At 59.0% G+C, this 44,704-nt stretch carries 49 protein-coding genes, 1 tRNA gene and 1 riboswitch (1 of these 51 running past the window's edge); of the genes, 29 read left to right on the forward strand and 21 right to left on the reverse strand.

Annotation, left to right across the window (positions count from 1 at the left end; all coding sequences use genetic code 11):
* From CLV74_RS17675 to CLV74_RS17705, 7 genes are all read right to left on the reverse strand, one after another.
* Positions 1-1,183, reverse strand: partial view of a sugar phosphorylase gene (locus CLV74_RS17675; RefSeq protein ID WP_106267414.1) — the 5' portion only. 554 nt of this gene lie to the left of the window's left edge; only the first 1,183 of its 1,737 coding nucleotides appear in the window; the start codon lies at positions 1,181-1,183; its stop codon lies beyond the left edge, outside the window.
* A gap of 148 nt (positions 1,184-1,331) precedes the next feature.
* Positions 1,332-1,664, reverse strand: a complete 333-nt coding sequence (locus tag CLV74_RS17680; protein WP_245888592.1) for an ArsR/SmtB family transcription factor — start codon at positions 1,662-1,664, stop codon at positions 1,332-1,334.
* A 35-nt stretch (positions 1,665-1,699) separates the two neighbouring features.
* A complete protein-coding gene (locus CLV74_RS17685; protein ID WP_106267416.1) occupies positions 1,700-2,407 on the reverse strand; it encodes an alpha/beta fold hydrolase in 708 nt (235 codons plus the stop codon).
* Entirely contained in the window at positions 2,404-3,195 is a 792-nt protein-coding gene (pcaD, locus tag CLV74_RS17690) for a 3-oxoadipate enol-lactonase (RefSeq protein ID WP_106267418.1), read from the reverse strand. The genes CLV74_RS17685 and pcaD overlap by 4 nt, the downstream gene beginning before the upstream one ends.
* A gap of 90 nt (positions 3,196-3,285) precedes the next feature.
* A complete protein-coding gene (locus CLV74_RS17695) occupies positions 3,286-4,260 on the reverse strand; it encodes a threonine ammonia-lyase (protein ID WP_106267420.1) in 975 nt (324 codons plus the stop codon).
* Positions 4,257-5,093, reverse strand: a complete 837-nt coding sequence (locus CLV74_RS17700; protein WP_106267422.1) for an alpha/beta fold hydrolase — start codon at positions 5,091-5,093, stop codon at positions 4,257-4,259. The genes CLV74_RS17695 and CLV74_RS17700 overlap by 4 nt, the downstream gene beginning before the upstream one ends.
* Entirely contained in the window at positions 5,093-5,782 is a 690-nt protein-coding gene (locus tag CLV74_RS17705; RefSeq protein ID WP_106267424.1) for a haloacid dehalogenase type II, read from the reverse strand. The genes CLV74_RS17700 and CLV74_RS17705 overlap by 1 nt, the downstream gene beginning before the upstream one ends.
* 159 nt (positions 5,783-5,941) lie before the next feature.
* Between CLV74_RS17705 and CLV74_RS17710 the strand changes: the two genes are divergently transcribed.
* Positions 5,942-6,370 (forward strand): FKBP-type peptidyl-prolyl cis-trans isomerase, encoded by a 429-nt coding sequence (locus CLV74_RS17710; protein ID WP_106267426.1) that lies wholly within the window; start codon positions 5,942-5,944, stop codon positions 6,368-6,370.
* Between the two features lie 107 nt (positions 6,371-6,477).
* Positions 6,478-6,936, forward strand: coding sequence for a GFA family protein (locus CLV74_RS17715; protein WP_106267518.1), 459 nt, complete (start codon positions 6,478-6,480; stop codon positions 6,934-6,936).
* 96 nt (positions 6,937-7,032) lie between these two features.
* Here CLV74_RS17715 and CLV74_RS17720 read toward each other — a convergent pair whose 3' ends face one another.
* Genes CLV74_RS17720 through fabA form a run of 3 tightly spaced genes read right to left on the reverse strand, consistent with a single transcriptional unit; the run spans position 7,033 to position 9,595 of the window.
* Positions 7,033-7,821: an enoyl-ACP reductase FabI gene (locus tag CLV74_RS17720; RefSeq protein ID WP_106267428.1), complete on the reverse strand. Its 789-nt coding sequence runs from the start codon at positions 7,819-7,821 to the stop codon at positions 7,033-7,035.
* A 9-nt stretch (positions 7,822-7,830) separates the two neighbouring features.
* Complete coding sequence (gene fabB / locus CLV74_RS17725) at positions 7,831-9,060, reverse strand: beta-ketoacyl-ACP synthase I (RefSeq protein ID WP_106267430.1); 1,230 nt, start codon at positions 9,058-9,060, stop codon at positions 7,831-7,833.
* A gap of 25 nt (positions 9,061-9,085) precedes the next feature.
* Positions 9,086-9,595 carry a bifunctional 3-hydroxydecanoyl-ACP dehydratase/trans-2-decenoyl-ACP isomerase gene (fabA, locus tag CLV74_RS17730; RefSeq protein WP_106267432.1) on the reverse strand — a complete coding sequence of 170 codons (510 nt, stop codon included), beginning with the start codon at positions 9,593-9,595 and terminating at the stop codon, positions 9,086-9,088.
* 192 nt (positions 9,596-9,787) lie between these two features.
* Between fabA and irrA the strand changes: the two genes are divergently transcribed.
* Entirely contained in the window at positions 9,788-10,204 is a 417-nt protein-coding gene (gene irrA, locus CLV74_RS17735) for an iron response transcriptional regulator IrrA (RefSeq protein WP_106267434.1), read from the forward strand.
* Positions 10,205-10,295: 91 nt separating this feature from the next.
* Here irrA and CLV74_RS17740 read toward each other — a convergent pair whose 3' ends face one another.
* The 3 genes from CLV74_RS17740 to CLV74_RS17750 all read right to left on the reverse strand — a co-directional run bounded on the left by CLV74_RS17740 (position 10,296) and on the right by CLV74_RS17750 (position 14,462).
* Positions 10,296-12,917 carry a hybrid sensor histidine kinase/response regulator gene (locus CLV74_RS17740; RefSeq protein WP_245888598.1) on the reverse strand — a complete coding sequence of 874 codons (2,622 nt, stop codon included), beginning with the start codon at positions 12,915-12,917 and terminating at the stop codon, positions 10,296-10,298.
* Positions 12,918-12,942: 25 nt separating this feature from the next.
* Positions 12,943-13,470, reverse strand: a complete 528-nt coding sequence (locus tag CLV74_RS17745; RefSeq protein WP_245888593.1) for a putative pterin-binding protein — start codon at positions 13,468-13,470, stop codon at positions 12,943-12,945.
* Positions 13,471-13,598: 128 nt separating this feature from the next.
* Positions 13,599-14,462: a hypothetical protein gene (locus CLV74_RS17750; protein ID WP_106267438.1), complete on the reverse strand. Its 864-nt coding sequence runs from the start codon at positions 14,460-14,462 to the stop codon at positions 13,599-13,601.
* A gap of 115 nt (positions 14,463-14,577) precedes the next feature.
* Between CLV74_RS17750 and miaB the strand changes: the two genes are divergently transcribed.
* The 12 genes from miaB (at position 14,578) to cmk (ending at position 25,828) form a co-directional block, all read left to right on the forward strand.
* The gene (miaB, locus tag CLV74_RS17755; protein ID WP_106267523.1) at positions 14,578-15,891 is read left to right on the forward strand and encodes a tRNA (N6-isopentenyl adenosine(37)-C2)-methylthiotransferase MiaB; all 1,314 of its coding nucleotides are present in this window, start codon (positions 14,578-14,580) and stop codon (positions 15,889-15,891) included.
* A gap of 217 nt (positions 15,892-16,108) precedes the next feature.
* Complete coding sequence (locus CLV74_RS17760) at positions 16,109-16,717, forward strand: OmpA family protein (RefSeq protein WP_106267440.1); 609 nt, start codon at positions 16,109-16,111, stop codon at positions 16,715-16,717.
* 14 nt (positions 16,718-16,731) lie between these two features.
* Positions 16,732-17,067: a hypothetical protein gene (locus CLV74_RS17765; protein ID WP_106267443.1), complete on the forward strand. Its 336-nt coding sequence runs from the start codon at positions 16,732-16,734 to the stop codon at positions 17,065-17,067.
* A gap of 186 nt (positions 17,068-17,253) precedes the next feature.
* The gene (locus CLV74_RS17770) at positions 17,254-18,255 is read left to right on the forward strand and encodes a PhoH family protein (RefSeq protein ID WP_245888594.1); all 1,002 of its coding nucleotides are present in this window, start codon (positions 17,254-17,256) and stop codon (positions 18,253-18,255) included.
* Positions 18,256-18,260: 5 nt separating this feature from the next.
* Complete coding sequence (ybeY, locus tag CLV74_RS17775; RefSeq protein ID WP_106267447.1) at positions 18,261-18,764, forward strand: rRNA maturation RNase YbeY; 504 nt, start codon at positions 18,261-18,263, stop codon at positions 18,762-18,764.
* A gap of 40 nt (positions 18,765-18,804) precedes the next feature.
* The gene (locus CLV74_RS17780) at positions 18,805-19,698 is read left to right on the forward strand and encodes a hemolysin family protein (protein ID WP_106267448.1); all 894 of its coding nucleotides are present in this window, start codon (positions 18,805-18,807) and stop codon (positions 19,696-19,698) included.
* Between the two features lie 12 nt (positions 19,699-19,710).
* Positions 19,711-21,192 (forward strand): apolipoprotein N-acyltransferase, encoded by a 1,482-nt coding sequence (lnt, locus tag CLV74_RS17785; RefSeq protein WP_245888595.1) that lies wholly within the window; start codon positions 19,711-19,713, stop codon positions 21,190-21,192.
* 10 nt (positions 21,193-21,202) lie between these two features.
* Positions 21,203-21,252: riboswitch (SAM-SAH riboswitch) on the forward strand.
* A gap of 5 nt (positions 21,253-21,257) precedes the next feature.
* Positions 21,258-22,427, forward strand: coding sequence for a methionine adenosyltransferase (metK, locus tag CLV74_RS17790; RefSeq protein WP_106267450.1), 1,170 nt, complete (start codon positions 21,258-21,260; stop codon positions 22,425-22,427).
* Positions 22,428-22,548: 121 nt separating this feature from the next.
* Entirely contained in the window at positions 22,549-23,271 is a 723-nt protein-coding gene (gene trmB / locus CLV74_RS17795; RefSeq protein WP_106267528.1) for a tRNA (guanosine(46)-N7)-methyltransferase TrmB, read from the forward strand.
* 68 nt (positions 23,272-23,339) lie between these two features.
* Positions 23,340-24,686 carry a 3-phosphoshikimate 1-carboxyvinyltransferase gene (gene aroA / locus CLV74_RS17800; protein ID WP_106267453.1) on the forward strand — a complete coding sequence of 449 codons (1,347 nt, stop codon included), beginning with the start codon at positions 23,340-23,342 and terminating at the stop codon, positions 24,684-24,686.
* A 50-nt stretch (positions 24,687-24,736) separates the two neighbouring features.
* Positions 24,737-25,135 carry a GFA family protein gene (locus CLV74_RS17805; RefSeq protein ID WP_106267455.1) on the forward strand — a complete coding sequence of 133 codons (399 nt, stop codon included), beginning with the start codon at positions 24,737-24,739 and terminating at the stop codon, positions 25,133-25,135.
* A 66-nt stretch (positions 25,136-25,201) separates the two neighbouring features.
* Positions 25,202-25,828 carry a (d)CMP kinase gene (gene cmk / locus CLV74_RS17810; RefSeq protein WP_106267457.1) on the forward strand — a complete coding sequence of 209 codons (627 nt, stop codon included), beginning with the start codon at positions 25,202-25,204 and terminating at the stop codon, positions 25,826-25,828.
* Here cmk and CLV74_RS17815 read toward each other — a convergent pair.
* Positions 25,813-26,229: a GNAT family N-acetyltransferase gene (locus tag CLV74_RS17815; protein ID WP_106267459.1), complete on the reverse strand. Its 417-nt coding sequence runs from the start codon at positions 26,227-26,229 to the stop codon at positions 25,813-25,815. The genes cmk and CLV74_RS17815 overlap by 16 nt on opposite strands.
* A 217-nt stretch (positions 26,230-26,446) precedes the next feature.
* On the opposite strand from CLV74_RS17815, the gene rpsA reads away from it, so the two are divergent.
* From rpsA to CLV74_RS17855, 8 genes are all read left to right on the forward strand, one after another.
* Positions 26,447-28,123 carry a 30S ribosomal protein S1 gene (gene rpsA / locus CLV74_RS17820; protein WP_106267461.1) on the forward strand — a complete coding sequence of 559 codons (1,677 nt, stop codon included), beginning with the start codon at positions 26,447-26,449 and terminating at the stop codon, positions 28,121-28,123.
* A gap of 239 nt (positions 28,124-28,362) precedes the next feature.
* Positions 28,363-28,662 (forward strand): integration host factor subunit beta, encoded by a 300-nt coding sequence (ihfB, locus tag CLV74_RS17825; RefSeq protein WP_106267463.1) that lies wholly within the window; start codon positions 28,363-28,365, stop codon positions 28,660-28,662.
* A gap of 2 nt (positions 28,663-28,664) precedes the next feature.
* Positions 28,665-29,012, forward strand: coding sequence for a lipopolysaccharide assembly protein LapA domain-containing protein (locus CLV74_RS17830; RefSeq protein ID WP_106267530.1), 348 nt, complete (start codon positions 28,665-28,667; stop codon positions 29,010-29,012).
* Between the two features lie 4 nt (positions 29,013-29,016).
* Positions 29,017-29,661, forward strand: a complete 645-nt coding sequence (locus CLV74_RS17835; protein WP_106267466.1) for a phosphoribosylanthranilate isomerase — start codon at positions 29,017-29,019, stop codon at positions 29,659-29,661.
* A 116-nt stretch (positions 29,662-29,777) separates the two neighbouring features.
* Positions 29,778-31,022, forward strand: coding sequence for a tryptophan synthase subunit beta (gene trpB, locus CLV74_RS17840; protein ID WP_106267468.1), 1,245 nt, complete (start codon positions 29,778-29,780; stop codon positions 31,020-31,022).
* Positions 31,023-31,244: 222 nt separating this feature from the next.
* On the forward strand, positions 31,245-31,802 hold the full coding sequence (locus CLV74_RS17845; protein WP_106267470.1) for a PepSY domain-containing protein: 558 nt from the start codon (positions 31,245-31,247) through the stop codon (positions 31,800-31,802).
* A gap of 45 nt (positions 31,803-31,847) precedes the next feature.
* Positions 31,848-32,369: a hypothetical protein gene (locus CLV74_RS17850; protein WP_106267472.1), complete on the forward strand. Its 522-nt coding sequence runs from the start codon at positions 31,848-31,850 to the stop codon at positions 32,367-32,369.
* 17 nt (positions 32,370-32,386) lie between these two features.
* Entirely contained in the window at positions 32,387-32,908 is a 522-nt protein-coding gene (locus CLV74_RS17855) for a helix-turn-helix transcriptional regulator (RefSeq protein WP_106267475.1), read from the forward strand.
* Here CLV74_RS17855 and CLV74_RS17860 read toward each other — a convergent pair.
* The 4 genes from CLV74_RS17860 to CLV74_RS17875 all read right to left on the reverse strand — a co-directional run bounded on the left by CLV74_RS17860 (position 32,905) and on the right by CLV74_RS17875 (position 35,704).
* Positions 32,905-33,279: a DUF2237 family protein gene (locus CLV74_RS17860; RefSeq protein WP_106267477.1), complete on the reverse strand. Its 375-nt coding sequence runs from the start codon at positions 33,277-33,279 to the stop codon at positions 32,905-32,907. The genes CLV74_RS17855 and CLV74_RS17860 overlap by 4 nt on opposite strands.
* Before the next feature lie 60 nt (positions 33,280-33,339).
* The gene (pth, locus tag CLV74_RS17865) at positions 33,340-34,065 is read right to left on the reverse strand and encodes an aminoacyl-tRNA hydrolase (protein ID WP_106267479.1); all 726 of its coding nucleotides are present in this window, start codon (positions 34,063-34,065) and stop codon (positions 33,340-33,342) included.
* Between the two features lie 162 nt (positions 34,066-34,227).
* On the reverse strand, positions 34,228-34,845 hold the full coding sequence (locus CLV74_RS17870; RefSeq protein ID WP_106267481.1) for a 50S ribosomal protein L25/general stress protein Ctc: 618 nt from the start codon (positions 34,843-34,845) through the stop codon (positions 34,228-34,230).
* Between the two features lie 238 nt (positions 34,846-35,083).
* Positions 35,084-35,704: a hypothetical protein gene (locus tag CLV74_RS17875; RefSeq protein WP_106267483.1), complete on the reverse strand. Its 621-nt coding sequence runs from the start codon at positions 35,702-35,704 to the stop codon at positions 35,084-35,086.
* 185 nt (positions 35,705-35,889) lie between these two features.
* Between CLV74_RS17875 and CLV74_RS17880 the strand changes: the two genes are divergently transcribed.
* Complete coding sequence (locus CLV74_RS17880) at positions 35,890-37,029, forward strand: class I SAM-dependent methyltransferase (RefSeq protein WP_106267485.1); 1,140 nt, start codon at positions 35,890-35,892, stop codon at positions 37,027-37,029.
* A gap of 53 nt (positions 37,030-37,082) precedes the next feature.
* Here CLV74_RS17880 and CLV74_RS17885 read toward each other — a convergent pair whose 3' ends face one another.
* From CLV74_RS17885 to trpA, 3 genes are all read right to left on the reverse strand, one after another.
* On the reverse strand, positions 37,083-38,252 hold the full coding sequence (locus tag CLV74_RS17885; protein ID WP_106267487.1) for an alpha-hydroxy acid oxidase: 1,170 nt from the start codon (positions 38,250-38,252) through the stop codon (positions 37,083-37,085).
* A 57-nt stretch (positions 38,253-38,309) separates the two neighbouring features.
* A complete protein-coding gene (locus tag CLV74_RS17890) occupies positions 38,310-38,798 on the reverse strand; it encodes a cupin domain-containing protein (protein WP_106267489.1) in 489 nt (162 codons plus the stop codon).
* Between the two features lie 163 nt (positions 38,799-38,961).
* Complete coding sequence (gene trpA / locus CLV74_RS17895; protein WP_106267491.1) at positions 38,962-39,753, reverse strand: tryptophan synthase subunit alpha; 792 nt, start codon at positions 39,751-39,753, stop codon at positions 38,962-38,964.
* Positions 39,754-39,962: 209 nt separating this feature from the next.
* Here trpA and CLV74_RS17900 point away from each other — a divergent pair, with 209 nt between their 5' ends.
* The 5 genes from CLV74_RS17900 (at position 39,963) to CLV74_RS17920 (ending at position 44,483) form a co-directional block, all read left to right on the forward strand.
* Complete coding sequence (locus CLV74_RS17900; protein WP_106267532.1) at positions 39,963-40,277, forward strand: DUF1272 domain-containing protein; 315 nt, start codon at positions 39,963-39,965, stop codon at positions 40,275-40,277.
* 105 nt (positions 40,278-40,382) lie between these two features.
* Complete coding sequence (gene ychF / locus CLV74_RS17905; RefSeq protein ID WP_106267493.1) at positions 40,383-41,480, forward strand: redox-regulated ATPase YchF; 1,098 nt, start codon at positions 40,383-40,385, stop codon at positions 41,478-41,480.
* 287 nt (positions 41,481-41,767) lie between these two features.
* Positions 41,768-42,394, forward strand: a complete 627-nt coding sequence (locus tag CLV74_RS17910) for a LysE family translocator (RefSeq protein WP_106267495.1) — start codon at positions 41,768-41,770, stop codon at positions 42,392-42,394.
* A 450-nt stretch (positions 42,395-42,844) separates the two neighbouring features.
* Positions 42,845-44,299: a calcium-binding protein gene (locus CLV74_RS17915; RefSeq protein ID WP_106267497.1), complete on the forward strand. Its 1,455-nt coding sequence runs from the start codon at positions 42,845-42,847 to the stop codon at positions 44,297-44,299.
* 94 nt (positions 44,300-44,393) lie between these two features.
* Positions 44,394-44,483: transfer RNA gene (locus CLV74_RS17920), tRNA-Ser, on the forward strand.
* Positions 44,484-44,704: the final 221 nt, after the last annotated feature.

Here is a 44,704-nt window from a genome sequence, read left to right on the forward strand (position 1 = left end):
CAAAGAAGGTGATGTTCAACTCATAGGGGCTTTGGCTGCCGTCAGGCATGCTGCGCATGGAAACGCGGCCGCCGTGGGCCTTAACGCAGTCGATCACCTTGTCCTTTTCTTCGGGGGGCAGGATGCCCTCGGCAGGGCGCATGCCGATGCCGTCGTGACTGGCCGAGAAGTTCAGGTAGGCGCAACCCATCTGCGCAGGCGGCATGGTGGCCTGCCAGCGGTTCAGATACTTGGCCGAACCCGACAGCATCGCGTGCAGTAAGAGGGGCGGTAGCGAGAAGTTATAGACCGCGTGCGCCTCGTTCCGGTTGCCGAAGTAGCTGAGGTTTTCCGCATTCGGCACGTTGGTTTCGGTCAGCAGGATCACCGGCTCTTGGGCGAAATCGGCCAAAAGGCGCATCAGGCGCACGATGGCGTGTGTCTGGGGCATGTGGATCGACTTGGTTCCGATCTCTTTCCAGATGAAGGCCACCGCATCCAGCCGCACGATGCGCACGCCGTTGTCGATATGCAGGCGGGTGACGCGCAGGAATTCCAGCAGCACCTCGGGGTTGCGAAAATCCAGATCCACCTGATCGTGGCTGAAGGTACACCAGACATGGCGGGTACCATTGGCAGTCTCGACCTCACGCAAGAGGGGGCTGGTGCGGGGGCGCACCACATCCGACAGATCGTCCTCGGGCGAGGCCTCGAAGAAGAACTTGTCGTAGGGCTCATGTCCCTGAAGGTATTCGTTGAACCAGACCGATTGGCTGCTGACGTGGTTCAGGACCAGATCAGACATCAGCTTGAACTGCTTCGAGATGCGCTTGATGTCGGCCCAATCCCCAAGGCTGGGGTTCACCGCGCGGTAGTCGGTCACCGCAAAGCCATCGTCCGAGGTGAAGGGGAAGAATGGCAGGATATGCACGCCGTTGGTCACGCCCTTCAACTGGCGGGTCAGGAAATCGCGCAGCAGGTCCAGCGGTTTGTGGACGCCATCCTGGATAGAGTTGCCATAGGTGATGACCAGCGTGTCTTTCTCGGACCAGAAATTGTTGCTGGGGGCGCGGGCCTTTTTGCGGCGGGCATTGCCCTCGGGCCAGAAGGCATCGATAATTTTCTGGCCAAGGACGGGGATGTCCTGTCCGGGGTAAATCTGTTCAAGAAGATCGTGCAGGCGGATAAGAAATGGATCGCGCATTCGGTACTCTATTCGTTTTAGGGTAGAGTATTCGAGATCAGAGAGATGCCAAGTATTCTGCCTGAGAACCGCGCAAAAGCCCGCAGGCGCGCTTAAGGAATAGGCAATGTGTGGGGGTCGGCGGGTAATCCCGCCGAATCTGGCGGCCTTAACAGGTTTCGGCGCAGAACAGATTGTACAGCAGGCCGATCACCTGTGTGGTGCGATCATCCGCCAGAGAATAGTAGATGGTCTTGCCTTCACGACGGGTCGAGACCAGCCCCTCTTCGCGCAAGCGGGCCAGCATCTGGCTGACAGCGGCCTGACGAATACCCAGCAGCTGCTCAAGCTCGCCCACGGCTTTCTCGCCGCCGCCCAGATGACATAGAATCATCAAACGCCCTTCATGGGCGAGGGTTTTCAGATAGGCGGCAGCGGCTTGGGCGCTTTGCTCCATCTCACTGGGGGGCGGTGGGACGTGAAGGTTATCGGTCGTGGTCATTCAGGTCGGCTCGGTCAGAATATGGTGCCTTCGGGTCAGCCAGCGATGCGGTGCAGCAGATTTGCCAGTCCGGTCGGGTCCGAGAAGAAGGGCGAATGCGAAGTACTAATCTCATATACGTCTTCTTTCGGCAAGTTTGCAGCCATTTGTCGCTGATATTCTGGTGGTATCGTGCGGTCTTCTGAGCAGATGACATAGCTTTTCGGGACAGATTCATACTTTGCCCCCAATTCGATTGAGGTTTCTTGCGGTAAAATCGCCTGCGGGCAGAGCCGGGTGTTGGCGTAGGCAGCGTCTGCGGCAGTACAGTCGTGATAGAACACATCGCGCGTTTGCAGCGGGTCGATGGTGAAGGACAGCCCATCTGCGGATTTGACCACCGCTTGCATCAGGGGCTGATACGGGGCCTCGCGGCGCATGTCGGCCAGCGTCATCCCTTCGCGGGGCATGTAGGCGCAAAGAAAGACCAGCCGCTTGATCATCCGGTTGTCCAGCGCCGCTGCGCGGGAAATCGGAAAGCCCGCCATGGAATGACCCACGACGACGGTGGGCACCTTGATGGCGTCCAGAATCGCTTTGGCATAGAGATCCAGCGTGACCTCGCAGATCGGGGTGCCGTCGGCGCCGTGGCTTGGCAGATCGATCGCGTTGACCTTATGGCCGCGCAGTTTCAAAGCTGGAATGACATGCCGCCAGCACCACGCGCCGTGGCAAGAACCGTGGATCAGAAGAAAGTTGGTCATGACATGTGCCCCGTGGATCTGAGGAAATCGGTAACGGTGGTCGCAAATTCTTCGGGCTGATCGACGCAGGACAGGTGTCCGGCGCGGCGGATCAGGTGAAACTGAGAGCCTGGCACCAGTGCGGCGGTCTCGCGCACCAGATCCGGCGGGGTCGAGGCATCGTCGCTGCTGGCAATCCCAAGCGTGGACAGACGTAGGCCGCTGGTTGGTGTGTAAAAGTCGGTGCCTTTGATCGCATGCATGGTGCCGATCCACCCATCTAGGGCGGTGCGGTCCAATACGGCCTTTACGGTCTGGATGCGGGGCTGCGATAGATCCTGACGGGGGAACCAGCGTTCAAGGGTTTCCTGCACCAGCGCGGCCTTAGAGCTGCTTTCGGCGGCTGCGATCCGCTTTTCCCAAAGGCTTTCGTGGCCGATGCGGGCGGCGGTGTTCGACAGGATCAGGGTGCGGATCAGGTCCAGACGTTTTACTGCCAAGCCCTGCGCCACCAGCCCGCCGACCGAGAGGCCACAAAAGGCCGCGTCCTTGACCTTTAGATGGTCCAGCAAACCTTCGGCGTCGCGGATCATCGCGCCCATCGCATAGGGCGCCTTCGGCACGTCCGAGGCCCCATGCCCGCGGTGGTCATAGCGGATTACCCGCAAATTTGCGGGCAGACGCGCACAGACGGCGTCCCAGATGCTAAGATCTGCGCCAAGAGCGTGGGCCAGCACTAGAACGGGACCGTCTTTAGGCCCCTGTTCCGAATAGTGCAGGCGAAGGTCTGGTAAAAATACGTGTGGCATTTTTCTGGTTAAACGAGTGTTTGATCAGCCTAGCCACGGCTTGACCTTAGGGCAACTGTTGCCCGAGCAGACTTTAGGGGGTGGCCGATTTTAGCCCATTCGGGCCAAGGCCCGCCCGAAGACAACAGGATCGACGTTTCCGCCAGAGACAACGGCAATCACCGTATCGGCGTCCAGTTCGTCACCGTGGTACAGAGCCGCCGCCAGCGCCACAGCGCCGCCCGGTTCGGCCACGATCTTCAGGCGCAGGAAGGCTTGCGCCATCGCGTCCAGCGTCTCGATGTCCGAGACAGCGATGCCCGCGCCGCAGAGGCGGTGCATGATCGGGAAGGTGATTTCGCCAGGCTGTTTGGTCAGGATCGCATCGCAAAGGCCCACCTCACTGGGATTGCTCTGGATGGTGCCTGCGCGCAACGAACGGGCTACGTCATCAAAGCCCTGCGGTTCCACAGGGCGCACAGTCATATCGGGGGCTTTGCCCTCCAACGCGAGCGCGATGCCCGAGGTCAGACCGCCTCCACCGCAGCAGACCAGCACCTCGGCCGTGATGATGCCCATCTCGGTGGCTTGTGCCGCGATCTCAAGGCCGGTGGTGCCTTGGCCTGCGATCACCATGGGTTCGTCATAGGGGCGGATCAGGGTCAGGCCACGCTCGATCGCGATCGCGGCGCCGATGGCCTCGCGGCTTTCGCCGCCAGCGCGGTCATAGGTGACAACCTCGGCTCCCAAAGCGCGGGTGTTCTCTAGCTTCAGGGTCGGGGCGTTGTCGGGCATGATGATGACCGCAGGAATACCGTGGGCGCGTGCCGCATAGGCGATGCCTTGCGCGTGGTTGCCGCTAGAGTAGGCCAGAACCCCTTTGGCCCGCTGCTCTTCTGGCAAGGCCGAAATGGCCGACCAAGCGCCACGGAATTTGAACGAGCCCGTATGCTGCAAACATTCGGGTTTCACCAGAACACGGCGTCCGGCGATGTCGTTCAGAAAGGGCGATTCCAGCAAGGGCGTCCGTCGGACGTGGCCCTCAAGACGCGCATTCGCTGCTAGGATCGCCGCAAGGTCTGTCATGATGTCTCTGCCTGCTTCATCACGGCGTGTATCGCATCCAACGCCTCGGGTTCGTCCAGGAAGGGCACGTGCCCGCGATCCGGCACAGTGCAGGTGACCAGCCCCGGATGATGCTGCGCCATCTCTTGCATGGTGGCGTCTGACAGCAGGTCCGAGTGCTCACCACGAATTACTGCCATGGGAATATCATTAAGGGAATCGAAAAACTCCCACATTTCAGGGATTTCACCGTCTACGCTTTGATCGCGAAGGGCATCCAACAGTCGTGCATCGTATCGTAATGCAATTCCGTCGGGTGTCTCGTCGTAAATGGCTGCGGCTTGATCCAGCCAGCGTTGTTCAGAGACGTTGAAGAACCGCGTACGCTCGGCGTTGGCAAGGGCGGCAGCGGCTTCTTTCAGGGTTTGCAGGTCCGGTGCGCGGCCCACATAGGTGAAGATTCGCGCCAATCCCCGCTCGTCTATGCGCGGGCCGATGTCGTTCAGGATCACCCCTTGCATCACATGGGCATGGGTTGGCCCCAGCCCCATCGCGATCAGGCCCCCGCGCGAGGTGCCAAGGATCACGACCTTTTCAAGCTGCAAATGGGCCAGCAATTCCAGCGCATCCAGTGCCTCGCGCTGGAGCGAGTAATTCATGTAGTCCTTGTCAAAGTCCGACTTGCCGCGCCCGCGGCTGTCCAGCGTGATCATCCGGTAGGCCGACAGATGGGGGCGCACGAACTGAAAGTCATCTCCGTTCCGCGTAAGCCCCGCAAGGCAAAGAACCGGCGTGCCGATGCCTTCATCGGTGTAGTGCAGGGACAGGCCGTCAGAGGTCGTAAAATAGGGCATCAGAATTCCTTGATGAAATGGGGTAGGTTGGTCAGGTCCCGCTCGGTCCGGGTCGGTTTATGGGGCATCCGGTCTACAGGCTGACCTGCGCGGTTCACCCACAGCACATTAAAGCCATAGCCGCTGGCGCCCGCAGCATCCCACCCGTTCGAGCTGACGAAAAGCACCTCATCTGGATTGGTGTCATAGCGGGTGCGCACCATGTCGTAGACGGCGCGGGCGGGCTTGTAGATGCCCACATCCTCGATCGACAACAGGGCGTCCAGTTGGCCGTCGATGCCTGCCGAGGTGACCGCGTCCGACAGCATCTGCGGCGTGCCGTTCGACAGGATCGCGCAGGTGTAGCCTGCCGCATTCAGGGCCTGCAACATGGCGGGCACTTCGGGGTAGGCGGGCAGGGTGCGGTAAAGGTCCAACAGCTGCGCCCGCAAGGCCGGATCACCGTCCAACCCCATCGCCTCTAGCGACCAGTCCAGCCCGTCTTGGGTCACTTGCTGAAAGTCGGCGTGATCGCCCGTGATAGCGCGTAGCCATGTGTATTCCAGTTGTTTGGCGCGCCAATGGGCGGCCAATTGCGCCCAATGCTGGGACAGGGCGGCGCCTTGCGGCGTGGCGGCTGCGGCGCGGGCGGCGCCGGCCACATCAAACAGGGTGCCATAGGCGTCAAAGATGCAGTGGGTGATTGGCATGCGGGGTCTCCTCGGGCGCAGACTGACACAGGACGGTGGTATGGAAAACCGGTTTGCAATCACGTTCCTGCTTGCTTACCCTTGCGCGATCTTCGAAGGAGCACCCGCGCAGATACGTGGCCTCCGGTCCAATTCATCCCAAGACAAAAGAGAGATACAATGACCGAAGCAAAATCGGGCGACAAGGTGCGCATCCACTACACCGGTACCCTGACTGACGGCAGCCAGTTCGACAGCTCTGCTGGCCGCGAGCCGCTGGAATTCACTCTGGGCAGCGGTCAGGTCATCGCGGGCTTTGACGCGGGCGTCACCGGCATGACCGTGGGCGAGAAGAAAGAGATCACCATCCCTGCAGCCGAAGCCTACGGCGAGCGTCAGGAAGAAGCCTGCCAGCCGGTCCCCCGCGCAGACATCCCCGCCGATATTCCGCTGGAAGTTGGCCTGCAACTTCAGATGCAGACACCCTCGGGTCAGGTTGTGCCTGTGGTTGTTAAAGAGATCACCGAAGAGCAGGTCGTTCTGGACGCCAACCACCCGCTGGCAGGTCAGGATCTGACCTTCGCGCTAGAGCTGGTCGAAATCGCGTAAACCGCGCTAGATGCAAGACTAAAATTGCAAGGGCGGCCCTCTGGCCGCCCTTGTTTTTTGCCTGAAGGCTGTCATGCTGCAGGCGGGATATGGATGGAGGTTTCGCCATGAGCGGCCAAGCTTTGCCCGCAACCGCTGAGTGTCGTTGCGGCGCAACACAGATCACCGTGTCAGCGCCTGCGGTGCTGACGGCGGCGTGCCACTGCAAAGGGTGCCAGCGTATGACCGCCAGCGCCTATTCGGTCTCGGCGATGTACCCCGCACCGGGGTTTGAGGTCACCAAGGGCACACCGGTTCTAGGCGGTCTGAAAGACGCGGATATTCAGCATTACTTTTGTCCGGAATGCATGTCGTGGATGTTCACCCGCATGAGCATTTTCCCCGACGGGGTGAACGTGCGTGCGACGCTGTTCGATAACCTGTGCTGGTATGCGCCCTTTATCGAAACCCAGACCCGTGACAAGCATCCATGGGCCGAAGCGGGCGCGGCGCATCTATTTCATGAATTCCCCAGCGCCGAGCAGATCCCCGCGCTCTTGGCCGAGTTTGCCGAACAGCTGGATTGACCGGAGGGGGAGCAATCCAGCTGTTCTTGCAAAGAAAAACGCGCGGCGGGATGGGCCTGCCGCGCGTTTTTCGCGTTCTGATCCAGACGTAGCGTCTTAGAGGTTGTCGGGCTGGGGCATGCCCAGAACGTGGTAGCCGCCGTCCACAGCGATGATCTCGCCGCTGGTGCAGGCACCGTAATCGGACGCCAGATAGACCGCCGTGCCGCCCACAGCCTCAAGCGTGGCGTTGTCTCCTAGAGGAGCGTTCGCGCCGGTGTGCTTGTAGGTCTTGCGTGCGCCGCCGATGGCTGCACCGGCAAGGGTCTTCATCGGGCCGGGCGAGATCGCGTTCACGCGGATGCCCTGCGGGCCCAGATCGTTCGCCAGATAGCGGGTTGCCGATTCCAGCGCCGCTTTGGCCACACCCATAACGTTGTAGAACGGGGTCACACGGTTGCTGCCCTGATAGGTCAGGGTCAGCAGGGTACCGCCGTTCGGCATCATCTCGGACGCGCGACGGGCCACGTCGATAAAGCTGAAGCAGCTGATCTCGAGCGAGGTTTTGAAGTTATCACGGCTGGTGTTGATGAAACGGCCAGTCAGTTCGTTCTTGTCCGAATAGGCGATGGCGTGGACCAGAAAGTCGATGGTGTCCCAACGCTCTTTCAAAGCCGCAAAGCCAGCGTCCATGGCGGCCTCATCGGTCACGTCCATATCGACCAGAAGGTCCGAGCCGACGCTTTCTGCCAGCGGTTTCACACGCTGACCGAACGCTTCGCCCTGATACGAGAACGCCAGTTCCGCGCCCTCTGCGGCCATCGCGCTGGCGATGCCCCATGCAATCGAGCGATTGTTGGCGACACCCATTACGAGGCCGCGCTTGCCCTTCATCAAATCTGCCATGTTCTCAAATCACCCTTGGTACTTGCTAAGCAGCATGGAGCCGTTGGTGCCGCCAAAACCGAACGAGTTGGTCATGACAGTGTCCAGACCGGCATTGTCCACACGTGTGGTAGCAATCTCTTCGGGCTTCAGTTCGGGATCAAGGTCCATCACGTTGATCGACGGCGCGATGAAGTCGTTCTGAAGCATCAGCAGGCAGTAAATCGCCTCTTGCGCGCCGGTCGCGCCCTGGCTGTGACCGGTCATTGACTTGGTCGAACTGATCGGCGGGGTGCTGCCTTCGCCGAAGACGCGGCGGACGGCCTGCACTTCGCCCACATCGCCCACAGGGGTCGAGGTGCCGTGCGCGTTGATGTAGCCAACCTTGCGATCGGGGCTCAGGGATTGCAGCGCCAGACGCATGGCACGTTCGCCGCCCTCACCCGAGGGGGCAACCATGTCATGACCGTCAGACGTGGCCGCATAGCCGGTGACTTCGGCGTAGATCTTGGCGCCACGGGCCAGAGCGTGCTCCAGCTCTTCCAGCACGACGATGCCGCCGCCGCCGCCGATGACGAAACCGTCACGGTTCGCGTCGAACGCACGGCTGGCCAGTTCGGGCGTGTCGTTGTACTTGGACGACATCGCACCCATCGCGTCAAAGAGGCACGACAGGGTCCAGTCCAGCTCTTCACCGCCGCCGGCGAACATCACGTCCTGCTTGCCCATCATGATCTGCTCTGCGGCGTTGCCGATGCAGTGCAGCGAGGTCGAGCAGGCCGAGGTGATCGAGTAGTTGATGCCCTTGATCTTGAACGCGGTCGACAGGTTCGCCGACACGGTCGAGCTCATGCATTTCGGAACCGCGAAGGGCCCGATCCGCTTGGGCGACATGTTCTTCAGAACCGTCTGGTGCGCCAGAAGCATCGAGCTGGTCGAGGGACCACCCGAACCGGCCACCAGACCGGTGCGTTCGTTCACGACCTCGGCTTCGGTCAGACCGGCGTCCGCGATGGCCTGCGTCATGGCAATATGCGCGTAGGCGGCACCGGGGCCCATGAAACGCAGGGTGCGCTTGTCCACATGATCAGCCACATCCAGCTTGATCGAGCCGGCGATCTGGCTGCGGAAGCCATATTCCTTCATGTCCTCGTTGGCAGTGATGCCCGAGCGACCTGCCTTGAGGCTATCCAGTACCTCTTCGGCATTGTTCCCGATGGACGAGACAACGCCCAAACCTGTGACGACGACGCGGCGCATGGCGCTCTCCTTATTGTTGTTGGGATCAGCTCTCGGAGAGAGCGACCTTCATGTCCTTGACCTGATAGATGACTTCGCCGTCGGCCTCTACGATGCCGTCAGCAACGCCCATGGTCAGGCGGCGGGTTTGCACAGCTTTGGTGAAGTTCACGCGGTAGGTCAGCATCTTGCGGTCGGGACGGACCATGCCGGTCAGTTTGACCTCGCCGACACCCAGTGCGTAGCCGCGACCTAGCCAGCCGCGCCAGCCAAGGTTGAAACCGGTCAGCTGCCACAGACCGTCCAGACCCAGACAGCCGGGCATGATCGGGTTGCCGGGGAAGTGGCAGTCAAAGAACCACAGGTCGGGGGTGATGTCGAATTCTGCAATCACATGGCCTTTGCCATGCTCGCCGCCGTCGCCCGAAATCTCGGTGATGCGGTCCATCATCAGCATCGGCGGCGCGGGCAGCTGAGCGTTGCCGGGACCAAAGAGTTCGCCACGGGCACATTTCAGCAGCGCTTCCTTGTCGAAGCTGGTGGGATAATCGGCCATAAGGACGGTTCCTTGCTAGTTCGTATCACATTTTTATTGGTTGAACCCCTTATCATCGGGGGTTCCATACTGGCAAGGGGACGTAGGGTCAGAAGTCTCAAACGTGCGAATGCGCCGCTGTTGTTTACAGGCGTTGAAAAGCAGTGCAGTCCTGTCATATATTACCCTGTAACCCAAGGGACTTCAGGTAGCATGACCACCACCAGCACAGAACGCGGAACGAAATGGCTGATGCAGGCCGGTCTGCGTCCGACGCGCCAGCGTCTGGCGCTGGCAGAGTTGCTGGTTGGCGATGGTCAGGACCGTCACGTCACCGCAGAGATGCTGTTTTCCTCTGCAAAAGAGAAGGGGCACAAGGTGTCTCTGGCGACTGTTTACAACACCCTGCGGGCCTTTTGCGACGTGGGTTTGATGCAGGAAGTCACCGTGGACGGTAGCAAAAGCTACTTTGACACCAACACCCACGATCATCCTCATTTCTTCTGGGAGGATGATGGCAAGCTGACCGACGCCCCGTCGGAAGAGTTGCAGATCGTGGGCCTGCCCGATGCACCGAACGGGATGCGTATCGCGAAGGTTGATGTGGTGATCCGCCTGCGCCGCGAATAATTCGCGCCCCACTGCCGGACATGAAAACGCCGCGCCCGAGAGGGCAGTGGCGATTTTGTTTTCAACGGCTGCGTGTAGTCGGCTTTTGGCCTTACGCGCTAAGCGGCCAGGGCTCTAGTTCCAGATTGATACCGTAGCCTAGCATCATCATGGTAATTTCTACCCGCGCCCCCAGCCACGCCTGCGACAGCTCTGCCACGCCCTCTGGCATGTTGTAATCGGGGTTGGTCTTTAGCTGTGTTTGCGCCTCGGCCAAGGCGGCGTGCAGCTCGTGTAGACCAAAGCTACCGGCAGAGCCTGCGGTCTTGTGGACGATCGAGGTCGCTTCTTTGCGGTTCTCTTCGTTTTGGGCCAGCGGGACCAGCGCATCGAACGCTCGGTCGGTTTCGGTCACGAAACGCTCGACCAGCGCGCGCATTTCTTCGGGCGGCAGGTCACGGGCCAGCGCCGCGAGGAAGCTGTTGTCACCGTCGTCCTCTTCGCCAGCCGCGAAATCAATGTCGGCATCATCGTCGTCTTCGTCCGCGGTCCAGTAATGCAGGATTTTATTCAACTCGGCGCGGATGATGGGTTTCGACAGAACGTCGTTCATGCCCGCCTCGGTAAAGGTCTCGATCTCTTCGGGCAGGGCGTGGGCGGTGGCGGCGATGATCGGGGTCATCTTGTTGGGGCCTGTGCCGGAACGGATGGCGCGGGTGGCGGCAACGCCGTCCATACCGGGCATAGAGATGTCCATGAGGATCGCGTTATAGGCGGTGGCATTGGCAGCCTCGACCCCTTGCATGCCATCGTGGGCCTCGGACACGGTGTGACCGGCGCTTTCCAGCATCTCACGCAGAACACGGCGGTTGATCATGTTGTCTTCGACCATCAGCAGATTCAGGGCCTTGCCCTTTTGCGGCAGGACGACAGGAGCCTCAAACGAGTCCTCGGCGGCTTCGATGCGGATCGGGATGCGGACCCAGAACATGCTGCCTTCGCCGGGTTCCGAGGTGACGCCGATGCTGCCACGGATCATCTGCACCAGACGGCGCACGATCCCCAGACCAAGGCCCGAGCCTTCGACGTTCCGGTCATAGGTGTCATCGATGGTCTCGAAATCATCAAAGATGCGTTTCTGGTCTGCCGCCGCGATGCCGCAACCGCTGTCGATGACGCGCAGTTCCAGTTCGGGCTGGCCAGCGGGGGTTAGGGGTTCATGGATTTCGGCTTCGACGATGACTTCACCGTCTTTGGTGAATTTGATCGCGTTGTTCACCAGATTCAGCAGGACCTGACGCAGGCGGGCACGGTCGGTCTTGATGCCGGGTACCGGATTGCCCACCCAGTCAAAGCTGAGGTCGTTATCGTTCTTGCGCGCCAGACCCATTTGCGAGGCCAGAACCTCTTGCACCAGACGCTGAGGGTCGAACGAACTGATGTTCAGCGCCTCAACCTCTGTTTCCAGCTTGGTCAGATCCAGCACGTTGTTGATCAGGTCCATCAGGACGCGGCCCGAGTATTCCATGTTCTGCACGTAGAACGATTGCTTTTCGTCCATGCGGGTGTGGCGGATCAGGTCCAGCATTCCAAGCAGGCCGTTCAGGGGCGTGCGCATCTCATGGCTCATGACCGCAAGGAAGCGCGACTTGGTACGCTCACCGGCCAGTGCGCGGTCGCGTGCTTCAACGATTTCGGCCTCGGCGGCTTTGCGGGCGGAGATATCGCGGATGAACGAGACGTAAACATCCCCTTGCGGCGTGTGCGCGGTTTCGATCGACAGTTCGACAGGGAAGGTGGTCCCGTCCTTGCGTAAGGCCTCAATCTCGATCCGGCCGCCGCCAATCAGGCGGGTTTCGCCGGTGCGGCGCATCCGCTCCATACCGATGTCGTGGCCGCGACGGTATTCTTCGGGAATGATCAGATCGCGCAGGTTGGCGCCAACAGCCTCTTCGGGCTGGTAGCCAAAGATCGCAGTCGCGGCGCCATTGAATTCTTGCACGTTGCCATCGCGATCGACCACCAGAACCGCATCCAGTGCAGTGTCCAGAATGGTCTGCACACGGGCGGCCAGACTGCGCTGCTTGTTGGCGTTGCGTTCATTCAAGGCGGCCAGACGGAACAGGGCAAAGGACAGCGCGACCAGTACGATGATCATCGCAAAGGTCACAACGCCCAGAACCTGCATGGTGTGCAGAACGTTGTAGCGGGCAGCCGTCGAGATCTGGGTGAAGTTCTGAAGGTTCTTCAGCGACACCTCACGCACGACCGGCGATAGGGTGCGATAGCCATCCATCAAATCCGGAAGACCGGCGGCAAGGACCGTGTCATTCGCATCGATCAGCGGGATCGCGGCGGTCAGAACGGCGCGGATATCTTTGAAGTAGACGTCCACCGACTCGGTGCCCACATTCGTGCGCAGCGCGGTGGCGTTTTCGACCGTGGTCACACGGCTGAAGAAAATGTCGAACTTTTGCCGGAGGCTGGCCAGCGCGGCTGCATCTTCGGGCTGCAGCAAGGCTTCGTGCAGGGCGCTGGAGTAGCGCAGGAATTCCACCTCCAACTGCGAGAGCGTCCAGATGACGCTGTCACTGTTGGCTGTTTGCAGCCGCTTCTGTTTTTCAAAAACGTTCACGCTCAGGGCGAGGATCACCCCGAACGCAACTGCAAGTGCCGTGGCAACGACAGCAATGCGCGCGCCCTTAAGATAGGTCTTCCGATGAACGCTGCGCACTGGGAGCAATGCCGTTTCCTTGGTTTTAGTCCTCTTGGACTTCGATATTGCGAAGCTGCCAGATGCTGTTTGCATAGACAACTTCGGTGCGGAATGCAGGGTCGCTGTCGTAGGGGTAAACCAGCCACAGCGGACCTTTGTTACGCACAGGCATCGCATTTCCGTCCATACGAAGCGCAATTACCGGGCCGGGATAGTCCTCGGCGGGGGCGGCCATCTCGATCGCGTAGTCGTTCAGGGCAACCGCGCGGATGTTGTCCGATTTCGCGCCTACGGCTTCCAGAATTGCGCGCAGGGTCGGTCCCTCGAAGGTCTTGGTGCCTTCTGTCCAGATCGTGGTTGTCTGGAATTCCTGAATTCCCAACGCTTCCAGCATGGCGGTGTCAAAGTCGGCCTGATCACCATTGTTCGTTTCGGTGATGTTGCCTTTTACGCTAAGAACGACGGGCCCGACGGGGGCATCAAGAGCAGCTGCGCTATGGGGTGCCAGAGCACCGAATGCTACGGCACTTGCGAAAAGTGCGCCGCGCATGAATTTATCGGTAAGGTACATTTAGATTGAAACTCCATCCCAAGTCCCTTGATTTTGTAACACGTGCTCTAGTGGTCGGGCACCCAGACATTGGAAACTCATATATAACCTTTATGATGTATGCTTCCCCGAAAACCCTCAAAAAATTGTCAAAACCACTGGCCAGGTTCCATCAATCCAAGGTCCATCAACTGGGATGACGACCAATCGAATCTGGTAGAATTGCGCCACATGAAAGTGTGGATATCGAATGAGCTGCCCGGATTGCGTCGCAGGGCCTTTGCAGTCCGAAATGATATTATCGCGCCGGTGATATTGTGGTGCCACGGGCAGGCATAGGTATTGTACTCTTCCAATGTGAAGGTGAAATCGTCACGCAGGCGGGCCTCGGGCGTGGCACGGAAGATTGAAATCCGGTCGATCTTCCGCCGCGTGCTGGGAATATGCTCTTCAAAGCGCCATCGCAGGCCGCCGTAAAAGTTCAACTGGCGGTCTTTGGGATGCCGGTTTTCGTCGGGACGCCCCAGCGCGAAATAGCCGGTACGGTCCATATGGGCGTCTTTCAGATCAACCGCGTTGGGGTTGGCCGACAGATCGCTGGCGTAGACATCCACCACATAGGTCAGAATGGCCGAGCGACGCTCTTCCGTGTGGAAGGTTGCCATTTCCCCGACGGTGCGTGTCTCGCAGAAGGGATAGAACAGGTACTCGGCGTTAAAGCAGTAATACAGCCATTGGCCAGTCGCGATGTCCGATATCGCGTTCACGGCGTCGGGCACTGCATGGTCGGGCAGCATGTTGTAGGGCACGAAATGAACCGTTGATTCGAGCTCCGGTTCCAAATCGATCGTCGAGGCGGCCAGAACGATCACCTGTTTAAAGCCCAGTTTCTGGTGATGCAGAATGGTCGAGTCGACCTCAACGGGGTCTTCTGCAAAGATCAGCGCGATTGGACCTTTGGTCATGGCCGCTGCGCCGCGTTTCAGGAAGTCCGCAAGATTCGTGTATCGCATTGATCGCCCGCTCTTTTTGTCCCGCATAGGTTGGGTCATTCTGCCTGCCATTGCAAGCTGCTGGCTGAAAGGGTAAAGACTGCCGTCAATTCCCCTTCAGAACCGGATGCGTGCCATGGCAGAGCCTAAAAAGCTGTATATCAAAACCTATGGCTGTCAGATGAACGTCTATGACAGTGAACGGATGTCCGAGGTCATGGAGGGCTATCAGCGCACGGAAAATCCCGATGACGCGGATATGATCCTGCTGAACACCTGCCACATCCGCGAAAAGGCCGCCGAAAAGGTCTATTCGGAACTGGGCCGTTTTAAGCATCTGAAAGCCGAAAAGCCCGATCTGCGTATTGGTGTTGCCGGCTGTGTCGCTCAGGCCGAGGGCGAAGAGATCATGCGTCGTCAGCCGATGGTCGATCTGGTTGTGGGTCCGCAAAGCTATCACCGCCTGCCCGAGCTGGAGGCCCGCTCGCGCAAGGGCGAAAAGCCCGTGGACATCGATTTCCCCGAAGAGGACAAGTTCGAAAAGCTGAAAGGCCGTCCCAAGGCCAGCCGCGGCCCGACTGCATTCCTGTCGGTGCAGGAAGGTTGTGACAAGTTCTGCGCCTTCTGCGTGGTGCCTTACACCCGCGGGGCCGAGGTTTCGCGCCCTGTAGAGCAGGTACTGCGTGAGGCCCATGATCTGGTTGAGCGTGGCGTGAAAGAGATCACGCTGTTGGGTCAGAACGTGAATGCCTACCACGGCGAAGGGGTAGGGGGGACTTGGTCGCTGGCCAAGCTGATCTGGGAGCTGGATAAGATCGACGGGCTAGAGCGGATCCGCTTTACTACCAGCCACCCCAACGACATGAGTGATGATCTGATTGAGGCCCATGGTACCTGCTCCAAGCTGATGCCGTACCTGCACCTGCCGGTGCAGTCGGGCAGCGACAAGATCCTCAAGCGGATGAACCGCAGCCACACCGCCGAATCCTACCTGCGCCTGATCGAGCGTATCCGCGAAGCCCGCCCTGACATTCTGATGTCGGGTGACTTCATTGTCGGTTTCCCTGAAGAGACCGAAGAGGATTTCCAGGACACCATGGCGCTGCTTGAGGCGGTTAAATACGGCTATGCGTTCTCGTTCAAATATTCGACCCGCCCCGGCACCCCTGCGGCAGAGCGGGCGCAGGTGGATGACGATGTTGCCTCGGACCGTCTGCAGCGCTTGCAGGCACTGATCACCAAGCATCAGCGCGAAGTGCAGGATGCGATGGTTGGCCGGACCGTAAATGTCCTCTTTGAAAAGCCCGGTCGTCTGGATGGCCAGATGGTCGGCAAATCAGAGTATCTGCACGCCGTTCACGTGACCGCAGAGGGCCTGAAGGCAGGCGATTTGCGTCAGGTCGAGATTACACAAAGCGGTCCGAACTCTTTAGCGGGGCGTTTGCTCTGATTCGAAAACACCGTTGCGCAAATGGTCGACGGTAGGTTGACTGTGTCCTCATGATCGTCAACATGGGGTCATTAGGGTGTATTGTTTGTGTTTTTTGTGCAATGCGGGGGAATTAACCCTCTAATAGCCAAATTCCCCGATAGTGCATCCGCATAGGTTCAGGTTAGTTTGATTTAATCCTGGCGCTTAGCGCGAAATGTAGACGGGAAAGTCAGAGATGTTTTTGAAAAGTGTGCGCACCGCAGCGGCTGCTGTAGCCACCCTGTGCACCCTACATGTGGGTGTAGCTGCGGCGGATCAAGGTTATGTGACCAACGGCGATTACGGCCAGTTGAAGATCAAGCAGGGTGAAACCATTGTGGTGGATGGCGAACGTTACGTTCCCACGATCTGGGTTGACCCCGATGGGTGTGAACACTGGGTGATGGATGACGGTGCCGAAGGGTATATGACCCCGAACGTGCGCCGCGATGGCACCCCCGTTTGCCGTGAGGTGAACCTGTGCGGCGTTCTGAACACCGACCAGTATTTCGCCACCGACAGCGCCAAGATCGGTCCCGCAGGCCGCAAGACTCTGGCCGAGTTCTTCAAGAACGCATCGGCGCGCGCCTATATCGTCATGGGCCACACCGACAGCCGCGCCAGTGACGAATACAACATGAAGCTCTCGCTGCGTCGCGCGAACGCAGTTGCTGCCGTCGGCAACGACACCGGCGCGACCATCATGGACATTCGCGGTTATGGCGAACGTCAGCCGAAGGCACCTAACGACAGTGCCGCCAACATGGCGAAGAACCGCCGCGTTGAAATTTTCTGCATTCGTTAAGACTGGGGCCGGATATGAAACTGACAAAAGCGATCATTCTGTGCTGTGGCGCTCTGGCTCTGGCCGGTTGTGAAGGCGGTACGTGGGAAGGCGGCCTTTGGGGCAACAACAATGGCGATATGACCCGCGACCGCGGCATCGACCAGAAAGACCTCAGCCAGCTGCAAGCCGGTATCTGGGTCGATCCCAACGGCTGTGACCACTGGATCATCGATGATGGCGTCGAAGGCTACCTCAGCCAGCGTCTGGACAAATACGGCAAGCCCGTGTGCTCGGGTGCCGCGCCGCCGAACACCGCGACCGGCAACTTCAAGGCTGGCGCAACCGCGCTGATCGGTGACCCGATCTAAGCGGATGCCCGCAAATGTAACTGCTCAAAACCCCGGCCAAGTGCCGGGGTTTTTTGTATCTGGATCATGACAAAATCACGCGCCCTCTTGCGCCCCTATCCGCAAGTTGGCAACCTTGGGGAAAGACCTTATCGGAGAGCCCTTTGACAATCTGCCCCCTGTTTCCGCGCAACTATGCGGTGGCCCATGGCTGAACTATTCATTCAGTTTGATGACAACCGGCTGATGTCCATTCTCTGCGGAGAATACGACCGGCACTTGACCCAGATCGAGAAAGCGCTGGAAGTCCAGCTTTTGCGACGGGGAAACCAGATTACCATCGTTGGCGAGGAAGCCCCCGCGCAGGACGCGCTGGATGTTCTTGAGGCGCTTTATGAGCGTCTGGAAGGCGGTCGCCCCGTGGAAAGCGCCGACGTAGATCGCGAATTGCGCATGGGGCATCCCGCCGAGCCTGAGTCGGGTCCGTCCGACCAGTTGGAAATGTTCGGGCGCGGCTCTTATGAGATCAAAACGCGCAAGAAAGTGATCGAACCCCGAACGGATGCTCAGAAAGCCTATGTGAAGGCCTTGTTCGAACATGAACTGGCCTTTGGCATCGGGCCTGCCGGTACGGGTAAAACCTATCTGGCCGTCGCGGTTGGCGTGTCCATGTTCATCGACGGCAAGGTGGACCGGATCATTCTGTCCCGTCCCGCTGTTGAGGCGGGCGAGCGTTTGGGCTTTTTGCCCGGCGCGATGGAGGACAAGGTCGATCCCTACATGCAGCCGCTTTATGACGCGCTGAATGATTTCCTTCCCGGCAAGCAACTGGCCAAGCTGAAGGAAGAAAAGAAGATCGAGATTGCGCCGCTGGCCTTCATGCGCGGACGGACCCTGTCCAATGCCTTTGTGGTGCTGGACGAGGCGCAGAACGCCACGACCATGCAGATGAAGATGTTCCTGACCCGTCTGGGTGAAGGCAGCCGCATGGTGATCACGGGTGACCGCTCGCAGGTGGACTTGCCGCGCGGCGTTCAATCGGGTCTGGCCCATGCCGAGCAACTGCTTGGGAATATTCCTGACATCAGCTTTAGCTACTTCACCTCGTCGGATGTGGTTCGTCACCCGCTGGTGCGTGCTATCATCGAGGCCTATGACGACGACGCCCAAAAAGCGATCGCCCGTCAGCAGCGCCAGCAACAGCAGTAATCCTGATGCTGACCGATTGCGTGTTTGAGGACGAGCGGTGGGAAGACGCCGGATTGGAAGCTCTGGCGGAAACTGCCGCTCGGGCCACGTTAGAGCATCTGGAGCTAGGGACGGCGGGCTATGAGATCGTCGTTCTGGCCTGCGACGATGCCCGCATCAAAGAGCTGAACGCGGATTTCCGTGAGAAGGACAAAGCGACAAATGTGTTGTCGTGGCCGTCCGAGGAACGGGCCCCTGATGAACCCGGTGAGACGCCGTTTTATCCCGACATTCCCGATCCTGACGGACCACCGGAAGAGCTTGGTGATATCGCGATTTCCTATGATACCTGCCTGCGCGAAGCCGAAGAGGGGGGCATCCCCTTTGCCAACCATGTGACCCATTTGATGGTTCATGCGGTGCTTCACTTGCTGGGGCACGATCACATTGATGACGCAGATGCGACACTGATGGAAGGAATCGAGACTCAGGTACTTGGCAAAATGGGTATTCCTGACCCATATAATTGAGAAATGGCGGCGAATGCCGTGCAGCTCGAGAAACGGATTAATGGGCGATACGAACGAGGGATCTAGTGCGGCGCAGAGCGCGCTGCCGTTGATAGAAGAGACTCCGGTGGAGTCTGGCGGATTTTTCCGCCGATTTCTGGCGAAGAAACAGCCGGCGCAGGACGATACGGCTCCGGCTGGAACCGATAGTTTGCCCGGCCCCGCCCCTGTGGGGATGATGAACCTGCGGCGGATGCGCGTCGAGGATGTCTCGGTCCCGAAGGCCGAGATTGTAGCGATCCCTTCCGATATTTCCGAAGCCGATCTGGTTGAGGTGTTCCGCGACAGCGGTATGACCCGCTTGCCTGTTTATGAAGGCACCTTGGATACGCCGATTGGGATGATCCACCTGAAGGACTTTGCTTTGCGGCACGGGTTTAACGGGGTGCATGAGTCGTTTGATCTGCGCACCATGATCCGTCCCTTGCTGTTCGTGCCGCCGTCGATGCCCATCGGGGTTCTGCTGCAAAAGATGCAGTCCGAACGCCGCCATATGGCATTGGTGATTGATGAATACGGTGGTGTGGACGGTCTTTTGACCATCGAAGATCTGATCGAACAGGTCGTGGGTGAGATCGAAGACGAGCACGACACCGACGAAGACCAGTTCTGGACGGTGGATTCCAAAGGGCGCTACATCGTTCTGGCGAAAACCCCGCTGGAAGATTTCGAGGGCGAACTTGGTCAGAGCCTGACCGATCATGACGACGTGGACGGCGAAGAGATCGATACGCTTGGCGGTCTGGTCTTCATGCTGGCGGGCCGTGTGCCTGCCCGCGGTGAGGTGATCCAGCACCCCGACGGGATCGAGTTCGAGGTGATCGACGCCGACCCTCGTCGCATCAAGCGGATGCGTGTGCGTCCCGTGCCCCAGCCCCTTGAGGCCGGAGCTTAACGGGGTTTGCGTTTGATCCGCACTCTTTTGCCGCTCTTTGCGGGGGCGTTGGCTGCATTGGGCCAAGCGCCCTTTGACCTTTTGCCTGCCTTGATTGCAGGGCTTTCGGCTGTGATCTGGCTAACCGCAACGGCGCCACGCCCTTGGGTGGCGGCGCGGCGGGCGTGGCTGGGGGGCACAGGATACTTCGCGGTCTCTCTTAGTTGGATCGTTGAACCCTTTATGATCGAGCCGGAAATCTACGGATGGATGGCCCCTTTCGCGCTGGTCTTCATGGCGGCGGGGCTGGCCCTGTTCTGGGGGCTTGCGGGGTGGCTGGCGTTGCGCTTGCGCGGTGGGATTTGGGCCGTTGCGGCGGCGCTCGCGCTGACGGATTTGCTGCGGTCTTATGTGCTGACCGGCTTTCCTTGGGGGATGGCGGCACAGGCAACGGTGGATTGGCCTGTGTATCAATTGGCGCAATACATCGGTCCTCATGGGGTGAACTTACTGGTGCTGCTATTCTGCGCGACGCTGGCCTATGTGCTGGCCTCGTGGCGGTCGATACCGGCCTTTGGTCTTAGTGTTGCTGCCGCACTGGCGCTACTTTGGCCCATGCCGGATGTGCAGGTGGCCACTGATGCGCCAATTGTGCGGGTGTTGCAGCCCAACGCGGCGCAGGCTGAAAAATGGCTACCCGGCAATGCGCAGAAGTTCTTTGACCGGCAGTTGGACTTTTCCGCCGTGCCTGCGCCCGAGGCGCCTGCGCTGGTGGTCTGGCCCGAAACCGCTGTGCCCTTCTTGTTGGAACGGGCAGGGTTGGCCTTGGCCCAGATTTCGTTGTCTGCTGGTGATGCGCATTCGCTCGTCGGTATCCAGCATAGCGATGACTGGGGGCGGTGGTATAACTCGGCCGCGCTGGTGACGCCGGAGGGTGAGGTCTCGGACCTTTACGACAAGCACCACCTTGTGCCCTTCGGGGAATATATGCCCGTGCGCTGGCTGTTCCGCTGGTTGGATATCGCGGGGCTGGCGGCGAATGACAGCTCTGGCTACTGGCCGGGGCCGGGGCCGCAGGTGATCCCAGTCCCCGGGGTGGGCAAGGTGTTGCCGCTGATCTGCTATGAGGCCATCTTCCCGCAGGATATCCTGCAATCGCCCGAGCGTCCCGATCTGTTGGTCCAAATTACCAATGACGCGTGGTTCGGGACATTTTCGGGACCGTACCAGCATCTGGCCCAAGCGCGGATGCGCGCGATCGAAACCGGTTTGCCCATGGTGCGGTCGGCCAATACCGGCGTTTCGGCGGTGATCGCGCCCAACGGGCAGGTGATGCAGCAGATCGCCTTGGGGCAGGACGGGTTTATCGATGTGCGCTTGCCAGCCGCGAAACCCGCGCCGATCTACAGCCAAACGGGTGATTGGAGCGCGTTGGTTCTGATTTTAGGGATCTTCTGGATGGGAGTCCGGTTTCGCGGCAATATTTCCGTTGACGCGGAGAGGGCGGCGTCCTAGGTCCGACATATTCCTGTCACAACGGCTTCCTGGCGTGACAGATGACCCTGTAATGGAGCACTTTCATGACCCGACAGAATTACATCTTCACCTCGGAATCCGTCTCCGAGGGGCATCCCGACAAAGTGTGTGACCGTATTTCCGATGCGGTGCTGGACACGCTGCTGGCGGAAGAGCCCAACGCCCGCGTCGCGTGCGAGACTTTTGCCACCAGTGGTATGGTCGTTATTGGCGGCGAGGTTGGCCTGTCGGATCAGGAAAACCTCAAGAACTACATGGGCCGTATCGGCCAGATCGCCCGCGATTGCATCCGTGACATCGGCTATGAGCAAGAGCACTTTCACTGGAACACCTGCCACGTGCTGAACTTCCTGCACGAACAGTCGGCCCACATCGCCCAAGGCGTGGACCGTGACGGGGCAGGGGACCAAGGGATCATGTTCGGTTTCGCCACCAACGAAACCCCCGAGATGATGCCCGCGCCGATCCAATACGCTCACGCGGTCCTGCGCCGACTGGCCGAGGCGCGTAAGTCCGGCGCCGAGCCGACCCTTCGACCCGACGCCAAGTCGCAGGTCTCGCTGCGCTATGAAAATGGCAAACCGGTTGAAGTGACCTCGATCGTGCTCTCGCACCAGCACGTGGATGAGGCGCAGACCAGTGACGATATCCGCGCGATTGTCGAGCCTTACATCCGCGAGATCATCCCTGCCGAGTTGCTGACCGAAAAGACCGAATGGTGGGTGAACCCCACCGGTACCTTCGTGATCGGTGGTCCTGATGGCGATGCAGGTCTGACAGGCCGCAAGATCATCGTGGACACCTATGGCGGTGCGGCACCCCACGGGGGCGGTGCGTTCTCGGGGAAAGACCCGACCAAGGTGGACCGCTCGGCGGCCTATGCGGCGCGTTATGTAGCCAAGAATATCGTGGCAGCTGGTTTGGCGGACAAATGTACGCTGCAGGTGAGCTATGCGATTGGCGTCGCGAAGCCCTTGTCGATTTACGTGGACTTCCACGGCACCGGCAAGATTGAGGAAGCCGCGCTAGAGCAAGCGATCCCCCGCGTGATGGATCTGACCCCCAAGGGCATCCGTACCCATCTGGACCTGAACAAACCGATCTATGAGCGTACCGCGGCCTACGGCCACTTTGGCCGCGCGCCCGAAGCCGACGGTGGTTTCAGCTGGGAATGCACCGATCTGGTAGATGCGCTGCTAAAAGAAATCCGCTGATTTTGAGCGGATCGCGATATCTGGACGGGGCCCCTTGCGGGCCCTGTTTCGTTTTTGAGTATTTGGACGATAAGGAAGCAGGGGCTTGTTTTGCCTCATGCGCGGCTTTATTGGGCAGGCCATGAGCGACGAGACTTCGAACAACCACCCCTCGGGCGCCCCGTGGCGCAACTTTTATGGCCGGTTCAAAGGGAAGACCCTGCGACCGAACCAGAAGGAATTTCTGGAAGAGGATCTGGAGGCGCTGTCTCCGGGGCCGGTGGGTTGGGATGTGAACCCTGACCGTGAAAAGCTGGATGTGGATGCCATGTTCGACGGGCGGCCTTTGTGGCTGGAGATCGGCTTTGGCGGTGGCGAACATCTGGTGCATATGGCCAAGACCTACCCCGAGATCGGCATCATCGGCTGTGAGCCTTTCATCAACGGGGTTGCGATGCTGCTGGGTAAGATCCGTGAGGCCGGTGTGACGAACCTGAAGGTTCATCCCGGTGATGCACGGAACCTCTTTGATGTGTTGCCCGAGGGCTGCGTTGAGAAGGCATTTCTGAACTACCCTGACCCTTGGCCGAAGAAGCGCCATCATCGCCGCCGTTTTGTGACTCAAGAGCATTTGCAGCCCTTGGCTCAGGTGATGGCTGAAGGGTCGGAATTCCGCGTCGCGACCGACATTCCCGACTACGTGCGCCAGACCATGCAAGAGGTGCCCAAGGCCGGTTTTGAATGGCTGGCCGAGGGCCCGAGCGATTGGCGGGAGCCTTGGGGAGACTGGATCTCGACTCGCTATGAGCAGAAGGCTTTGCGCGAGGGGCGCACGCCCCATTATATGACTTTCCGTCGTCAATAAGTGGTGATGGACCACGCCTCTTGGTTGCGCTAACACAGGGGCGGTTTTGAAATCGAAGAGGAAATTCCATGTCCGCACACGGCACGCCTATTCCGATGACGTCCTATGCCTCGGGGCCGCTGAGCGGCGAGGCGCATGTGCCCGGTGACAAGTCGATCAGCCATCGTTCGTTGATCCTTGGGGCTATGGCCATTGGCGAGACCCGCATCACTGGCCTTCTGGAAGGGCAGGATGTGCTGGACACCGCCAAGGCGATGGCGGCATTCGGCGCGGAAGTGACCAACCACGGCGGTGGCAACTGGTCCGTAAAGGGCGTGGGCGTCGGTGGTTTTGCCGAGCCGGACAATGTGATCGATTGCGGCAACTCGGGCACTGGTGTGCGTCTGATCATGGGCGCGATGGCGACTTCGGCCATTACCGTGACCTTCACCGGCGATGCCAGCCTGAACAAACGTCCTATGGCGCGTGTGACCGATCCGCTGGCGCTGTTTGGCACCCAATCCGTGGGTCGCAGCGGTGGCCGACTGCCGATGACCATCGTCGGCGCAGCTGATCCGGCGCCGGTGCGCTACACCGTGCCTGTACCCTCGGCGCAGGTGAAATCGGCGGTGTTGCTGGCCGGTCTGAACGTTCCCGGTGAGACCGTGGTGATCGAGCAGGAAGCCACCCGCGATCACACCGAACGGATGCTGGAAGGTTTCGGCGCAGAGATCACCACCGAGGTGACCGATGAGGGCCGCGTGATTACCTTGAAAGGCCAGCCTGAGCTTAAGCCGCAGGATATCACTGTCCCGCGCGATCCGTCCTCGGCGGCGTTTCCTGTTTGTGCGGCCATCCTGACGCCGGGCTCGGATGTCTTGGTGCCGAACATCGGTCTGAACCCGACACGCGCGGGGCTGTTTACCACTCTGCGTGAGATGGGCGCTGACCTGACCTATGAGAATGAGCGTGTTGAGGGCGGTGAGCCGATGGCTGATCTGCGCGCCCGCTATTCGCCCAACATGAAGGGCATCAGCGTCCCGCCCGAGCGGGCGGCCAGCATGATCGACGAATACCCTGTGTTGTCGGTCGTTGCGGCGAATGCCGAAGGCGTGACCGAAATGCGTGGCGTGAAAGAACTGCGCGTGAAGGAAAGCGACCGGATCGACGCAATGGCTGTTGGCCTGCGCGCTAACGGCGTTCAGGTGGATGAGGGCGAGGATTGGTGGACGGTCACCGGTCTTGGTGCGGGGAATGTGCCGGGCGGCGCGACCTGTGCGACCCATCTGGATCACCGGATCGCCATGTCCTTCCTTGTGTTGGGTCTGTGCAGCAAGCAGCCGATCAGCGTGGATGACGGTGGCGCGATTGCTACCAGCTTCCCGATTTTTGAAAGCTTGATGGGCGGGCTTGGCGCCAAGATCGAGCGGACCTGAGTTATCACGGGGCGGCCTTCGGGCCGCCTTTTTCATTCTAGGAGGCGGCGATGGTCAAAGGGGCCTGTGAGTGTGGCGCGATCACCTATGAGATGGGCGCGGAATTGGGGCCGGTGACGGCGTGTCACTGCAGCCAGTGTCGTAAAATCAGCGGTCATTTCACTGCCGCGACGCCTGCGCCGATCGAGGCCGTGGCAATCAAGGGTGAGGTGCGCTGGTATCGATCCAGCCAGAGAGCGCAGCGGGGCTTTTGTCCGACCTGTGGCAGCTATCTGTTCTGGGAAGAGTTTGACGGGCTTTTATATTTGATGGCTGGCGCATTCGAGGCACCGACCGGTCTGCAGATGGACGGTCATATCTACTACGGGGACAAGGGTGATTACTATGAGGTCCGCGATGGTTTGCCCCGCTATCAGACCGGCCGGAAAAGTCAGGTGATCAAGGATTAACCCCTGCGACTTGTCCCCACCCGATTGGTGCGCTACCAATCGGGTCTGTTCCAGAGGGAGGCGCAAATGGTAGCGTTTACAGTGGCAATCGATGGTCCCGCAGCGTCCGGCAAGGGCACTATCAGCCGTGCCATCGCGGCGCATTTCGGATTTGCCCATCTGGACACGGGCCTGCTGTATCGCGCCACAGGGCGCAAGACTTTGGACGGCACCCCTGCGTTGGAGGCAGCGCAGAACCTGATGGCCAGCGATCTGCAAGGAGATGCCCTGCGCACGCCCGAAGTGGCACAAGCTGCCAGCAAAGTCGCTGCCATGCCCGAGGTGCGCAAAGCGCTGGTGGATTTCCAGCGGGCCTTCGCGGCACGGGCAGGGGGCGCGGTTCTGGATGGTCGCGACATCGGCACCGTGATTTGCCCGCAAGCGCAGGTAAAGCTGTTCGTCACCGCCAGCGACCAGATCCGCGCTGACCGTCGCTGGAAGGAACTGACCTACAAAGGCCATAAGGTTACGCTGGACGAGGTTCTGTCCGATCTGCGTGAACGGGATCGCCGTGACAGCACCCGTGCCGACGCACCGCTGAAAGCGGCTTCGGATGCGATTTCCTTGGACACGACGACGCTGTCGATCGAAGAGGCCGTGGCCGCCGCGGTCAAAGAGATTGAGGCGCGGATGGCTGCTCAGGAAACGCTCTGATTCAGGCGTTCCATCCGGCAATAGGGGCGGCCGTTCTTGATCACGCCGTCCTCATAGATGCGAAACCCGAACCGCTGATAAAGGCCGCTGGCCTCGGATCGGGCGTCCAGAAAGATGCGGGGCGCATCGCTGAACTGGTACAGAACATGGCGCAGCATCCGGCTGCCAATCCCCTGACCCTGCCATTGGGGCAGGGTGGCGAACTTGCGCAGTTGAACGCCTTGGGGTGTGTTGAATAGGGACACCACGCAGACCAGATCGTCGCCCTGAAAGGCTCCGAAATGGGTGGCGGAATCATCTTGGTCCACGCGCGAGAAATCCCGAGGATGGTCGGGCCACAACACCGCGTGGCGCAGGTCCAGCGCGGCCTCGGTGGAAATCGGGCGAATTGATAGGCTCATTTCGGCAGGATCTTGCGAAAAGTGGCTGTTTGGCTTGCTTCAAGCGAGGAAACCGACTAATAGCCAGCCCGTCAATACGGCGTAAGACCGAAAGAACAGCAGGGTCGGATCATTCCCCGGCCCTCTTTGTTTTGCAAAACGCTGACAGACCAATCCCAAGACCGGCGGAGACAACCGCTCGGCCAGAAAAACGTTAGTAAAAGGAAAAACGGACGCTATGGCGAACGCATCGATGGAGGAATTCGAAGCCCTCCTGCAAGAAAGCTTCGAGATTGACACCCCTGAAGAAGGTTCGGTTGTCAAAGGCAAGATCATCGCGATTGAAGCGGGTCAGGCCATCATCGACGTAGGCTACAAAATGGAAGGCCGCGTTGATCTGAAAGAATTCGCAAACCCTGGCGAAGCTCCCGACGTTGCAGTAGGCGACGAAGTGGAAGTGTTCCTGCGCAGCGCAGAGAACGCCCGTGGCGAAGCAGTTATCTCGCGTGAGATGGCCCGCCGCGAAGAAGCTTGGGACCGTCTGGAAAAAGCATACGCAGACGACGCACGTGTCGAAGGCGCGATCTTCGGCCGCGTCAAAGGTGGCTTCACTGTGGATCTGGGTGGCGCGGTTGCGTTCCTGCCCGGCTCGCAAGTTGACGTACGCCCCGTGCGTGACGCAGGCCCGCTGATGGGTCTGAAGCAGCCCTTCCAGATCCTGAAAATGGACCGTCGTCGTGGCAACATCGTTGTATCGCGTCGCGCCATCCTGGAAGAGTCGCGCGCCGAACAGCGTGCAGAAGTTATCGCCAACCTCAGCGAAGGTCAGGCGGTCGAAGGTGTTGTCAAGAACATCACCGAATACGGTGCATTCGTTGACCTGGGCGGCGTAGACGGCCTGCTGCACGTCACCGACATGGCATGGCGTCGTGTGAACCACCCGAGCGAGATCCTGACCATCGGCGAAACCGTCAATGTTCAGGTTATCAAGATCAACAAAGACACGCACCGCATCAGCCTGGGCATGAAGCAGCTGCAGGCCGATCCGTGGGATTCGGTTGCCAGCAAGTACCCGCTGGAATCGGTTCACAACGGTCGCGTCACCAACATCACCGACTACGGTGCATTTGTTGAGCTGGAGCCCGGCGTTGAAGGTCTGGTACACGTTTCGGAAATGTCGTGGACCAAGAAGAACGTACACCCCGGCAAGATCGTTTCGACCTCGCAGGAAGTCGAAGTCATGGTTCTGGAAATCGACGAATCCAAGCGTCGCGTTTCGCTGGGCCTCAAGCAGTGCATGCGCAACCCCTGGGAAGTCTTTGCTGAGACCCACCCCGAGGGCACCGTTGTCGAAGGCGAAGTCAAGAACATCACCGAATTCGGTCTGTTCATTGGCCTGGAAGGCGACATCGACGGCATGGTTCACCTCAGCGATCTGACCTGGGAAGGTCGTGGCGAAGACGTGATCGGCAACTACAACAAAGGCGACGTCGTGAAGGCTGTCGTCTCGGAAGTAGACGTCGAGAAAGAGCGTATCTCGCTGTCGGTTAAAGCAGTTGAAGGCGACCCCTTCGCGGACGCCATCGGCGGCGTGAAGCGTGGCTCGATCATCACTGTTGAAGTGACCGCAATCGAAGAAGGCGGCATCGAGGTCGAGTACGAAGGCATGAAGTCGTTCATCCGTCGTTCGGACCTGTCGCGTGACCGCGCTGACCAGCGCCCCGAGCGCTTCCAGACCGGTGACAAGATCGACGTTCGCGTCACCAACATCGACAGCAAGTCGCGTCGTCTGGGTCTGTCGATCAAAGCACGCGAGATCGCAGAAGAGAAAGAAGCCGTGGAACAGTACGGCAGCTCGGATTCGGGTGCATCGCTGGGTGATATCCTTGGCGCAGCCCTGAAGGGCGACGAGTAATCGTCACTTAACCGTCTGAGAATATTAGGCCCCGTAGCGCAAGCTGCGGGGCTTTTTCTTTGTTTGATTCGGTTGACGGCACCCGCCATGCGCGATTTGGTGGGGATAAGTCGTGGGATTTCCGCCCGTTACAGCAGAAAACATGCGATTTTTGTGGTGTGATCAGTGATTTTGTTTCGTTTTCATATGTTTGTGCCTATTATCGGGTACCAACGATACGTGGTGAGGGGGAACGTCCGATGATCCGATCGGAACTCATTCAAATCATTGCCGATGAAAATCCGCACCTGTACCAGCGGGACGTGGAGCGCATTGTGAATACGGTATTTGAGGAGATAACCGAAGCAATGGCGCGCGGCGACCGGGTAGAGCTTCGTGGCTTTGGCGCATTTTCCGTCAAGCGTCGCGACGCGCGTGTGGGCCGAAACCCGCGCACCGGCGAAACTGTTGAAGTAGAGGAAAAATTCGTTCCTTTCTTCAAAACCGGAAAATTGCTACGAGACCGTCTGAACGGTCTGGAAGAGTCTGAAGAAGAATAATGATCCGCTACATTCGCTACGCCTTTCTCGCAGTTATTGCACTGTGTCTGGTGGCTATTGCCGCTGCCAATCGTGACGTCATCAGCCTCTCGCTGTTTCCGCAGGTGGTTGAGGATCTGGTGGGGTGGAATGCCTCGATCCAGTTGCCTCTGTTCATCGTGGTCTTCGGCGGCATCGTTGCCGGTCTGCTGATCGGTTTCGTGTGGGAGTGGCTGCGTGAGGCCAAGCACCGCGCAGAAGCAAGCCGCCAGAAGCGTGCAGCTCGTGAGCTGTCCCGCGAGGTGGAAAAGCTGAAGGGCGAGAAGCATCAGGGTAAAGACGAAGTTCTGGCACTGCTGGACAACGCCTGAGCCGATGCCCGCAACAACGCGCGTTAAGATCTGCGGTCTCAGCACCGCAAAAGACATCCGCGTCGCGGCAGAAGCCGGGGCGCGGTATGTTGGTTTCGTGTTCTTCCCCAAAAGCCCTCGTAATGTGACGATCCAGCAGGCCCGCGATCTGGCCGTGGACGTGCCTTTGGGTGTGGCCAAGGTGGCGCTGACCGTGAATGCAGACAACGATCTGCTGGACGCGATCACCAGCGCCGTGCCGTTGGACATGATCCAGCTGCATGGCAGCGAAAGCCCCGAGCGTGTGACCGAGGTCAAGGCCCGCTATGGTCTGCCGGTCATGAAGGTGGTGGGGCTGTCCTCAGCTGACGATCTGACCCGTATCGCGGATTATGAGACTGTTGCCGACCAGATTTTGGTGGATGCCAAAGCGCCGAAGGATGCGGACCTGCCCGGCGGCAATGGTCTGAGCTTTGACTGGCGGCTTTTGGAAGGGCGCGAATGGGCGGTGCCGTGGATGCTGGCCGGTGGTTTGCACGCTGGCAACGTGGCCGAGGCAATCGCCCGCACCGGTGCCCGTCAGGTGGATCTGTCCTCAGGCGTGGAAAGCGCGCCTGGTGTCAAAGATCCGGCAAAAATACGTGAATTCATGCAGGCCGCTCTGGCCTGACGCGCGGCATTCGGGCGACCCTTTCGCAGGGGCGCTACAGAATGCCGCTTTTCGCTGGAAATGCCGCGCTATGTTGCATATCCACGTTCCGAAATCTCAGTTGAAAGGCGCCCGAGATGAATGATCTTTTCAACAGCTTCATGACCGGACCCGATGAAAAGGGCCGCTTTGGCCAGTTTGGTGGCCGGTTTGTGTCCGAAACGCTGATGCCGCTGATCCTCGAACTTGAGGCCCAGTATGAGCGCGCGAAAACCGACCCGGAATTCTGGGCCGAGATGGACTATCTATGGAAACACTATGTGGGCCGTCCCTCGCCGCTGTATTACGCCGAGCGCCTGAGCGAAGAGCTTGGCGGCGCTAAGGTCTACATGAAGCGCGATGAGCTGAACCACACCGGCGCGCATAAGATTAATAACGTGCTGGGTCAGATCATTCTGGCACGCCGCATGGGCAAGACCCGCATCATCGCGGAAACCGGTGCTGGTCAGCATGGCGTGGCAACCGCCACCGTCTGCGCCAAGTTCGGTCTGAAGTGTGTGGTCTACATGGGCGCGCATGACGTTGAGCGTCAAAAGCCCAACGTGTTCCGGATGCGCCTGCTGGGTGCTGACGTGATCCCCGTGACCTCGGGCCGTGGTACTCTGAAGGATGCCATGAACGACGCGCTGCGGGACTGGGTCACAAACGTGAACGAGACCTTCTATTGCATCGGCACCGTGGCAGGTCCGCACCCCTATCCGGCGATGGTCCGCGATTTCCAGTGCATCATCGGCAAAGAAGCCAAAGAGCAGATGATGGAGGCCGAAGGCCGTCTGCCCGACACGCTGGTTGCGGCGATCGGTGGCGGCTCGAACGCGATGGGTCTGTTCTATCCGTTCCTTGACGACAAAGATGTTGAGATCATTGGCGTTGAAGCGGGCGGCAAGGGCGTTGATGAGAAGATGGAGCATTGCGCCTCGCTGACTGGCGGGCGTCCGGGCGTGCTGCACGGAAACCGCACCTATCTGCTTCAGGACGAGGATGGCCAGATTCTGGAAGGCCATTCGATCTCGGCGGGTCTGGACTATCCGGGCATCGGCCCAGAGCATAGCTGGCTGCATGAAACCGGCCGCGCGAAATATGTCTCGATCACTGATCAGGAAGCACTTGGGGCTTTCCAGAAGCTATGTGAGACCGAGGGAATCATCCCCGCGCTGGAACCCAGCCACGCGCTGGCCCACGTCATGAAAATCGCGCCGACCCTGCCCAAAGACCACATCATCTGTATGAACCTGTGTGGTCGCGGCGATAAAGACATCTTCACCGTGGCGCGCCACCTTGGTGTGAACATCGCAGGTGAAGAAGGCCGTGATCTGAACTGATCTGCCGCCAAATCCATTGCAAAGCCCCGCCAGAGCGATCCGGCGGGGCTTTTTGCTGTCCAAAGGGGGGATTAGTCCCTCTGTCCCGTGCATAAACCCAAGGTATAGGCGCATAAACCGCTGCGCAGTGGCCCCCTTTGCATAACTGCTGTCCAATAGGGCATGCTCGTTGGGATGGGCATGTTGGTGTCAGGAAGACATCGCATGATAGGAGAGACGCAGATGAAACGTATTATTCTTGGAACCTCGCTTATGGCCATTCTGGCAGGGGCGACCCATGCACAGGTGACTGACCAGCAGGTATTGGACGCTTTTAGTGCCTATGACCGTGTCGAAATCCAGCGCACGGCGGCCGGTATCAAGGTTGAGGCGATCCAAGGCACCACCAAGGTCGAGATGCTGTACGACGCCACCACTGGCGCCACGCTTCGCCAAGAGACCGAGCAGCTGACCAGCCGTGAAGCGGCGCAGGAACGGGCGCGTATCGGTGATGATAATACGCAAAGCCGGACCCGTACTCGGAGTAGCGATGATAGCTATGATGATAGCTATGATGACAGCGATGATGGTGACGATGATCACGGCAGTGACCACGATGACCGCGATGATGATCATGGCAGTGACCGTGACGATAGCGATGACGACCATGGTAACGATCGTGACGACCGCGACGATGATCGCGACGATGATCGCGACGACGACCACGGCAATGATCGCGACGACCATGATGATCATGGCAGCGACCATGATGATGATGACGACGAGGATGATGACGACTAAGCTTGCGGCAATCGCTGGCTGTCTTTTTCAAGATCGGAGTAAGTGATGCTGTCTTTGATACGGCATGGGTTGATAGTGCTGATCCTTGCAGGGGTCCCCGTGGGGGCCTCTGCCGATCAGATGGTGGATTCGGTCCTACGTCAGCTGCGTGAGCAGGGGTTTGACGGGTTTGATGTGAGGCGAACCTTGTTGGGGCGGATCCACATTGAGGCTGAGAGTGACGAGTACGAGCGTGAGATTGTGATCAACCCGCGCAGCGGAGAGGTGCTGCGTGACTATATTGAGCCGCGTAAAAGCGATGACCGCATGCCGCGTTTGTTGCGGCCGTCGTCGCAGTCGGAACGGGAACGGAGCAGTGATCGTTCCGGTCGGAGTAGTGACGATAGGTCGGGAAGCAGCGGCTCTGGCAGTGACCGTGATGACAGCGATGATCGTGACGACAGTGATGACCGTGACGACAGCGATGACCGCGACGACAGCGATGACCGCGATGACAGTGACGACCGCGATGATCGTGACGACAGGGATGACAGGGATGACCGCGATGACGATGACGACGATGATTGATCCGAGGTGACCCGGAAATGAGCCGCAGCCGCCTCTTTCTGATCCTCTTGCTGGCCGTGCAGGTGTTTTGCGCAGGGTTGTTCCTGTTCAATATGCTGTCGTCGATGCCGGGATTTCCCTTCGTCGTGCCATGGTCGGTGCACGAAGGTATCGAGATCGGGGCCGCCCTTGGGCTGGTAACGGGGGCATTTGTCTCGGCCCGCGCTGTGCGGCGGGCGAATGCGGAAAGCCATAAGTTAAAGGGCCAGATCCGTCTGGCCAGTGGTGCCTTTCAAGAGGTGCTGGAAGAGCATTTTGAAGACTGGGGCCTGACGCCCGCCGAACGGGATGTGGCCACCTTCATGATGAAGGGGCTGGCGATCCCCGAAATCGCCACTATGCGCGGTACCAGTGAAGGCACCGTGAAGGCGCAGTTGAACGCGATCTACCGCAAGTCCGGCACATCGGGCCGCCCGCAATTTTTGGGCCTGTTTATCGAAGAGCTGATGAACGGTGCCGCAGCGGTGCCCGAGGCCGAAGGCATCAAGGCCAGCGCCTAGGCGTTCACATCATAAAGCTTCAGCACCTCAAGCGGTACGATGCTGAGCGCGCTTTTGTGGGTGGCCGTCAGGTCTACCATCGGAGCGCAGCCTTCGTCATGAGCCTGCATGAAGCGCGCCGCACAAAGGCACCATTTGTCCCCTTCCTTCAGGCCCGGAAAGCGGAAAGCGGGGTGGGGCGTGCTCAGATCATTTCCGACGTACTTGCTGAAGGCCAGAAATTCGGCCGTCATGACTGCGCAGACCGTGTGGCTGCCGGTGTCCTCGGCGCAGGTGTTGCAGGCCCCGTCACGGAAGAACCCTGTCATCGGCGCGGTCGAGCAAGGGGCAAGCGGGCCGTCCAGAACATTGATCGAAGGGGCTTTTTCCATAGTCGTCTCCTTGCATGTCGCAGACACGACTATAGCGCAGCTTTCCAGCCGGGCGAGCCCTTAGCGGAATTTGTCCGCCAGCTTTTGCAGTGGGGTGCGGGTGTCCTCAGTGGTGGGTTCCGGCTTGACCGGGGCAGGGGCCTTGGACGCGGCCTTAGGGGCCTCTGGCGCGGTTTTGGGGGCTTTCGCGCCCCCTTGGTTGCCAGTGCCGCTGCGCGGCGGGTTCACCCGCAGGGCAACCGCGTTCTGGAACTTTGAGGTATCGCCCCGTGCTAGCGCAGGCGCTCCGTCCGAAATGCCGCGCATCATGTCGTCCAGCCAGCCTTGCTCGGCTTTGGCAAAGTCATTCAGGACGTATGAGGCGACCTTGTCCTTATGGCCCGGATGGCCCACCCCAAGGCGCACGCGGCCATAGTCCGCACCGATGTGCTGATGGATCGAGCGCAGCCCATTGTGGCCCGCATGACCACCGCCCTGTTTCACTCGCAGCTTGCCGGGGGCCAGATCCAGTTCGTCATGGAACACGATCACATCCGCCGGTGTCAGCTTGTAATAGCGCATCGCCTCGCCGACGGACTGGCCCGACAGGTTCATGAAGGTCATCGGCTTGAGCAGGATGGCCCGATCACTGCCAAAGCGGCCTTCGCTGACCTCTGCTTGAAAGCGGGGTTTGAAGGGCGGAAAGCCGTGGTCCGCGGCGATCTGGTCAATCGCCATGAAGCCGATATTGTGACGGTTGCCCGCATATTTGGGGCCGGGGTTTCCAAGACCGACAAAGAGAAGCATAGGCAGCCCTTCTTGCGCTGGGTGAGTGAACTTGTGGGGGTATATGCCCGTCTTGGCCGGTGGCCGCTACCCCCCTGCGCTATCGGGTGGGGGATCGGACATGAAAAAACGGGGCCGAAACCGGCCCCGTTTCTATAATCACATGCGCGAAGCGCGAAAGGCTTATGCCTCTGCTTCTTCTTCTGCTTCGTCTTCAGCGGACAGCAGACCGGCGGGTGCCGAGATGTTCGCGATAACGAAGTCACGGCCGGTGATAACCGGACGGGTGCCTTCGGGCAGTTCGATGTCCGAGATGTGGATGACGTCGCCAATCTGACGGCCTTCCAGGTTCACAACCAGCTTCTCGGGGATGTCGCCTGCGGTAACCATCAGTTCAACGTCGGGACGAACAACGGTCAGCACGCCGCCTTTTTTCAGGCCGGGGCAGGTTTCTTCGTTCTGGAACTCGACGTGGATGAACAGGTTCACGCGCGAGGTGCGACGCAGACGCATGAAGTCAACGTGTGTCGGAAGGTCTTTGACCACGTCACGCTGAACGCTGCGGCAGATAACGCGAACGTCTTCCTGACCTTCGACCTGCAGGTTGAACAGGGTCGAAAGGAAGCGGCCAGCCTTCAGGGCTTTGAACAGCTGGTTGTAAGGGATGTTGATCGGCTGGGGCTCTGCGCCACCACCGTAAACGATACCCGGAACCAGATTGTCGCGACGAGCTTGACGAGCGGCCCCCTTGCCTGTCCCCGTACGTGCTTGGACTTTGAAATCAGGGATTTCACGTGCCATGTTAATTCTCCAAAGCTTGGGCATCCTCCAAGGGTGTATGCCCGGTGATCGGTCGCGCGAAGGCGACCTCATATAAACAGAAGGTCCCGCGTCATGGGACACGGGAACCTCTGGCGCGCGTCATACTGCAAAAGCGCGCGGATGCAAAGACTGCTAGGCCGAGAAAAACGCGGTGAATTGCCGGTTTCCAAGGGGATTTGGCAGGGTTTTCGCGTTTTGCAGGAGTGGCGGCGAATCGTTAGCCGGGGGTGTTCAGGTAACCGCCCGACTTGATCACCTGATTGTAGAGGGCATATTCGTCGGCCCGCGCCTCTCTGAACTCGGCCTCCAGATCGGTCGAGATCGGGGTGGGCACCGAGGGCGAGACGTTCTTGCGCGGGATTTTCCCCAGATCGTTGAAGACGTTTCCTAGGAATTCGTTCAGCACGTCTGCTTGCTCGATGGCAAAGAGGTGATTGACCCCGTTCGTCCCTGCATCGTTCTGCAGGAAGGTCATCTGGTTGCCAACAGCGGCATAGGGGGGCGAGTTCTCTTGCAGGGCGGCCCTGATGAACTGCTCAAAGCTGATGCCCTTGGTGCCGTTCTTGTCGCCCTTGGGCAGGCGCGAGCGGTATTTGTACCAGCTGCGCATCAGGTCCAAGGGTTCACGCATCACGGCCATTGTTTCGGGGCGCAAATCAAAGGCTTTGTCCAGAAAGGGGGCAAAGCTGCGCTGGTATTTGCGCACGTTCATATGCTTCACGGCGGGGCGGCCGCGGAAGATAATGTCGGCTTTGCCTTTGAGGGCGGCATGATACGAGGTGGTGCCGGTCTTGGGCACCGCAAAGAAAATCAGATTGTACTTGCAAAAGACGAGCATGGAAAAACCTTGTTTTTCCCAGTGTTCGCCGCTGGGGAGGGCGATTGTCAAGGGTTCGGGAACAGTGCTAGGTCCCCCAAAATCCATGAAAACTCGATTGTTTCCGCCATTGTCCACTTCGCTCTGGATTCTTTGCTCCATAGCCACTTCTATTCAGAGCAACCCACCTAGCGGGGGAGGCGCAAATGAGTGAGTTTCTAGGGTACCAGCTTCAACGGCCAAGTTTCATTCCGCCAGAGACAGCATGGCTGAGGCATGGTCCTTTTGCTATGTGGCTTGTCGCAGCTCTCAAACCGTCTTCGATTGTCGAGCTTGGTTCACACTATGGCTATTCCTATTTCAGTTTTTGTGAGGCCGTGAGGCAGGACCAGCTAGGTGCCAAATGCTACGCTGTCGATACTTGGCAAGGTGATGAGCATGCGGGAAACTACGGGGAAGAGGTTTTTCAGACCGTAACAGCTCAGAACGAAAATTATGCCGACTTCAGCATCTTGTTGCGCAAGACGTTCGCTGAGGCGTTGAGTGATATCCCCGACGGCAGCGTGGACCTGCTCCACGTTGATGGCCGCCATTTTTATGACGATGTGAAAGAAGATTTTGAGACTTGGATCCCCAAGCTGTCCAATAGGGCTGTTGTTCTTTTCCACGATACCGAGGTCTATGAGAGGGGCTTTGGTGTTTGGAAGTACTGGGCTGAGCTTGTAGCCAATCATCAAGGTTTGAACTTCACATATCAGCATGGGCTAGGCGTTTTGTTCTGGGGTGGCGATCTACCCGCGCCAATTGCCACAATGAAAGAACTCTCTAAGACAGAAGGTGGGGCGAGCGCACTCATTGCCGTGTTTGAGCAGGCTGGTGAAAGGTTAGCGACTGAGAATGCATGGCGTTTTGTTGCGCATGGTGCAGATGTCGGCCCCGAAGAAGTCAATAATCGTGCTTTCATGTTGGCAGACGATGGCTGGTCAAAGCTGGATAAGTTGGGGCAGCTGCCCAGAGAGGTGCAGGTTTTCGCGAGATGGTTCTCGGCGGCGTCACAAACACAGGGCAACCTGACCGAGAATTACACTTCGGACTTGGATATGCGCCAAGCCGAGTTCAAAGCGACTGCACTGAGCGCTGAGGTGAACGCGAAAAAGGTTAGGGCGCTGCAGGAGGAATTGGTTCGTGTGCACAGAAAGCCCGCTCGGGCTGTCTTTGCCAGCGTCGGCTACCGTCTACTCAAAACGCTTGCGAACGCACCATTGCCCTTAACTAAGGAAACTCGGGAGCGCTGCGTCGAAGCGGTTCAAAAGCTTGATCCCAAGCGGTTCAGAGCGATCGATTAATACCTTCAAGTAGAGGTTTGGGAAAGGGCGCCGATATGGCGCCCTTTTGCTTTTCACGTGGTGTGCCAGCGGCCTTCGAAGTCCTCGGGGATGAGGGTGACCGAGGGATCGATTTGGTCGATGGTCTGGCGGCCGCAGAGGGCCATGGAGGTGTCCAGTTCCTTCTGGATGACTTCCAGTGCTTTGGTGACGCCTGCTTCGCCCATGGCGCCGAGGCCATAGATGTAGGCGCGGCCGATGTGGGCCGCTTTCGCGCCCATGGCGAGGGCTTTGAGTACGTCTTGGCCAGAGCGGATGCCGCTATCAATATGCACGTCGGTTTTGTGGCCGACTGCATCCACAATCGGGCGCAGCATGCGGATCGAACTGAGGGCACCGTCCAGTTGTCGTCCGCCGTGGTTCGAGACAATGATGGCGTCGGGTTCCAGTTCGGCGGCGCGCTTGGCGTCTTCGACGTCCAGAATGCCTTTGAGGATGACCTTGCCGCCCCACATCTCCATCAGCTTGGCGACTTTGCCCCAGTCGAGGGCGGGGTCGAACTGCTCGGCGGTCCAAGCGGACAGCGACGAGGTGTCGGTGACGCCAGATGCGTGGCCGACGATGTTGCCGAAGACGCGGCGCTTGGTTTGCAGCATCTCAAGGCCCCAAGCCCATTTGGTGGCAAGGTTGGCGATGGATTTGGGGGTCAGCTTCGGCGGGGCCGAGAGGCCGTTCTTCAGGTCTTTGTGGCGCTGGCCAAGGATTTGCAGGTCAAGCGTGATCACCAGCGCCGAGCATTTGGCGGCTTTGGCACGCTCGATCAGGCGTTTGGTGTAGTCCATGTCCTTCATGGTGTAGAGCTGGAACCAGAAAGGCTTGTCGGTGTTCTCTGCCACATCCTCGATCGAGCAGATCGACATGGTGGAGAGGGTGTAGGGGACGCCGAATTTGCCTGCAGCGCGGGCGGCCAGAATTTCGCCATCCGCGTGCTGCATACCAGTCATGCCGACAGGGGACAGGGCCAGCGGCATGGTGGCTTCTTGTCCGATAATCTGGGTTTTCTGGCTGCGGCCCGTCATGTCTACGGCCACGCGCTGGCGCAGGCGGATCTTGTCGAAATCAGTGACGTTTTCGCGGAAGGTCTGTTCGGTCCAGCTGCCGCTTTCGCAGTAATCAAAGAACATCCGCGGGGCGCGGCGTTCGTGGATTCTCTTCAAATCCTCGATGCAAGTGATGACAGGCATTACAAATCGCTCCAATTGGTATGGAAGTTTTACCAATCGGGGCGATTTGGGGCAAGGCTATTTCTTGGACCCTGCGTAAGGTTCTGTGATGCCGTCGTGATCGACCACATTCCAAGGCAGACCCTGATTGCGGAAGATGCGCTTTTGCTGGTTCGGGTAATCGCCCACGTCATGGGGCAGCCGCTGCCCGACCACGATGCAGCGCAGAGTTTCATTGCCCGTGTTGGTGATGCCGTGGGGCAGGCCACCGGCGCGGTAGCCGATGAAATCGCCGGGTCCGATGGGATGGGTCTGATCCCCGATATAGGCGGCCGCATTGCCCGCTAAGACGTATACGCATTCGTCTTCAAAGTAGTGGACATGGAATTCGGTGGTATCAAAGCCCGGTTCGACCTCGATGATGTGGAAGCCAAGGCCGGTCAGGCCGGTGAGATCGCCAAGGCTTTTGTTCACCCGTTGGGCGTTGGGGTTCAAAAAGTGGGTTTTGTGCAGCCCCTCCATGCTGGCAATCTCATCTGCGCGCAGGATGTAGGTGTCTTGGGTCATGTCGGCCTCTTGAATGCTCAAACCAATTGGTCTGATCGTACGAGGGGGCAGCGGACACGCCTAATTATATTGGCGTGAGCAAGTGTTTCAGGGCGCACTTTGGCCGGAAACGAAAAAGAGGCCCCGTGGGCCTCTTTGCGTGTCTTTGATATTGTTCGGGCGCTTAGGCCGCGTGGGCGCCGTCGGCGAGGCTTTTGACAAAGGCAGCGATATCTTCGACCGACTTACCCTCGGCGATCTGGTTCACGATGGCAGAACCCACAACAGTGCCGTCCGCGATGCCTGCGATGGATTTCGCGGTCTCGGGCGATTTGACGCCGAAACCTACGATGATCGGCAGGTCGGTTTGCGATTTGATGCGGGCGACCTCGGGGGCGACGGTGGCGGCGTTCGCCTCGGCCGCGCCGGTGATGCCGGTGATCGAGACATAATACACAAAGCCGCTGGTGTTCTGCAGCACCTTGGGCAGACGCTTGTCATCGGTGGTCGGGGTCGCAAGGCGGATGAAGTTGATGCCTTTGGCCTGCGCGGGGATGCATAGCTCTTCGTCTTCTTCGGGAGGCAGGTCGACGATGATCAGACCGTCAATGCCAGCCTCGACCGCGTCATCAAGGAACTTGTCCACGCCGCGGTTATAGATGGGGTTGTAGTAGCCCATCAGCACGATCGGGGTGGTGCTGTCGTCCTTCCGGAACTCGCGCGCCATTTGCAGGGTCTTTTCCAGTGTCATGCCGCCAGCCAAGGCGCGCTGACCGGCCAGCTGGATGGTCGGGCCGTCGGCCATGGGATCGGTAAAGGGCACGCCCAGTTCGATCACGTCCACGCCCGCGGCGGGCAGGGCCTTCATCACCTCAAGGGATTTGTCATAATCGGGATCGCCGCCCATGATGTAGGCCACGAAGCCTTTCTTGTTCTGCTCTTTGAGTGCAGCGAACTTTGCGTCGATCCGAGTCATATGCGTACTTCCGTCCCTGTGTTGACTGGGAAGGTGTTACGCAGATGGGGGCGGGGGTCAAGGTGTCGGAGGGGCTTGGACGCGCCAGTTTTTAACCATGAGGCACGTTCCTGCGGGATTGCGACGCTTTCGGGCGCGTTTGCGATTGACGTGGGGGCGGGCAAGACTTCGATCCTAAGGTGCTTCTATTTGAAACGACTGGATTTGAGATGCTGGAACTACGGCCCAACTGTGAATGGTGCGGCTGCGATCTGCCGCCTGAGTCAAGCGAGGCGCGCATTTGCAGCTATGAATGTACCTATTGTGCGAAATGCGTGGATGAGGTGCTGCATAACGTCTGTGCGACTTGCGGAGGTGGCTTTGCACCCCGTCCGATCCGTCCCAAAGGTGCCCACCGGCCGGGTCTGACGCTGGGGTTGGGGCACCAGCCTGCCAGCACAGAAAAGGTTCTGTCCCGCTGGTCGCGGGAAGAGGTGGAAAGCTTTTGCGGGCAGCTTGCGGATATCCCTCCGAACCAGCGTTAAATCCGCAGTTCCAAGGGCGGGCGGGGGCTTTCCCGTATGCCCGCTCTTGACCCGTGCCCCCAAGACACCCTAGATGCCCCCGATCAAGCACAAGGAGCGCCGCATATGGGCTTTAAAATGGGGATCGTGGGTCTGCCGAACGTGGGCAAATCTACTCTGTTCAACGCACTGACCAAGACCGCAGCGGCGCAGGCGGCGAACTTTCCGTTCTGCACCATCGAGCCCAACGTGGGCGAAGTGGGTGTTCCCGATGCACGTCTGGACAAGCTGGCCTCGATTGCCGGCTCGAAAGAAATCATTCCGACCCGCATGACCTTTGTGGACATCGCCGGTCTGGTGAAGGGCGCGTCCAAGGGCGAAGGTCTGGGCAACCAGTTCCTTGCCAACATCCGCGAGACCGACGCCATCGCGCAGGTTTTGCGCTGCTTTGAGGATGACGACATCACCCACGTGGATGGTCGCGTTGATCCCATCGCGGACGCTGAAACCATCGAGACCGAGTTGATGCTGGCCGACATGGAAAGCATCGAAAAGCGTATGGCGAACCTGACCCGCAAGATCCGTGGCGGTGACAAGGATGCCATCGCGCAAGAGCGTCTGCTGAAGATGGCTCTGGAAGTGCTGGAAAGCGGCAAGCCTGCCCGCACTGTGGACGTTGACGAAGACGACCAGAAGGCGTGGAAGATGCTGCAACTGCTGACCTCCAAGCCCATTCTCTACGTTTGCAACGTGGATGAGGCCTCGGCAGGCACCGGCAACGCCTTCAGCGCCAAGGTCGAAGCTATGGCCGCCGAGCAGGGCGCAAGCACCGTCATCATCAGCGCGGCGATCGAAGAAGAGATCAGCCAGCTGGACGCCGAAGAAGCCGAGATGTTCTTGGGTGAGATGGGGCTGGAAGAGCCGGGTCTGGATCGTCTGATCCGCGCGGGCTATAATCTGCTCGGACTGCAAACCTACTTCACCGTCGGTCCGAAAGAGGCCCGCGCATGGACCATCCGCAAGGGCTGTCTGGCCCCTCAGGCGGCAGGCGTCATTCATGGTGACTTCGAACGCGGCTTCATCCGTGCCGAGACCATCGCCTACAACGATTATATCGCTGGCAACGGCGAAGCAGGCGCGAAGGAAGCGGGTAAGATGCGTGTGGAAGGCAAGACCTATGAGGTCAAGGACGGCGACGTTCTGCACTTCCTCTTCAACGCCTGATCTTCGCTGAGATCGCTATCAAGCAGCGCGCTGAAATTGTCCCCGTAATTTCGCTATTCGGGGCATTTCAGCTGCCACTTGAGGGGGCATGGTCTGCCACCGCTGCTTAAGCTGTTGAGTTTGTTAGAATCATAAAACGCCGTCCAGTTGGGCGGCGTTTCTCTTGCCAAGATTCTGCGCCGCCGCATGGCCGCTGTGAGCCCAAATGCGCCTTCCTGAAAAAGCACTTTACTTGATCTGATATCTATAGCTGGCTCGACGGACAGGAATTTGTTGGGAGTATAGTTATGGAATTTCACGTCTGGCTCGCGTTCGCGTCCGCTTCAATTGCTCTGCTGTTGATACCGGGGCCGACCGTGCTTTTGATTTTGAGTTATGCCATTAGCCAGGGCCGCCGGGTTGCACTGGCGACGGTTGCGGGGGTCGCGCTAGGCGATCTGGTCGCCATGTCCGCATCTTTGGCAGGACTGGGTGCATTGGTTCTAGCGTCTTCCAAGCTGTTTATTCTTTTGAAATGGGTCGGGGCGATCTATCTCGTGTATCTCGGGATCAAGTTGTTTCGGAGCGCGCCAGATGCTTCCCTGGGGATGCTGGACGATGCGCCCGTAACGTCCCCTCGCAAGGTCTTTGCTCATTCTGCTGCGGTCACGGCGCTCAACCCCAAATCCATTGTTTTCTTCATCGCTTTCGTCCCGCAGTTCATCAATCCGAACACAGATTTGGGACCGCAGTTTGGGTTGCTTATTGCTACCTTCGTCGGCTTCGCAGCGATCAATGCACTTGCCTATGCCCTGCTCGCTGACAAGTTGCGCCAGAAGATCGTTCGTCCGTCCGTGCTGCCATTTTTGACTAGGCTGGGAGGCGGTGCGCTTGTGGCAATGGGGGTCGCAACCGCTACGATGCGCCGTTCTTGATCGCAACGCTTCAGGCGGCTTTGTCCCGCATTGCCGACGTTTGATGGTGGTTCATGGTTTCGCCTGTGGCGAAGGTTTGCTCCATTCAATACTGGGTGGGCAGAGAAAAGGCGACAGAGCTATGATCTGCGACTGTGGCAAATCCGGCTGGGGAATTCTAGCGCGCTTCGGTTTTCTAGGGCGCGGTTTTCTTTTGCAGGTCAAAGCGTCGGATTCGATGAAATGCTGGCGGACGATTACACGTTTCGCGATGCCGCCAGACGCGCCGGTTAGCCCATCTTTCAATTCGCCGCTTGGTGTGAGTTGGCCTTAATTGTCAGTCGCTCACATCACGTGGATATGATGATGAAGTCCAGTAAAATAAGGGGTTTTCACGTCTTTCCCCTTGGTGGAATCTGCGGCCTCTGAGAAAATCAGTTCAATTTTGATATTCTTCTTTGAGGTTGTATTATGACGATCAAGTGGGACTTCACCGGTGGCGGTACGCCGGTGCTTGATACTTTGTGGGCCTTTCTGGATTGGTCCTCTCAGACGGTTCTGGATGAGAACAATACCATCTACGGGATCACGCTGCCCTACGCGACGGACTATATCTACTACGCAGTCGATGACAGCGCGTCCCAGACGACGGTTTCTAGCGATATCGCAATTTGGCCGCCCTATGGGTCGTATACGATGGACCTGAGTTATTCAGATCGGATCACCTACACGGACGGCACACAGCAACTGTCCTTGCTGGGCCACAATCTGGATGCGGTTGGCACCGATACCTATTGGTTCGATGCCAATGTGGTGGGCGTGACCTTCTACGACAGCGCCACCGGAGAGCACTGGATCGCCGTTCTGGAAGATTTGGAACTGTCACCGACCGATCTGATGGCGCTTTATACCGAGAACGGCTCGGCGGCCATGACGCGTCTTCTGATGCAAGGCGAAGACCAGATGACCGGCTCGGACGGGGCGGATGTGTTCAGCAGTTACGGCGGCAACGATTTCCTCAGTGCGGGCGCGGGGAATGACGTGCTCAATGGCGGCGCCGGCGCGGACAGCCTTTATGGCGGTGACGGAGATGACCGACTGTCAGGCAGCTTTGGCGCAGACTTCCTTTATGGCGGTGCTGGCGCGGACAGCCTCTATGGCGGCAAGGGGCACGATTATCTGGATGCTGGATCTGGCGAGGATTGGCTGTACGGCGGTGCAGGGAATGACACTCTGTCGGGCAGCTATGACAGTGGCTCGACCGTCCATTTGAACGGTGGCGATGGCAACGACTGGCTTTATGCGAACGGCTCTGGCCTTGCGATCATGAACGGCGGGGAAGGAGACGACTATCTGGTCGGCTCTTGGACCGGCTATACGTCCGAGCGTACCAAGATGTACGGAGGCAACGGCAATGACACGCTGATCTCTGACTTCTCGGATGACACGATGTTCGGGCAGGACGGTGATGATCTGCTGCTGGGCGGCAAAGGGGCCAACGTGATGTTTGGCGGCGCAGGCAACGACACATTGCGCGGCCGTGGCGGCGATGACCGGATCAGCGGCGGCGACGGTAATGATCTGATCTTCGGCGGGGCAGGCGATGACACCCTGCGTGCTGGCGCTGGCGGCGACACCCTTAGCGGCGGCAACGGCGCGGACCTGTTTATCTTCCGCGAGACAGATGAAGTCGTGACCATGACCGATTTCGTACGGACAACTGACCGGATCATTCTTGAAGGCATGGCGGATCTTCTGGATACTGCAATCCTCGCGTATTCCTCAGCAGATCCGATCGATAGTGGGATTGATGGTGGAGGCGAGCAGCAATATCTCTCGACGACGCATATCTTTATCGGCGATTTGGAATTGCGATTTATCGGGACAGGGCAGGATATCACCCTGGATGATCTGCTGTTCAGCTAAGTGATCAAAGGGTGGTAGGCCGAGCGTAAATTTCTGTCCAGAAACAGACATTCTGCTCTTGTGCCTTCCGCCCGAGATATGTAGACCCGTCGGCGGAGACGTGGCCGAGTGGTCGAAGGCGCTCCCCTGCTAAGGGAGTATACCGGGAACGGTATCGAGGGTTCGAATCCCTTCGTCTCCGCCATTAAATTTCCGGCGGAAATTTTATTTCACCATAAAGTCAATGACTTGATAGGTGCGCGGCCTGCGCTTGCGGTACCCCTGCATTGTTCTGGTTCGCATTTTGGTTCACAATCTGGTTCACGAAGAGGCAGTGGAGGGCGCTCGATGTCGGTCGTCAAACGCGGTGGCGTGTACCATCTACGGCGGCGTGTTCCTGTCCGCTTCTCGAACATCGAGACCCGT

This window comes from Donghicola tyrosinivorans (assembly GCF_003003355.1).
Classification (GTDB): Bacteria; Pseudomonadota; Alphaproteobacteria; order Rhodobacterales; family Rhodobacteraceae; genus Donghicola; species Donghicola tyrosinivorans.

What these genes read in the sequence shown, in the direction of transcription:
- CLV74_RS17680 (WP_245888592.1), bottom strand. Translation starts at nt 1,664, where the DNA reads ATGACCACGACCGATAACCTTCACGTCCCACCGCCCCCCAGTGAGATG.
- CLV74_RS17685 (WP_106267416.1), bottom strand. Translation starts at nt 2,407, where the DNA reads ATGACCAACTTTCTTCTGATCCACGGTTCTTGCCACGGCGCGTGGTGC.
- pcaD (WP_106267418.1), bottom strand. Translation starts at nt 3,195, where the DNA reads ATGCCACACGTATTTTTACCAGACCTTCGCCTGCACTATTCGGAACAG.
- CLV74_RS17695 (WP_106267420.1), bottom strand. Translation starts at nt 4,260, where the DNA reads ATGACAGACCTTGCGGCGATCCTAGCAGCGAATGCGCGTCTTGAGGGC.
- CLV74_RS17700 (WP_106267422.1), bottom strand. Translation starts at nt 5,093, where the DNA reads ATGCCCTATTTTACGACCTCTGACGGCCTGTCCCTGCACTACACCGAT.
- CLV74_RS17705 (WP_106267424.1), bottom strand. Translation starts at nt 5,782, where the DNA reads ATGCCAATCACCCACTGCATCTTTGACGCCTATGGCACCCTGTTTGAT.
- CLV74_RS17710 (WP_106267426.1), top strand. Translation starts at nt 5,942, where the DNA reads ATGACCGAAGCAAAATCGGGCGACAAGGTGCGCATCCACTACACCGGT.
- CLV74_RS17715 (WP_106267518.1), top strand. Translation starts at nt 6,478, where the DNA reads ATGAGCGGCCAAGCTTTGCCCGCAACCGCTGAGTGTCGTTGCGGCGCA.
- CLV74_RS17720 (WP_106267428.1), bottom strand. Translation starts at nt 7,821, where the DNA reads ATGGCAGATTTGATGAAGGGCAAGCGCGGCCTCGTAATGGGTGTCGCC.
- fabB (WP_106267430.1), bottom strand. Translation starts at nt 9,060, where the DNA reads ATGCGCCGCGTCGTCGTCACAGGTTTGGGCGTTGTCTCGTCCATCGGG.
- fabA (WP_106267432.1), bottom strand. Translation starts at nt 9,595, where the DNA reads ATGGCCGATTATCCCACCAGCTTCGACAAGGAAGCGCTGCTGAAATGT.
- irrA (WP_106267434.1), top strand. Translation starts at nt 9,788, where the DNA reads ATGACCACCACCAGCACAGAACGCGGAACGAAATGGCTGATGCAGGCC.
- CLV74_RS17745 (WP_245888593.1), bottom strand. Translation starts at nt 13,470, where the DNA reads ATGTACCTTACCGATAAATTCATGCGCGGCGCACTTTTCGCAAGTGCC.
- CLV74_RS17750 (WP_106267438.1), bottom strand. Translation starts at nt 14,462, where the DNA reads ATGCGATACACGAATCTTGCGGACTTCCTGAAACGCGGCGCAGCGGCC.
- miaB (WP_106267523.1), top strand. Translation starts at nt 14,578, where the DNA reads ATGGCAGAGCCTAAAAAGCTGTATATCAAAACCTATGGCTGTCAGATG.
- CLV74_RS17760 (WP_106267440.1), top strand. Translation starts at nt 16,109, where the DNA reads ATGTTTTTGAAAAGTGTGCGCACCGCAGCGGCTGCTGTAGCCACCCTG.
- CLV74_RS17765 (WP_106267443.1), top strand. Translation starts at nt 16,732, where the DNA reads ATGAAACTGACAAAAGCGATCATTCTGTGCTGTGGCGCTCTGGCTCTG.
- CLV74_RS17770 (WP_245888594.1), top strand. Translation starts at nt 17,254, where the DNA reads ATGGCTGAACTATTCATTCAGTTTGATGACAACCGGCTGATGTCCATT.
- ybeY (WP_106267447.1), top strand. Translation starts at nt 18,261, where the DNA reads ATGCTGACCGATTGCGTGTTTGAGGACGAGCGGTGGGAAGACGCCGGA.
- CLV74_RS17780 (WP_106267448.1), top strand. Translation starts at nt 18,805, where the DNA reads ATGGGCGATACGAACGAGGGATCTAGTGCGGCGCAGAGCGCGCTGCCG.
- metK (WP_106267450.1), top strand. Translation starts at nt 21,258, where the DNA reads ATGACCCGACAGAATTACATCTTCACCTCGGAATCCGTCTCCGAGGGG.
- trmB (WP_106267528.1), top strand. Translation starts at nt 22,549, where the DNA reads ATGAGCGACGAGACTTCGAACAACCACCCCTCGGGCGCCCCGTGGCGC.
- aroA (WP_106267453.1), top strand. Translation starts at nt 23,340, where the DNA reads ATGTCCGCACACGGCACGCCTATTCCGATGACGTCCTATGCCTCGGGG.
- CLV74_RS17805 (WP_106267455.1), top strand. Translation starts at nt 24,737, where the DNA reads ATGGTCAAAGGGGCCTGTGAGTGTGGCGCGATCACCTATGAGATGGGC.
- cmk (WP_106267457.1), top strand. Translation starts at nt 25,202, where the DNA reads ATGGTAGCGTTTACAGTGGCAATCGATGGTCCCGCAGCGTCCGGCAAG.
- CLV74_RS17815 (WP_106267459.1), bottom strand. Translation starts at nt 26,229, where the DNA reads ATGAGCCTATCAATTCGCCCGATTTCCACCGAGGCCGCGCTGGACCTG.
- rpsA (WP_106267461.1), top strand. Translation starts at nt 26,447, where the DNA reads ATGGCGAACGCATCGATGGAGGAATTCGAAGCCCTCCTGCAAGAAAGC.
- ihfB (WP_106267463.1), top strand. Translation starts at nt 28,363, where the DNA reads ATGATCCGATCGGAACTCATTCAAATCATTGCCGATGAAAATCCGCAC.
- CLV74_RS17835 (WP_106267466.1), top strand. Translation starts at nt 29,017, where the DNA reads ATGCCCGCAACAACGCGCGTTAAGATCTGCGGTCTCAGCACCGCAAAA.
- trpB (WP_106267468.1), top strand. Translation starts at nt 29,778, where the DNA reads ATGAATGATCTTTTCAACAGCTTCATGACCGGACCCGATGAAAAGGGC.
- CLV74_RS17845 (WP_106267470.1), top strand. Translation starts at nt 31,245, where the DNA reads ATGAAACGTATTATTCTTGGAACCTCGCTTATGGCCATTCTGGCAGGG.
- CLV74_RS17850 (WP_106267472.1), top strand. Translation starts at nt 31,848, where the DNA reads ATGCTGTCTTTGATACGGCATGGGTTGATAGTGCTGATCCTTGCAGGG.
- CLV74_RS17855 (WP_106267475.1), top strand. Translation starts at nt 32,387, where the DNA reads ATGAGCCGCAGCCGCCTCTTTCTGATCCTCTTGCTGGCCGTGCAGGTG.
- CLV74_RS17860 (WP_106267477.1), bottom strand. Translation starts at nt 33,279, where the DNA reads ATGGAAAAAGCCCCTTCGATCAATGTTCTGGACGGCCCGCTTGCCCCT.
- pth (WP_106267479.1), bottom strand. Translation starts at nt 34,065, where the DNA reads ATGCTTCTCTTTGTCGGTCTTGGAAACCCCGGCCCCAAATATGCGGGC.
- CLV74_RS17870 (WP_106267481.1), bottom strand. Translation starts at nt 34,845, where the DNA reads ATGGCACGTGAAATCCCTGATTTCAAAGTCCAAGCACGTACGGGGACA.
- CLV74_RS17875 (WP_106267483.1), bottom strand. Translation starts at nt 35,704, where the DNA reads ATGCTCGTCTTTTGCAAGTACAATCTGATTTTCTTTGCGGTGCCCAAG.
- CLV74_RS17880 (WP_106267485.1), top strand. Translation starts at nt 35,890, where the DNA reads ATGAGTGAGTTTCTAGGGTACCAGCTTCAACGGCCAAGTTTCATTCCG.
- CLV74_RS17885 (WP_106267487.1), bottom strand. Translation starts at nt 38,252, where the DNA reads ATGCCTGTCATCACTTGCATCGAGGATTTGAAGAGAATCCACGAACGC.
- CLV74_RS17890 (WP_106267489.1), bottom strand. Translation starts at nt 38,798, where the DNA reads ATGACCCAAGACACCTACATCCTGCGCGCAGATGAGATTGCCAGCATG.
- trpA (WP_106267491.1), bottom strand. Translation starts at nt 39,753, where the DNA reads ATGACTCGGATCGACGCAAAGTTCGCTGCACTCAAAGAGCAGAACAAG.
- CLV74_RS17900 (WP_106267532.1), top strand. Translation starts at nt 39,963, where the DNA reads ATGCTGGAACTACGGCCCAACTGTGAATGGTGCGGCTGCGATCTGCCG.
- ychF (WP_106267493.1), top strand. Translation starts at nt 40,383, where the DNA reads ATGGGCTTTAAAATGGGGATCGTGGGTCTGCCGAACGTGGGCAAATCT.
- CLV74_RS17910 (WP_106267495.1), top strand. Translation starts at nt 41,768, where the DNA reads ATGGAATTTCACGTCTGGCTCGCGTTCGCGTCCGCTTCAATTGCTCTG.
- CLV74_RS17915 (WP_106267497.1), top strand. Translation starts at nt 42,845, where the DNA reads ATGACGATCAAGTGGGACTTCACCGGTGGCGGTACGCCGGTGCTTGAT.